Genomic DNA, 57,671 nt, shown 5'->3' with positions numbered 1-57,671 from the left:
ACCACCATAGCCGGCTTGGCTTTGACAGGGTCACCGGCAAAGGCGGGGCTGGCAATACGCTGTTCATCGTGATTCTCCAGGAACATCAGCATGTGCCTGTGAATGTCGCCGATATCTTCAAATACCGCAGGCAGACTGTCGGTGCTGGCTTTGCCTTCGACAATGGCACGCAAGGCATCGTAAGTGCCGACCTTGTCATACAGGTAGTCCATCTTCCCCAGGTAGATATAGTTGCGGTACTGCTCTGGGATATAGATCTCGGAAAGCAGGAAGGCATCGGGATTGACCGCCTTGATGGAGCAGTTCAGATAGCTCCAGAATTCCACCGGCACCATCTGCGCCATATCATAACGGAAGCCGTCTACACCCTTGTTTGTCCAGTACAGCGCAATATCACGGAATTTATGCCAGGAATCGGGCAGGGATTTATCTGCCCAGAAAGCCAGGTGCTCCGCACAGGACTTGTCCGCGTAGTCTGCGGGCAGGACGGGAAAATCCGGGCTGCCGTCGGGACGCACACCAAAATTTATCTTTACCGTTTCATACCAATCGCCAGCATCCGGCCTGGCGGTTCTTGCTCCATTGCCCGTCCATTTGGCCGGATACTCGGCAAACTCGCCGTCGGCCAGCGGATGGGCTTCGCCGCCGAGCGGCGGCGGCCCCTGCGGCACCTCGAATGCCAGTCCGGGAATATAGTAGAAGTTATTGTTCCGCGCATATTCCACACTGGTATCGTCGCTTGCGCCAAAATCTTCCACATCCTCGTCTTTGGACAGTGACTGATAGTGACGGGCCACATGGTTGGGGACAATATCCATTACCACCTTCAGCCCGTGGGCATGGGTACGATCAATAAGCCCCTGCCATTCAGCCAGCCGGTTGGCCGGATCCATAGCCAGGTCCGGATTGACGTTATAGTAGTCCTTGACCGCATAGGGGGAGCCGGCGCGTCCCTTGACCACATCCGGATCGTCCTGGCTGATGCCGTAGTCGCTGTAGTCCCGGATCACCGCATGGTGCGGCACCCCTGTGTACCAGACATGGGTGGCGCCCAGCTCCCTGATCCCGTCGAGGGCCGCATCATCGATGTCGGCAAACTTACCCACCCCGTTTTGCTCAATGGTGCCCCAGGGAATGTTGGCGCTCTGTTTATTACCAAACAGCCTGGTCATCATCTGGTAGACCACCGGCCTTGGCTTGGATGTCATGGCTTCGTCCTGTGCAACATGCTGCTCATTTACGGGTTCATCTGCTGCTTGCTGTGGCGCAGGCTGGCAACCGACCAGCAGTCCCAGCAAAAGGTAAGAAAAGCCAGGCAGGCTTACTTTAATCATAATGGGTTTCTCAGTGGCTGATACAAATCTTGGGGCTCGTTTAATGGAGTAACAGGCGGGTATTATCGTCCCGCCAGCTAAACTTCAGATGCAGGATCTGTGTTTCGCGGTCGAGCCAGATCCCCTGCTTCAAGGCTCCGAACTTACCCGCGTTGGCCGCCACCGGCAGAACCGCGCCATTCACCTCGACTTTGGACGGACTGGCCCGCCAGTTGTGAACCTGCAGATGCATCTGCCTGTTCTGAGGCATGCCTTTGTAAGCAAAAGCCTCTCTTTTTAGTTGGATAGACAGCTTTGTCTCTTCCTGGCTGGCAGTAAAATACAGCAGCTCGTATTGCTGCTTGGCGGGAGCACCGAAGGTCTGACCGTCGTCTTCGTACATCATGCCCTGCCCCTGTCGGATGGCGGCGTCTGCGTAATAGTGCAGGATGAGTTTCTCTGAGCTGTAATCGGAGGTGGTCTGCACCGGCTCGACCATGGGCACAAAGCTGCCGGCTTTAACCAGCACCGGCAGGGTTTCAAGTCGGGTCGGCTGCTCGATCCGCTGGCCCCCTTCGTAGCGCTGGCCGGTGAAATAATCGAACCAGACACCGGTGGGCAGCTCCACCTGGACTGAGTCCACCCCCGGCTCGGTAACTGGCGTGACCAGAAACGCCTCGCCCCACATATAACTCGCCGTATTGCCCAACAGAGCCAGATTGTCCGGCTGAGTATAAAACAGGGGCCGCATCATCGGCTGACCAGTCTGGCTGTTGAGGTAGCTAAGGCTATAGTTGTACGGCAACAGGGCATAGCGCAGCCTGATGAAGTCGCGGATGATATTGCGGGTCAGCTCATCATGGAAAACCGGCTCAGGGGCGATATTTTCCTGGGCATGGGGACGATAGACCGGCTGAAACACGCCATATTGCAGCCAACGTGTATATAGCTCGGCATCGAAAACGTCACCGCCGGCGAAGCCGCCCAGATCCGAGTGGGTGTAAGCAAGACCCAGCAGGCCCATGGTCAGGCTAAGTTCCACCTGGGGTTTGAGCCCGTCCCAGGAGCGGCTTACATCACCGGTCCAGGGGATCATGCCAAAGCGCTGCGAGCCGACAAAGCCTGAACGCATCATGATAAAGGGTCGCTCATCGGGCCGGGCCTGACGGTGGCGTTCAAACACCAGTTGGGCCCACTTATGGCCATAGGCATTGTGGATCTCATCGGCTGTCACTACCCGACCGTCTGCCAGCCGGTGCAATGTATCACCCGGATGCACTTCGGGTTCGCCCAGATCCCCCCACCAGCCGCTCACCCCCTGATCCAGCAGATTCTGGTAAGTCTGCCAGAACCAATCCCGTGCGGCGGGATGAAAGACATCAATCAGGCCTGTATTGCCAAAAAAGAAATCGAACCGTTTTGCCTCACCCGCCAGGTTCAGGGACAGGGCATCGGCCCGAAGTGCCTCCTGCCACTTTTTGGAGGTGGTCAGCACAAAAGGCTCCGTGATCAGTATGGTCTTGATGCCCTGTTCTTTAAAATCGGCGATCATTTGCTCGGGGTTGGGAAAGGCCTGCCTGTCCCAGTCCAGGTTGCCCATCATGCCCTTGACCTCTTTACCGAACCAGTAAAGATCCAGGATCACAGCATCCAGGGGAATGTCCTGTCGCCTGAACATCTCTGCCACCTGACGGGTTTCCTGCTCTGTGTGATAACCGAAACGGGAAGCATAATTGCCCAGCGCCCAACGCGGTGGCATGGGTTGTCGTCCTGTGACTGAAGTGGTATTGCGGACGACGGCCGGCATGTCTTCTCCTGACACCACCAGATAGGCAGTACGCCCGGCCACCGCCTCAAATTGAAGAATGTTTGTTTCACTATGACCCAAATCCAGGTGACCGCTGGCGGCATTGTCGAAAATCAGCATATAGCCCTGACTGGACAAGAGCATGGGCAAACCGTAGTACATCTGGCTGGACTTGGTGCCATAGCCGTAATGGGCCTTGTTGTACAGGGGCAGGCGATGTCCGCGTCTGTCCATGCCCAATACCCGCTCGCCGGCACCCAGCAGTGTTTCCTCCTGTTGCAGCCTGAAGCGAAAACCGCGCAGGGTCTGATGCACAAACAATCCGGACTCTTCCTCCAGTAACAGGGTGTTGCCGCGGAAGAAACTGAACCTCAAAGGGGACCGCTCGATCACCGCCCTGAGCTGCCCATGGCTGAAGACGAGCTGCTTACCCTGCTCTTCAAGCCTGCCCGTACCTTGCCTGGCACTGTCTGATACGGCATAGCCCGGTAGCTGCGGTACGTCCGTCGGCTGGTAAAACACCTCGAAGCTCTCCTGGCCATAAGCGGTCAGGCTGACCTGTCCATTATCTGTCTGCAGTATCAGTGCGCCATCCTGCAACTGATAGCTCAGCAGCTCACTGGCTGCCACAGGACAGAGGACAAAGACATACAACAGGAGGGTGACGAGGCTTTTCATGGTCGGTTATCTCAGTAATGTCATCAGAGTCACAGAAAAAAGACTAATAATTCTTGGGTGTAATCGCCTTTTTTGAGGCGTCAGTGAAGGGCATAGATACGTGCACTCCTGGCCGGCACGGTCAGCTCAGCCAGACGTTGCCGCTCGCCGGTAAGCACATCCACGGCCTGGCTCAGGGTGGCCGTCACGTCTTTAAAACGCTCGGTTGGCAAAGTGATGGACTGATCATTCTTGTTCAATACCACCATCACAACCCGCTTAACATCATGCCGGAAATAGACATAGGTTCCGTCAATCGGTGCGTAGTGGGTCAACTTGCCCTTATGCACGACTTCAGCCCCTTTACGCCAGTTGAGCAGTCGGCGGACAAAGGCTTGGGCCTCGGCCTGCTCGTCGCTCAGGTTTTCACCGCTGAAAGCGTTCAGGGGGTCACCCGGCCAGCCGCCGGGGAAGTCGCTGCGAATCACACCGTGGTCCTCGCTGCCTGGATTGGCCATCAGCACCTCAAAGCCATAGAAGAACTGCGGGATACCCCGGGTGGTGGCAAACAGCACCATGGCCATGCGAAACAGGGCGGGATCGTGGCCAAGCTGTGTATAAATGCGGCTCATATCATGGTTGTCTGGCATAACAACCAACTCATAGGGATGACCGTAAAGAAAATCGTTGGCCAGCGCCTGATAAATCTCGCGCAGACCCGTACCCCAGGTCTCTGCATTGTTAAGACCGTTAACCACCGCTGCCTGCAGGGGAAAATCAAACAGACTGGGCAGCGCCGATTGATAATCATCGTGTCGTTTGGTGTCCCGCTGCCAGTAGGCCACGATGGCCGGATTCAGGGACCACTCTTCGCCTACCATCCCCAGGTTGGGATACTCCTGCATCAGTCTTTGAGTGTACTGACTCAGAAAGTCCTTGTCCGGGTAAGAGTATGTGTCCAGCCGGAGGCCGGACAGTCCGGCATATTCCACCCACCAGATGCTGTTCTGGATCAGGTAGTTGGCCAGGAAGGGATTGCGCTGGTTCAGATCCGGCATGCTGCGCACAAACCATCCGTCCGTGAAGTGCCTGCGGTCCCACTGAGTACCGTGGGGGTCGTGCAGGGCTTCTCGCCTGTGGGTGGTTTCGACAAACTGCCCGTCGAAGTTAATCCAGTCGGACGCCGGCATATCCTGCATCCACCAATGGCCCGAGCCGATATGGTTAAGAATAATATCCTTGATCAGTCCCATTTCCCGTTCACCAGCCTGTTGGGCTAGTTCCCGGTAAAGGTGGTTAGAGCCATAGCGCGGATCGACCTGGTAATAGTCAGTAGTGGAGTAACCATGATAGGAGTAGCTGTCCATGGCATTTTCCAGCACAGGATTTAGCCAAAGCTGGGTTATTCCCAAATCCTGCAGATAGTCCAGGTGCTGGATAATGCCCTGAATATCGCCCCCATGACGGCCCCCGGCAAGATTGCGATTCCCCCCTTCGACCATCCCATCTACTTCGTCATTGGCCGGATCGCCGTTGGCAAACCTGTCCGGGGTAATCAGATAAATTACGTCGGACTGGTCGAAGCCGGCTCGGCTGGCCGAACCCGGCAACCTTGCCCTGAGCTCATAGGGATAGGAAAGCTGCACCTTGTCACCCTGCATAAACCGGATGTCAAACTGGCCAGGGCGTACATCCGGTGCCAGGGTCAGGTCGACAAAAAGGTAGTTGGGGTTGTCCGTCCGCTGTACCCCGGCAAGGACCACTCCCGGGTGATCCAGGGCGGGCTGTAACTGACTGATATTCGGTCCATGCACCATCAGCTGCAGATGGGGATGCTGCATTCCCGCCCACCAGAAAGCAGGCTCAAGATGCTGAACCTGATACTGTGCCAAGACCGAACCGCTTACCAGGCAAAGGCCGATAAATCGCAACAGATTGTTCATCATTGGTCTCCTCGCAGGGCTTTGAAGCGGATGGCGACGCCGCCGCTGGTTGCCAGTTCCAGGGTCAGCTTATCGCCCTGCCTGACGGATTTTCTCTCAATGACCAGATCATAGGGGTTGGTCAGCCAGTCAGCGTTTTCCCCGTCCCGGTATATTTGTGCCTCAAAGACCTGCCCAGCCGGCAAAAAGTCCAGGCTGACGGGGATTTCCCTGGCCAGTTCGTCCGTAATGGCGCCCAGATACCAGTCCTGGCTACCCCTCTGCTGACGGGCAAAGACCACGTAATCCCCCACTTCACCTGCAATGGCCAGGCTTTGCTCCCAGTCGGTGGGTACATCGAGGATAAACTGAAAGGCGTCCAGACGTTGCAGGTAGTGTTCAGGCAAGTCTGCTGCCATTTGAATGGGACTGTACAAAACGACGTATAGCGCCAATTGCTTAGCCAGGGTGGTCTGCACCCGGTTTTCCGCCTCCAGCCCTTCATAAGCCAGGTTAAAAATACCCGGCGTAAAGTCCATGGGACCGGAAAGCATGCGGGTATAAACCAGATTTACCGTATGCTCAGGGGGGTTGGGTGGCGATCCCCAGGCATTGAATTCCTGCCCCCTGGCGCCTTCTCGACTGATCCAGTTGGGATAGGTCCGGCGCAGACCGGTATCCTTGACCGGTTCATGGGTATTGATGCTGATTTTGCGTTTGGCGGCTTCTTTGACCGAGTGCAGGTACTCACCCACCATAAACTGCCCGTCATGCCATTCCTGGCGCACTATGCCCTGCTCATCCACCCGTTTAATGTCTCCGCCGTCGGCCACATAGCCGGTCTTGATCTGGCTGACACCCAGTCGTGCGTATAGATCATAGGCCTCCTCCATCTGCCGGCGGTAGTTGGTCACGCTGCCGGAGGTTTCGTGGTGGCCAATCAGTTTTACCCCTATCCCGGCCCCATACTCTGTGACAGCCTCAATATCGAAGTCAGGATAAGGCTGGGTGAAGCTGAAGACATCGCCGTTATGGAACCAACTGCCGTCCCAGCCGATATTCCACCCCTCCACCAGTACGCCGTCAAAACCATACCTGGCGGCAAAGTCCATATATTGCCTGGTGCGAGCTGTGGTGGCGCCGTGCTGGGGACCACTGCCCCAGGTATGGGTCCCCAGGTGCATCTCCCACCAGATACCGATGTATTTGCCTGGCTTGACCCAGGACACATCACCCAGTTTGTTGGGCTCATTCAGGTTAAGGATAAGATCTGAATTGAGCAGGTCGATGGCCTTTCTGCCCACTTGCACCGTCCGCCAGGGACTGTGGAAACCGGCTTGGGTATGTACCTTGATGCCGTCATACCAGGGGGTCAGGTTGGCCTTGAGTACGCCGTCCCTGCGCTGGTCCAGGGTCATGGCGGCATAGTCCACCAGTGCCGCTTCATGTAGGGTCACATGTTCCCCCTGGGGCAACCTGAATGTGACCGGGGTATGCACCCTGTCCAGTTCACTCATGGGGGTCTGACGATAAAGATATTCGTAGCGGTTCCATCCTCTTGAGGGGATCCACCAACTGTCGGTCCTACCCGGCTGCTCGAAGACAAACTCGGTCAGTTCCTCAGTGACAGCCAGCCTGTCCAGCCCCGGCTGTTCAGGTACTTCATAGCGAAAACCCATTCCGTCATCGAACAAACGAAAGCGCACCCTGAACCAGCGCTTATCTTCGTCCTTGAAGGTAACAAGCAGTTCGTTGTGCCTGTCCCTGACCACCCGCCGTTCGCCCCAGGGCTGCTCCCAGCGAGTATCATTGGATTGGCGCGCCTCTTCCACCAGCAAAAAGTTCTCGGCAAAACGGCCATGCTTTTTAAATGCCAGGCCCAGTCTCGAAGGGGCCAGCACTGTCTGCTTTTGTCTGTGCAACTGATAGTGGGGACCGATATCCTCGTCACTGACAGTCAACCTGAGCTGGCCGTCCGGTGAGGTAAGGGTCAGGCCTGCGGCCTGACCCAGGCCGCTGAACAACGCCAACAGCAGCAGAAGTCGAACCAACATGGTGTGCTCCGCCAGGGAAATGATGGGGACTCAATAGTAGCTGCTCGTTAGAGCAGGCAACAGACAGGTGCATACGTATTCATAACATCCTGATTCACAGTTCGTTAACATTACTTCCCAACGCCTGGTCCAATGATTCTGCCACTCCGGCCAGATATCTCTGCCTGTCACTGGCTGGCAGATAAGTGGCAAAACGCTCTGCGGCCTGGGCCTTAAGTTGAGGATCGGTTATCAACTCATTGATCTGCGCAATAAGTGATTCACTCCATGCCCCCTTGCTGCAGGCAAAGTGGGCCGCGAGCTGGCGTTGTCCCTCTTGAACGGGCATAAAGTCAAAAGCTTCCGCGCCGGTCAGCAGACTACCGTAGTAGCGGGCCTCGAGGGCGTTACCTAGTACCAGATCGAGCCTTTTAAGGTTTAGCATTCCCATCAACGGCTGGATGGTCTGGATATTGGTGATGATAAAAACCGTGGCCCTGGGCTTGCTCCGCTCATCCAGCAGCAGACTATCCATCTCCCTGCCCAGGGATCGTCCCCCCACATGACCTATCAGCAACCTTCTGTCACTGATAATACCATCCAGGCTGACACGCCCACTTGCCAGCAGATAGGGCTGCAGCCTGGCCCGCTCTTCGTGGCGGTAGATCACCCCATATTCGGGCAAAGGCAGGAAGGGCTCAGAGAAACGCAAAAATACCTCACGCTGCTCGGTCTTACGTAAACCGAACAGACAAAGGCGTTCTCCCTTTTGCATCGTCAGAAGTAGGCGGTTGAAGTTTGAATAGTAAAACTCGTGCCGATACTGCATCAACTTGTCCAGCACCAGTTGCTGGACATCGCCAAAGGCCCCTCCGGGGTGCTCCCCCTGGCCCATCTGCCAAAATGGTGGAAAGCTGGCAGCGCCCCAGGTCACCTGTTGTGGCTGCGATGCTGCGCCCCCTCTTACGCACAGCATCAACCCACATACCGCCGACAACAGCATCCGCAGTTTAGTCTTCAGGAAGGTTCTCCTTCGCTGACTTCGCATCCGGCCCCGCCTGAGGCAGTTGATAAACATGAAAACTGACCTGATTGCGTCCTCCGTCCTTAGCCCGGTAAAGTTCCTTGTCTGCCATTGACAACAAGTCTTCGATTCGCACTGCCCGGTAATTGATGCCCGGCCGGGGGACGTGAATGGTACCGAGGCTGCATGTCAGCGACATGGATACGGACGACTGGGGGTGTGCAATGCCCAGTTCTGAGATGTCTGTTCGCAGGGCCTCCATCCGTTGTCTGGCGGTTTGCTCCTCCAGCCCCATCATTATCAGCACAAACTCCTCTCCTCCTATCCTGGCGACCAGCTCGTTGGCACGACGACAGGACTTCGTCAGGCTGCGGCCTATTTTACGCAGGGCTTCATCGCCTGCCAGGTGACCCAGATTGTCGTTAAAGGCCTTGAAATGATCCAGATCCATCAGCGCCAGAGTAAAAGATTCCTGCTGTCGCACGGCCAGGTTCCACATTTCTGCCCCTTGCTGATCGAAGGCTCTGCGGTTGGCTAATCCAGTGAGGGCATCCGTCATAGACTGGCCACGCAGCACGGCCTGTTGACGCTCCACCAGGTCCACTGATCGGTTAAACGCCTGGCGAATCTGTTCCAGCTCCCGGGTATGGAGGCGCTGGGACAAAGGTTCCAGAGTCTGGCGTTCGACCATGGTCTCAATAAGTCTGGTATTGTGCCTGAGCGGCTTTAGCAGGCGCCGGTCAACAGCCAGGGCCAGGACAATGGGCGCAAGGATCATGCTGCTCAGGATAAGCACTTCTGACCAGCCTATAGGCTGCATATCGGTAAGGGGTTCATGGGTAATCGACAACAGCATGATAGGGGTACCGGTAAAATCATCCAGCAGGCGCCGGCGTTCGAGCTTATAGCCTTCCACCAATTCCGGCGTCATCAGCGAGACCACGCCATGGGTTACAGGATCAGCCAGAGAAGTGGGAGTAAAGTTCAGCTTCAGGCGGGTGGTCGCTTCCAGATTGGCTATCTGGTTCTGACTGATGGACTGGATAAACAACAAATAACCTGCCGGAGGATGCTCCTGAGCAGAATCAGAAATATACTGGATGGCAAAGGCTGCAGCCCCCTGCCGGGACGCCAGCCATCCGCTGCTTTGCCAGGGTTCTCCGGGTTTTATCTGCTCTTTAAACAGGGTCGAGAGACGAAAATCCACCACCTGTTCGATAGAAACGTATTCGCCTACCTGCAGATCATATCCCTGTGCCATCACCAGATCGAAGTTCCTGTCGAAATAGACTATGCCAAGCAGTTCGAAGGTCTCAAAGGTACTGGAAAGAATATTTCCTTCTACGTAGTCCTGATGGTTATCCGGATCCTTTACAAAGGCCAGGGTGTCGTCCCAGTGAGCCCAGTCTGTGGTTACCGCCTGCAGATTACGCAATCCCATTTGCAAACCGCGACTCAGGCTTTCAAGTTCTCTTTTCTGGTGCGCCTCGGCTGCAGACAGCTCCTGAGGATAGTCCAGCAGCAGACGGTAACCGAGAAACAGACAGATTAGGATCAGGCTGTAAAGTAAAAGCAGTTGAATCAGGTAGCGACGTGTGGAAAGCATTGGACCACCGGGACAAAAAGCATTTTCCTACAATACTAGTTGCCCGGGGTTATTGTTCGCCAGTCAGATCAGACACTTAACCTTGGGGGCCGTGAATTTCACCCGCCTGGGTCAGGTCACTACCGGCTCCAGCAACTTCAGGGTACAGGCGGTCGCGTCTACCTCCACCTTGCCACCCACCGGCAGGATATGATTGTCCTTGATATGACCAAATTGGGCGCCCACATAGCAGGGTACGCCCAGCGGTTTGAAGTACTGTTCCATCACCTCCATCAGGGTAAAGCCCCCATAGCCTTTTTGTGGTTCACACTCAGTGCAATGGCCAAAGACAACACCGGCCAGTTGCGACAAGATGCCGGAAAGCTGCAGGGTGGACAGGTAGCGGTCTATGCGGTAGATGGTTTCACCCACGTCCTCAAGCATCAGGATCTTGCCCCGCATATCCGGCAGGTAAGGCGTGCCCACCAGGCTGGCCAGCACGGTGAGGTTACCCCCTACCAGTACACCGCTGGCCCTGCCGTCATTAACAGTCCTGGCCCGGTTGCTACGCATGGTCAGGGCATCTTCCTGCTCGGGATAGTTCTGCATCAGCGTCTGCTCGCCGTTGAACAACAGCTTTTGCACTTGCTCGGCCTGAAAAGCCCCCCAGTACGACATTCCCACCGGACCGTGAAAGGACACCAGTCCGCTGTGCTGATAAAGGCTGTTGAGCAGCGAGGTAATATCGCTGTAGCCCAGCAATATCTTGTGATTGGCAGCAATCAGTTTGAAGTCCAGATAGGGCAACAGCCGATTGCATCCCCAGCCGCCACGCAAGGCGACCAGGCCCTGGATAGCCGGGTCGGCAAAGGCGCGGTTAATGTCCGCTGCCCTGTCCTTATCCTGTCCGGCCAGGTAACCATGCCGGTCGAGCACATGCTGCCCGCTGACCACCTCAAGTCCCATCGCCTCGAAGGACTCCCTGGCAATCTCCACTTCGATGGGATCAAAAATGGCGCTGGCCGGGGCCACCAGCATGACCTTATCTCCGGCCTGCCAGCGCTTTGGCAGGGCATTGCCGCCCTGGCCGGCCGCCAGAACAGGGGACAACTGGCTGGCCAACACGCCGGCGGCCGATGCTTTGATAAAGGCTCTGCGATCCATTTACTACTCCTATACTGTGGTGGTGTTGCCTGGGACGGATTCGACCGACGGCCCGATTGCCAGGACCAGATACCGGTCGTGGGCGGCCAATGCATTGACGAGTCATTGGCCGGCGGGTAACCTCAGTACAACAAATAAATTATTATTAATTTAATAAAACAAAGTAATAAATAATGAAAGCCTTAATTTTTGCCCTGAGTCTGATTATGCCCACCAGCCTGTTCGCCCAAACCCCGGCCCTGGATGACTACCAGGTGAAAAACCTCGACAAAGCGCAGATACGCCAGTCTGATATTCTGCCGTATCTGGAGCAGGTTAAACAGGATCCCCTGTTCAGCACCACCGAGATAGGCCGCTCTTATGAGAACAGGCCGGTGTACCGGATCCAGGTTGGGCAGGGTCCCCTGAAAGTGATGATGTGGTCGCAGATGCACGGGGATGAATCCACCGCCACGCCGGCCCTGTTTGACCTGATTGAGCGGATCAGGCGGGATGAAGACTGGCGAGAGAGCTGGCAGGACGAGATCAGCCTGATCCTAATCCCCATGCTGAATCCCGATGGTGCCGAACTGGCCCAGCGGCATAATGCCCAGGGCATCGATATCAACCGGGACGCCAAAGATCTGCAAACACCGGAAGGCCGGATTCTGATGGCCCAGGCGAAGGAAATTCAGCCCGACATCGGCTTCAATCTGCATGACCAGAGCCGCTTTTACTCGGCGGGTAATACCGACAAGACGGCGACCATTTCCCTGCTCGCCCCGGCCTTCGATGAAGCCAAAAGCATCAGCGATCAACGCAAGCGCGCCATGCAGCTCATCGGCATTCTCAAGCAGGTCGGTGACGAAATGATTCCCGGTCATCTGGGCCGGTATGACGATACCTATGCCGAGCGGGCCTTTGGCGACACCCTGGCCGGTATGGGGATCAGTACCATACTGATCGAATCCGGCGCTTATCCGGGTGATATCAACCGTCAGGTGGCCCGGAAGGTCAATCTGGCCATGTTGGGCCGCGCCATCGACAGCCTGGTGACAAAAAGCTATCAGAAACTGGATCTGGCTCCTTATCAGAGCATTCCCATGAATGAGCGCAATGCCTTTCGCGATGTGGTTATCAGCGACCTGCGGGTAGTGGATAAGGAGCACCGCTATCTGGTGGATCTGGCCCTGGATCTGGACCTGCCCGAGGCTCAGCAGGTACAGATCGATGAGATAGGTGATCTGTCCCCTTTTCCGGCGTTTTTCCGCTTTGACGCCGGTCAGTGGCAGTTCCAGCCGGCAAAGGGTATGAAGCTGGAGGGCCCACTGCCCCTGACCCGGGACAAGTACCTGGAGTTGCTGGGCAAAGGCGTGGGTTATTTCGAAGGAGATGAGACGTTGCTTGAGCTTAAAACCGATCTGCCGGTGGCGGTGAATCCGGGTAAGCTTCCCACACTCAGGCCTCTGCGCAATCAGCAGGCGGTGTTTTTTCTCAAACATGAAGATGGACGGCGTATCGCCGTCATCCAGGGGATCCTGGTCGATTTGACCTCTGGCAAGAGGCTGAATCAGTACAGCACCTGATTGGGTAGTCCCCTTGACAACCCCGGATAGAAAAAACGGTGCAGCCTGGCTGCACCGTGAAAATCCTCTAACGGGAGGGTTGGGATTGTTTGTGACTCCGCTGGGAAGCCTGTCCTTTTCAGACCGGCTTCAGAAGGAATACCTTGCAGCGAGGAAAAAGATCATTGGATCGATTTTTACATCGATGGATTGTACGTTAGTACCGTTTACCCTGACCTCGGCATCCGTATCGATATCCGCCCAGGCCAGCATGGCATGGACTCCCCAGTTGGCATTGATACGGTAATTAAAGCCAGCCTGCGCCGCCAGGCCCATGGAATCATCCAGATGCAAGCTGACATCATCAGAGGCCTGAGCCGCCCCGGTGGCCACCAGCACATTGGTCAGCGCCGGGTCGACCTTTTCGGAAAAGAACAGGGTGTAGTTCAGGCCCAGGCCGACAAAAGGGCGGAAAGTCTGGTCCGCTGAACCAAAGTGATACTGGGCCAGCAGAGTAGGCGGCAGATGCTTGGTCTCGCCCACAGCCAGGCCATTCACCGCGCCCACTGAGCTGTCCAGGTTGATGTCATGGGAAAAAGGCGTAGCCGCCACCAGTTCCAGCGTCCAGTTTTGTGACAGATCATAGTCAATGGTCAGGCCCAACTGAGTGTTACTGTCTACCGCCAGCTTACTGGAGTTTTGCGGCAAGCCAGCCACCGTCTCCACCACATTCAGGTAAGAACTGTCGTCATTGGGACTGACGTTGATAGCGCCCACATTAAGATGAAAATCGGCCAGTACCGACGGGGCAAAGAGTGCTGCAGTCAGGGCCGCTGAGGTAAAAAGAGTTTTCATTGTGCTCTCCAGAGGTTGTGTGTCTGGAGCGGATTGTGCAGCAGTCAGTCGGTTATAAACCTGACCCAAATCAAGTTTTTACTCCCAGATGGGACGGGCAGGCGAGAATATTCACCGTACCATGATCCAGGTCAAACCTTGCTGTAAATGGTGTGAAAGAAGCTGCGACCTGTGGCCACCTCAACAGGCGAACCGGTGCTGCAGCCGTCCGTTTTTTTAACACCATCTGTTCCTCAGTCAGTGAACGGCCCACGTTTGTGCAACCATCTATTTGAAATAGATAGATAATTACATACAGGAACAGGAATTGCTTCTTTGAACGCTGCTTTCATTCTTGTCCTGGATTGGGACGCACAACACAACACGGAGTTATCAATGAAATTTGCTAAAACACTTTCAGTCTGCGGCATATTGCTCGCAACCCTCAGCCTGGCGGCCCCCGCCTCCGCGTCGCTCCTCTCTGGCTGGACCGGCCAGGGAAATTATGGCTCCGGCGGCGCCGACGGCGTTGTGTCAACCTCCCCCTTTGGCAGCGACCAGTATGGCTATGTCAGCACTGATAATGGTATCGATGGGCTGGGTCTGGAGAATGTAGGGGGTGACGGCAACGCAACGTCCGGCTCGGCAGTGCTGTCGCCTCTATTCTTTGCCCAGGCGGGCGACTCCCTGGAGTTTTTCTTCAACTACGTTACTTCCGACGGGGCGGGTTTCTCCGACTACGGTTGGGCCAGGCTGCTGGACAGCAATATGAATCAGGTTGCCCTGCTGTTCACCGCCCGCACCACCCCAGGGGGTGACACCGTACCGGGATTCGATATGCCGGTGCCTGAAGCCACTCTGGTTCCTGGCAGCACCCCCATTAATGCCGGTGCCCCTGACTGGTTTGCCTTGGGCACCAGCTCCGGCAGTTGCTACGATGAAGGGTGCGGCTATACCGGCTGGATACAGGCCAGCTATGAAATTGCCGCTGCGGGTAGTTACTTCCTGCAGATCGGCGTGGTCAACTGGAATGATGACAGCTTCCAGAGCGGCATGGCATTCGATGGCGCGACCATCGGCGGAAATGTGATTGCGGAACCCGTCTCGGCGCCTGCCTCAATAGCCCTGCTGTGCCTTGGACTGTTAAGCCTGGTATGCAGCCGCAGGCGCCGGTAACTGGCCCCCGTCTCTACCAGGGATAAAAAAACGCTCCGTCAGGAGCGTTTTTTCTATCATCACGTGAGTCAGATATCTTTCATTTCAGAGCAATATACCGAGCGAAATGCTCTTCCCTACCCAGGTATCTCTTCTTACCTGATACCTGTCGACCTACCTGTTGGTCTGACCATGAAGCACCTCCTTATGGGGCCTGAAGTTCAGCGCACAGCCGCGAATGAAATTTTGGATCCCCTCAATCTTGTAACGATGAGCTAGTTCACTGCCAGGCTTGAGTTGTGACGGATCGGGATATATGCCTTTACCGGCAAGCAGGCAATTCCAGGATACGTTGGGGAAGTATGCATCCAGCTTCTGCTTTTCCAGTTCATCGGTGATATTGTTGCCGGCCATCCAGGACATCAGAATGGAGCGCAGTGACAGAGAAATCTTCTCGTTGCTTCCACAGGCGCGCCAATACTCTGTGTCGGTGCGGGAGCTTATCCGGTAGTGACAGACAATGTAATCCCGTATGGCGTCAAACCTGGTACTGATTCTGTGATTAAAGTCGTCGCGATGCTGGTCGCTGCCTGCACCTTGATTATAAGCTTCGATAAAGCGCACTACCGTTTCCTGGACCATATCAAGGGCGGTAGCTTCAAGGGGCTCAATAAAACCTTGAGACAAGCCAACGGCCAAACAATTTTTGACCCAATGCTGCGCCACCCGCCCAACCTTGAACTTCAGTCTGCGGGCCTCCACGTCAGAATCCAGGAGTCCCAGATGCTGACGAAACTCAGTCTCGGCCGTATCTGCATCCACAAATCCCGAACTGTACACGTAACCGTTGCCGGTACGGTTAGTCAGTGGAATACGCCATGCCCAACCATATTTGAGTGCAGTTGAGACAGTATGGGGGGCAATCTCCTCATCGGGTGTGGTAGGAAAAACTACCGCAGAATCGTTGAACAGGCTCTCGGCAAAACTGATAAAAGGTACTTTCAGGGCTTGCTGTATAAGTTGGCCTTTGAAGCCAGTAGAATCCACATAGAGATCCCCTTTGATTTTTTCGCCCTTCTCGGTGAGCAGAAAATCAATATTTCCCTGACCGTCCAGCACCACGTCAGAGATTGTGGCCAGGCGATGTTTGACTCCTTTCCCGGCAGCATGTCTGGCAAGGTACTGCCCCAGCAATCCGGAGTCAAAGTGATAGCCGTAATTTATCTCGAACGGGAAATTAGCAGGTGTCAGCGGTGCCAGTTTCTGCCGGATCAGCTCAGTGGTCAAAAAGAAATGGTCCGGATGTCCTTCAAGTTCCACCCCTTTCCTGCGCAGGAAACTGTTGTGAAAAAAGGCCGGCGCGGTGAACTGGTCCGGTTGGCATAGGAACGGATGAACATACTGGGTAAAGCCGGGTTTGACCGACCAGTCACGAAAGGTGATACCCACTTTGTAGGTGGCATTACATTCGGGCATCCACTGTGATTCGGTAATACCCACTGTATCCATAAAGCCTTTCAGAGGTGGTGTCGATCCTTCCCCGACCCCAATGATGCCGATATCGGGGGATTCCACCAGGGTTATATCAAACCCCTTGTCTCCCCAGTGAGTGGCCATCAGGTTGGCAGTTATCCAGCCTGCCGTGCCTCCGCCCACGATGACTATACGTTTGTTACTGCTGTTCATATTGGTCTCTTGTCCTTCCACCCGCCCATCTCAGTTTTAACACAATGGTCCTAAAACAAAAATCGCCCGATAGAACTGGTCCAACGGGCGTCAATAAGAAAAATGTCCGGGAGATTTCCCGGACAACAGGGCTAGACTAACTTAGTACTTGAAGTTCAAACCCAGATAATACTGGCGTCCAAACTCGGTATACTCACCCAACACACCTTCCTGACCGTATGCAATGACATTCGGTTCGTCGGTCAGGTTATTGACCGACACCACTACCTCCAGGCCATTTTCAAATGCATAGGACGCCTGCGCATCCATCGTCAGGTAGTCCTGAGCCTGAACAGGGGTTGAACTACCGGGAATGGGCATATTCAAAATATACTCATCACGATAGCGAACGTTTACATGCGAGCTGAAGTTGCCGATATCCCAGAACGCTGTTGTGCTCCAGACGTTTTCCGACAAACCAGGCAAGGGCAATGTCTGTCCATACAGGTTGCCGCCGCTGATTTCTGTCTCACTCTCTGTGTATGAATAGCTGGCCGTCACCCCCAAGCCTGAAAATATTCCCGGCAACTCATCGAAGGTCATGGTTCCCGCCAATTCAATACCGCGAATATAGCCACCTTTGTCATTGTTGACGAAGGTTTCGAAGGCGCCAGCGACTTGGCCTTCTGGAATTTCGACCCCTAACTCATCAAAGAAGGCCTGTCCGGTCTGGGAAGGATCAAAGAACTGCTTCTCTACCAGACTTTCAATATCTTTCCAGAACAGAGCTGCAGTGACTGCGCCTCCGTCCTCGAAATAATGTTCATAAGACAGATCCAATTGAGTGGCGCGGAACGGATCCAGATAAGGAGAGCCCTTAGTCCAAACGTTGTATTGCGTCTCGCCGTTGGAATTCTGATCATTCCATGAACCGGCGCCCCCCTTCAGTTGCCCGACAGGCGGACGACCCATGACCTTGGCGGCGGCAAAACGCACGACATCATTGTCAGTCAACTGGAAGTTCAGGTTTAAGGACGGCAGGGTATCTGAGTATTCCGGACCATAAGACACATAATCATAGTTGTCCTGAGTCACACCTACATCGTCGGTAATGGGCGTCCCCTTACCCGCTCCAACGTTTTGCACACCACTGGACTTAACATCGGTTTTCACATAACGGACACCAATGTTACCTGTTACCAGTACATCGCCCAGCTCCGTTTCCAGGTTGGCCATCAGATAGTAAGCATCGACTTTCTCAGTCAGCAGACCCGACTCCACAAAGGTCCAGTCCCGGCTGAAGACTTTCTTGCCCTCATAATTGCCGGCGCCAAAAATACTGGAGGCCAGACCGTCAAAATCGGTCACCACCAGGTGATCCGGTGCTCCTGTGACTGACTCGACGCTCACGAAGCCATCAACCATATGGGGGGTACACTCGATGTCGGACAGGTTATCGGCGCAATAGCCATTGAACTGTCCGTCCCGGGCTCCGTAAAGGAAGGTTCCACGGTCTGAGTTGAATTCACGCTCAGAGAATCGTGCTCCAACTTCAAAGGAAGTGACAGGGCCCAATTCCACATACTTCTTGTAGTCAAACTTGTAGGCGTCAACTTTATCGGTGTAAAGGTGAGGATACTCTTCGTAGCGTGACAGGCGCATGTTGTCCAGGTCAGTAAAGTCGACGCCAGAGAAACTGGCTGTCGGTATTTCTTCACCGTTACCCACATAGGTAAAGGACTGCCCCGCGGCTTCTTCCCAGGCTACCAGTTCATCCCCGGCGTATGTCAGGTCATAAGCATGCATAGTCACCAGACGATCTTTACGAGTTTTCGTCCCCTCGCTGCGGGAGATATCAAAGGTCAGTGTCTGGGTATCGTCGATCTTCCATTCCAGGTTGAGTCCGTAACTGTCAGTATCAGATACGGTGGACTGATCTTCACTGCGTGCTTCAAACCAGGGGCTGGAATCAAAAGTGGTCTTTGGATCAGTCAGGCTGACAGTGGCCCCTGTCACCACACCGCCCTCTACCGTGGTATTCGACAGGTCAAAGGTAGACAAATTGCCCAGACCGCCAACGGTAATGCCGTGACGGATGTCTTTACGATCAAACTTGGATTTAAAGTAGTCGAATTGTGCGGTGAAACTGTCGTTGGGCTGATAAACCAGGCTGGCCATATACCCGTCACGCTTGTCCTCACCAGTCCCTGCCTGCCACTGGAACGCTGCTGCTCGTGGATTGCCTGCAGCATCAGTGGGCCCATACCCAATCTGGCTGTCTGCACCGGCACGGGCCTTGGTAAAGCTGTTGGGTTGATTCAGGTGTGAATAACCCAATGCAACACCCAGGGTGTCATCCATAAATTTGCCGGTGTAGGAAAGCGTATAACGCTCACCAAACTCGTCAGCACCCACATCGCTGGCACTGTCATTATAAGAGGCACGGACGCTGGCATTGAAGTTGTGCTCTTTTTCACCGTGCAATGGATTGACGGTTTTCAGTTCCACCAAACCGGCAACACCACCTTCAATATGTGAAGCCTTGGGCGATTTGAAAACAGCCGCCTCGCTGATCAACTCAGCCGGATACTGATCAAAAGCCATCCAACGGGTGCTCTCTGTGTATCCGGAAGTGGACGCTTGCTCGCGGCCATTCAGTGTCGTCTGGATAAAATCGCCATTCATACCACGAATGTTCAACTGGGAAGACTGGCCGCTATCCCGGACAGTGGTGACACCAGGAATACGCCCTAAAGCGTCAGCAATGGACGGATCGGGCAGAACACCCAGATCACCGCCACCGACAAAGTCGCCAACCACATCAGAATTACGCTTTGCATCCAAAGCACTAAGGATACTCATCCTGACGCCAGAGACGGCGATGACTTCCACATCCTGTTCAGCCTGCTGTTGATTTTCAGCCGGTTGCTGAGCAACGGCGACGCTGCTCAGTGCCATACCGCTGGCAAAAAGCGCCAGGGTAATCATATTGGGTTTAAATGTTTTCATGCCTGTGTCCTGAGTTACGAGTGTTTTCCCCGGCTTTTTGCGAAGCCGTCTCTGCACAATGCAGTGCAAAAAATTGTTTAAATTTGTTGCAGGGGATAGTACAGCCAGGGTTTTAACAGGCACAACTGTCTGCATACGTATTCATAACAAGAAATGAAACATATGATTAACATTATTAATAAAGAAATAGCCGGATCGGCCTGGCAGAACATCTTTATCTTTATGAAGAATAAAGATAAAAACCAATTAACGTAAAATCAAAACGCTGGCGTTGTGATTGAGGGTTTAATTACATCTTCGCAATATACGAAGCAGGGAGATGTCTGACCCAGATTAGCCCTTATGTCATGACCAAAAGTCGAACCGGTCTCCTCTTGCCAGATGCGTTGCAAGAAATTGACGAGATTCTTGCTGCTTCGGTGAGTCATCCTTCAACCAACGGATAAAGGTCATCAGATACAGCCGGGTCAGTTCCAACTCCTGAGCAATGCGCTTGAGATTACCAGCCCTGAGGGCAGCCGTCTCACGAAACCATTGAACCGTGCGGCTTATCCTAAGAATACCGGCGGCCTGCAAATGAATATGCCCGGGTTCCAGTTTATACAGCAGCATCTGCGCGGTCAGTTTACGATAAGGCCCCAGGGCATCCAGCCAGCAAAATATCGCGGTATGCAAACGCTGAACAGGTTTGAATCCCGCCCACTCCCGTCCTACACCTCTTTTCAGCAAGACCCTATCCGCCCGGTCGAACCAGGCCTCCACCAGATCGTCCTTTTGTTTATAATGCTCGTAAATCTCAGCAAGGGAGATATGCAACGACTGGGCTATATCCGTCAGGGCCAACCTCTCCCATCCTTTCTCGCTACCCAGTTGCAGCGCTTTATCCAGAATCTTGTCGGCCTCACTCATTCGGCTAACCAATGTAAAGTCGTGATGGGGTTCAGTATAGACATTGCCCTACCCCTGAAAAATCCTTGGTCAAACGGATAAAGTCCTGCAAACATTACACCGCCGATCAGTGTCAGCTCATCCCGGCTTTGTAATGAATACGTATGCAGCCTTTTTACAGGCTGGAGGTCGCTGACGTATCCTTCGCCAACATTTGATTAACAATCCAAGACGGCACCTTATGAAGCACAAGCCATGGTGGCAGGGAGCGGTGATCTATCAGATCTATCCGCGCAGTTTCCAGGATACCAACCAGGACGGTATCGGTGACATTCCGGGTATTATCAAGCGACTCGATTATGTGAAGAGCCTGGGGGTGGACGCTGTCTGGGTTTCCCCTTTTTTCAAGTCGCCGATGAAGGATTTCGGCTATGACATCAGTGACTATCGTGACATCGATCCGATGTTCGGCGACATGGCGGACTTTGAACAACTGACCACCATGGCTGACAGACTGGGCATCCGGCTGATGATCGATCAGGTGCTCAGCCATACCTCGGATCAGCATCCCTGGTTTCTGGAAAGCCGGGAGTGTCGCGACAATCCCAAAGCGGACTGGTATGTGTGGGCCGATGCCCGTCCCGACGGATCTCCCCCCAACAACTGGCTGTCCATCTTCGGCGGTTCGGCCTGGCAGTGGGAGCCCCGGCGCTGTCAATATTACCTGCATAACTTCCTGGTCAGTCAGCCCGATCTGAACTTTCACCAGCCGGCTGTGCGTCAGGCAGTACTGGAGAATGTGGAGTTCTGGCTGAAAAAGGGTGTACACGGGTTACGGCTGGACGCGATCAATTTCTGCTACCACGACAGGCTGTTGCGCGACAATCCGCCCAAACCTACGGAAGAGCGAAAGGGCCGGGGCTTCAAGGAAGACAATCCCTACGCCTTCCAATACCATTATTACAACAACACCCAGCCGGAAAATCTGGACTTTGTTGAGCAGCTTAGGGCTCTGCTGGACCGCTATCCTGACACGGTATCGCTGGGGGAGTTGTCTTCTGAGGATTCGCTGGCCAGCATGGCCGAGTACACCCAGGGTAACAACCGGCTGCATATGGGTTACAGCTTCGAGCTGTTGTGTGATGAGTTCTCAGCCTCTTATGTCCGCCGAACGGTACAGACCCTGGAAGCCAAGATGCTGGATGGCTGGCCCTGCTGGGCAGTCAGCAATCACGATGTGGTCAGAGCCGTCAGTCGCTGGGGGCGGGACGCTGGTCAGCACCGCGAAGCGTTGGCAAAGCTGCTGATAGCCATGGTCTGTTCGCTGCGCGGCTCTGTGTGCCTCTATCAAGGGGAAGAACTGGGCCTGCCGGAAGCGGAGGTCGCCTTTGAAGATCTACAGGATCCCTACGGCATTACCTTCTGGCCTAATTTCAAGGGACGTGACGGTTGTCGGACGCCTATGCCCTGGAATGACGCAGAGATCCATGCAGGATTCAGTGAGGGCCTCCCCTGGCTGCCGGTTGCCCGGTCACATAGCAGCTTGTCGGTGGCGGCTCAGGAGAAGGATCCAGACTCCATACTGAATCAGACCCGCCGCTTCTTGCACTGGCGCAAGCTGCATCCGGCGCTGGTAACGGGGGATATTGAGTTTATCGAAACAGCGGAGCCTCTGCTGGCTTTTACCCGCAAAACGGAAGATGAGGCTTTGCTGGTCTGCTTCAATTTGTCCGGCCAGTCCGGCCAATGGACTTTACCGCTATCGGAAATCGTTCTACTGGATGGCCATGGGCTGCCCACCGGCAAGATGGCAAGGGGGCAGTTTGAACTGCCTGCTTATGGAGCTTTGATTGCCAGAATTCTCTGAGACTCCCAAAGTTAGCGGCCACTAAAAAGCCCGGCTGATATCAGGCCGGGCTTTTCAGATAATCTCAGCAACTTCTGACCGTTATTTGCTGGCAGTCTCGAGACAGTCCAGTCTTAATTCATCCAAAAGCTCTTCCAGCGCCTGTTTGAGGCGCTTTATCTCATCCAGGTTTTGCGGCGGTTGACTCAGTTGTGCATCCAGCGCTTTAAGCTTGTCTCTGAGCATGGGTATGGATTGGGGAATAACTGCCATGTTGATTTGCCGCCTATTGGTGGTTGTTCTTATTCTGCCGGCTCTGCTTGCCGCACTGTCCTGAAATCGGATCAATCCGGGTCGAAGATCTTTTAAAGATTATAAATCAACCAGTTGCAAAGATATTGGCAGATCTCTGATCTTCTTGTAAGAGATCTGCCATTTTCTCATTTATCAACCACCGTATTGGTTCTTGAGCTTATCGATGCGTGGCTGGGAGTCAGGATGTTTGAACTCCCGCTGTTTTAATTTACGCTCGGCCAACTCTTTCTGTCCGGTTTTCATCAGCAGTTCCACGTAATTGAGGTAGATCTCGTCGGTAGCCTGCTGATTATTGGCGGCCCGGCCCAGATAGGTCTCAGCTTCCTTGAAGTTTTTCTGCGCAATCAACACCTGTGCCAGCGTGTCCAGCACTGCCGGATCCTCCGGTCGCAACGCCTTGGCCCGCTCTGCATACTTACGGGCTTCCGCTAGCTGGTTCTGTTCCATCAACAGATAGGCCAGATTGTTAAGGGCCAGATAATTGGACTCATTGAGCTCCAGGGCCTGCTTGTACTGCGCAATTGCCTGATTGGCATCCTGGCCGATTTCCCGCTGGGCGAGCACCATTCTTGCTGCCAGATCATCAGGATTGGCTTCCACATGCTTGACCAGCAATGCCTGACCTTTTTCTTCCTGGTCGGTCTTGCCGTAACAGAACAGAGCAAGGTTCAGGTTTCTGTTATTGGGTTTACGTTGATAGGCCGTTTCAATTAATGGCATGGCCGCCTGGCAATCGCCTTCGCTGGCCAGCAATCGACCCAGCAAGTTCTGCCCGGCTGGGCTGTCTTTCAGCGCGGCGGGTAACACATCAAACTGCTGCCTGGCCTTTTCCGTATTGCCACTCATAAGCAGGAAGTGCGTATAAATACTCAGATAACGTACATCATCCGGATGCCTTTGCACCAAAGATTCAGACAGCTTCAGGCCTTCTTTGAAATTGTTTCTCGCATCCATCAGAAACATCTTGCCCATCAGGGCCTGGGCATTTTCAGGCTGGCGCTTCACCCAGGTATCGTAATGTTTTTCTGCATCCTCAACCCGGTTCTCACGCAAATAGGCTTGCCCCAGCAGTTCCCAGTACTTCTGTGGAAGTTGATCCGAAACAGGCAGTTTATTCAGCAGTTCAACCGTTTTACTGGTCTGATTCTGAACCAGATAGGCATTGGCCAGCAGCAGTCGCAAAGGCATCTGCTCCGCATCCTTATCGAAAGCAGTCTGGATTCTGGCGATGGCTTTTTCTGCATTTCCGTTTTGCCGCTGTAATTCGAAGTAGCGTGCCAACGCGGCAACATTGCTCGGATAATCGGACAGGAAGGCCTCCAATTCCTTACGGCCTTTATCCAGATTGCCTTCCAGCAACTCAAGATCAATTTGCGCCAGCTCAACTTTGGCATCCTCAGGGGCAAGCTTAGCCGCCTGCTCCAGTTGCTCCCGGGCCAAATCAAACTTCTGTTGCCGCTCATAAACGCCGGCCGCCAACAAATAGCCTTGTACATCATCTGGCTGCTGTTCTTTCCATTCCTGGGCCAGGTTCAGTGCTTTGTCAAACTGGCCTGTGGCCAGGTAGGCAGAAGCCAGTGTGGTGCGGGTCACCTGTTCGTCCGGTGCTTTTTCCAGCGCCTCTTCCAGCTTGAGTATTCCGTCAATCTCATTAAGAGAAAGTTGCAGAATACCCAGTCTTGTCAAATCGGCCGGGGAACTGGTTACCTGCTCCGACCTATCTGCCATGGCCTTGGCCCCTTTGAGGTTTCCTTCCTGCAACATCTGCATACCTGCCGCAGAAAACAATGAGGCATCCTCTGGGGAGGGAGCCTCCAGCCGTTTCAAGGTGTCCACCGCTTCTTCATTCATCCCCAGACGCAGCTCTGTAGCTGCCAGCAGACGCAATGCCGGGTGATTCGGCGCCAGGTTACCCACGACCAGTGACAGGTGTGTGCGGGCATCTTCAAACTTGCCCAACTGATAGGCGGCGTAGCCGGCTGTCAATCTCATCGCCGGATCGGTACCGTCATTCATCAGCGCCTTCTCGGTATACGTCAACGCCCCTTTGTAATCTCCGTCCCGGGCCCGGCTCAGACCTTTTAGCTGGTTGAGCAGCGGATTGGTGTCATTGATCTTAAGCAGATTGTCGACCAGCGGTTCGGCCTCTTCTGTTCGCCCGGCATCCGTCAGGAGCCTGGCTAACAGGAAGGTGGCCTGGTGGTCTTCCGGATAAGCCTGGTGAAACTGCTCATAACTGGCAATGGCCTGCTCTTTTTCGCCGTTCATCAGGTGCAGTCTGGCCTTGAGTTCCAATGCGTCGGGCTGGTTCTCATGTTGAGCGAGAATCTCTTCAAGCTGCAGTTGGGCCGCTTCCATGTTCTTGTCAAGCAAGTAACCGTATACCAGCGCCAGGGACTTGAAAGGCGAATCGGTCTGATAGTTGCGGATTTCTTCGATAAGGGCGCGGGCTTTTTCAACCTGCTGCAGATTGAAATGCGATTCCAGCCGGTAGAAGCTGACCTCGGCGGCTTCGTCCTCGCTAAGGCCCGCGTATTTGTTTTCAAGTTTACTGAGCGCTACATCGGCGCCGGTCTTCTGATATGAGCGGGACAGCAAAGGCACCACTTCGGCAGTGGGATAACCATATTCCATGGCCCGCACCAGTTCTTTTTCCGCCTCCTGGTATCTGCGCTCTTCGAGATAGAGGCGGCCCAACTCAAAACGGATGGACGCATTGTCCGGGGACTGTTGAAGGGCATTCTTCAGCTCAATAATTGCTGCTTCGGGCTTACCCTGTTCAATATATTGCTGGGCTGTAGCAAGATGTTGTTCCGGGCTGGACTGAGAACAAGCCAACAAGGCTCCGACCATTATTGTTGAGAGGATCTTTCTGTACACTGGGAATCCTTATTACAGTGGCACTTGCAGAGATTCGCCTAGACTAGAGCCGAACAGCAATTTATGCAACAGGCAGCCCTGCCAGCCCCCTGACCCCATATCGATTAGTTTGTGGCTAACATGGTGTAATTTCGCTATTTCTTATATAATTGCGCTTTTGCAGTTTCGGCCTTACGCCATTTCGCTCGCCATACATCAGGATCCCAGATGACCAGCAACACAGACATCAGTTTCAAAGATTTAAACCTGCCTTCGCATTTGCTGCAGGCCCTGGAAAAGGTGGGCTACGAAAAGCCTTCCCCCATTCAGGCCGAAAGCATCCCTTTGTTGCTGGAAGGTCACGACTTGCTGGGCCAGGCCCAGACCGGCACGGGTAAAACCGCGGCCTTTGCCCTGCCCATGCTGGCACAGATCGATCCTGAGGACACCACCACGCAGTTGCTGGTGCTGGCGCCGACCCGCGAGCTGGCCATACAGGTGGCCGAAGCTTTCCATACCTACGCCAGTTTCAGCCGCCAGATAAAAGTACTGCCCATTTACGGCGGTCAGTCTTACGATAATCAAATCCGCCCGCTTAAACGCGGTGTTCAGGTGGTGGTGGGAACGCCTGGCCGGGTGATTGATCATATCAAGCGTGGCACCCTGAAACTGGACAAGCTGAAATTCCTGGTGCTGGACGAAGCAGATGAAATGCTGCGCATGGGTTTTATCGATGATGTGGAATGGATCCTCAGCCATGCGCCCAAAGAGCGCCAGACGGCGCTGTTTTCGGCGACCATGCCGGACCGTATCCGCAACATCACCAACAAGTATCTGAATAACCCCAAGCTGGTCAAGATCGCCTCCAAGGTCAGTACCGCCAGCACTATCCGCCAGCGTTACTGCCAGGTGGCAGGGCACCATAAACTGGAAGCCCTGACCCGGATTCTCGAAGTGGAAGAGTTTGACGGCGTCATCATCTTCGTGCGGACCAAAACCGCCACTCTGGAACTGGCCGAGAAGCTCGCTGCCAGGGGTTATGCAGTAGAGCCGCTGAACGGTGATATTCCACAGAAATCCCGTGAACGCACCGTCGAGCGAATCAAAGACGGTAAGATCGATATCCTCATCGCCACCGATGTGGTGGCCCGCGGTTTGGATGTGGAACGGGTCAGCCATGTGATCAACTTCGACGTGCCTTACGATACCGAGTCCTATGTGCACCGTATCGGTCGTACTGGACGCGCCGGCCGCCAGGGCGATGCCATTCTGTTTATCTCCCACCGGGAAAAGCGCATGTTGTTCGCCATCGAAAAGGCCACCAACCAGCGCATCGAATCCATGCCCATTCCGTCAGTGTCGGAACTGAATGAACAGCGTCTTCGTCGGTTTAAGCAGTCGGTTATCGAGGCGATGGAAGATGACAGCATTGAATCCCTGATCCCGGTCATCGAAGCCATTCAGGCCGAAACTGAAGCCAATCCTGAAGTGCTGATGGCGGCACTGGCCAAAATAGCCCAGGGGGATGAGCCTTTGCTGTTGAAGGAAACGGACCGGCCGGATCTGACAGAGCGCGCGCCCAGAGGCGGTGACCGCCCAGAGCGCCCGGGCAAGTTCCGTGATGAAGGGCGTGACAGCCGCGGCCGTGGTGACAAGGAACGCTCCCCCCGCCGTCGCACCAGTGCCCCGGAGGAAGGTATGCAACGCTTCAAGCTGGAAGTGGGCCATGCCCATGGTGTCAAACCGGGCAATATCGTAGGTGCCATCGCCAATGAAGCAGGCATCGACAGCAAGCATATCGGCGCCATCGATATTCACGACAATTACAGCACAGTGGACCTGCCCCAGGGTATGCCGCCTGAGATCCGCCAGATTCTGCAGAAAACCCGCGTGGCCGGCCAGCGGATCAATCTGCGCGAATGGACAGAAGAAGCCCCAGGGGGTGACAAGCCCCGCAGGCCTCGCGCTGACAAGCCCCGTGACGAGCGGCCCAATTTCGATAAACCGAAAAAGCCCCGTAAAGCCAAGGAGTAATCCTCTACATTTGAGCGGCTAGTTTGCCCATAGACAAGATCCCGCCGAGGCGGGATTTTTTGTCACTGCTCACCTAAAATGCATATATTTTCAAAAATTGATATTTTGTGGTTATAAGAGAGTCTGCCACAATGGCTCCAGTCCCTTAGATCAATGAGTTAAGATGCAATACTTCCCCCTGTTTGTGGAAACCCAACAGCTACAGGTACTGGTAGTGGGCGCCGGTGAGGTGGCGGCACGCAAAATCGAGCTGCTGGCCCGCACCCATGCCACCATAAAGGTCGTGGCTCCGGATATCAGCGGCCCGGTCAGACAGTTTGCCCAGAGCGGCCGGATCACCCTGCACCAGAGGGTCTATCAGGAGCAGGATCTGAAAGACGTCCAACTGGTATTCGTGGCTACCAGCGACGAGCCCCTTAATGCTCAAATCAGCGTCCAGGCCAAAGCCCGCAACCTGCTGGTCAATGTGGTGGATGCCCCTGCCCTATGCGGCTTTATCACCCCGGCCATTATTGACCGCTCTCCTGTTTTGATAGCCATGAGCAGCGGCGGCGTGGCGCCAGTGCTGCTGCGTTATCTGCGCCAGAAGCTGGAAGCCTTTCTGCCTAGACGCATCAGTTTGCTTGGCAGCTTTGCCGATAGATTTCGCGAACAGGTCAAGCAACGCTTTAACACGGTCACTGAGCGACGCTACTTCTGGGAAGAGGTGTTTGACGGCGAGATAGCCGAACAGTTGCTTAAAGGCAATGAGCAGCAAGCCGAACGCCGGATGCAGGAAAAACTGGAACAGGCTGAACCCAAAATACAGGGCGAGGTGTATCTGGTGGGTGCCGGGCCCGGCGACCCGGAGCTTCTGACTTTTCGCGCCCTGCGTCTGATGCAGAAAGCCGATCTGGTTGTCTATGACAGACTGGTCTCCAGCGAAATTCTGGATATGGTGCGCCGGGATGCAGAGAAGGTTTACGTTGGCAAGGCGGCCAGCAACCACACCCTGCCCCAGGAAGACATCAATCAGTTACTGGTACGGGAAGCCAAAGCAGGCAAACGGGTGGTGCGACTCAAGGGCGGCGACCCTTTTATCTTTGGCCGTGGCGGAGAAGAGATAGAGATTCTGCTGGAGCATGGCATTGGCTTTGAGGTGGTGCCCGGTATTACGGCGGCAAGCGGCGCGGCAAGCTATGCGGGAATCCCCCTGACCCACAGGGATCACGCCCAGTCCGTGGTATTTGCCACCGGCCATCTGCAGGATGACAGCATCAATCTGGACTGGCCAGCCCTGGTGCAGAAACACCAGACCCTGGTGTTTTATATGGGTCTGACCGGCCTGCCGGTAATCTGTCGGGAGCTTATTGCCCAGGGTATGAGCCCGGCCACACCTATTGCCCTGGTTGAGCAGGCCACCACCCAGTCTCAGCAGGTGGTCACGGGTACCCTGTCGGACATTCAGGAAAAAGCTGCCCATATCAAACCACCCGCTCTGATCATCGTCGGCACTGTGGTAACCTTGCGGGAAAAATTGAACTGGTTTGCACCGGATTAGGCCATGCAGAGATTAGACAATCTGGAACTGACATACCAGGGCCGACAGGCCAAACGCAGGGACAGTCTCCAGCGCAGAAATGGCATCCTTGAGGCCACACTGAGGATCATGGTCAGAGATGGCATACGGGAGATAAGGCACAGGGCAGTTGCCAAGGAAGCTGACGTGCCCCTGTCAGCCACGACTTATTACTTCGATACCATCGAATGCCTGATCCATGACGCCTTTGTCTATTTTGTAGAGAAAAACTTCAGTCAGATACAACTGCTGGAGCAAAGCGCCTGGATTGCCCTGGAGGAATTCCAGCGCCATGGAGACAGCCGTAAACTCAAAGCATCACTGGCCAGCTTTTTACTGTCCCATGTGCAAAACCAGGTGGCGGACAAAGACGCCCGAATCCTGGAGTGGTCATTCCGACAGGAGGCCTTGCGGGATGCCAAGCTTGCCGCCCTGTATCAACAGCCGCAACTGATGATGTGCCAGGCTATCGAGCAATTTTTCGCCACACTCGGCAAAGGCCAGGCCAGGGAACGGGCGCATATCCTGATGGCGACCCTCTATCATCTGGAATATCAGTTGTTGAGCCACCCCCAATCCAAGCTGGACTTGAGCCAGGCCGGCGCTACTTTAGTCACTCTGCTGGAAGGCCCCCTGTTTGAATTGACTGACACACAATAGCAGCCCATCGAAGAAAGCGCTGTAGAACGGTTTTTCTGCCGTTTTTTACTTTTCTACCTGTGGCCAAAGTGGCAGGATTGCAACAATTAACCCGAGGAGACCCGACTATGCGCCCCCTTTACTTTGTAATACCGCTGCTGATGCTTGTGGGTTGTGACAACAACGAAGTGGGCGATGTGTCCCTGGGGGTATTTACCACCAAGGACATCAAACTGGATGCCTTCACCGATCCGGTAGTGACAGGCGTAACCTGCCATGTATCCAGTATTGAGGCCAACCTGGATTTTTCCGATCCCTCTGACAGCGCTATAGCCTGTCGCCAGACCGGTCCCATCACCGCAGGGATGATTGCCCAGATAGATAAGGGCAAGGACGGAGAGGTGCTGTTCAGCAAGTCCAAAAGCATCTTTTTCAAGTCGATGAAGATCCGGCGTATTCTGGACGTTGAGCACCAGACCCTGATGTATGTCTCATACTCAACCAAGGAAACCTCAGGCAGCTTTAAGCACAGCCTCTCGACTGTGCCTTTATGGGGCACTGAGGCTTATAACGCAATTAAACCTGAGTCATGATTTTACTGGGTATGTCGTTGAGGATTTCATGCGGCAACGGCTGCAACAAAGCATGCCCACAATCCTTTCTTGTCCCTCTGCGCCTTTGCCCGAGCTAATTTTCTGTTCTTTGGGTATGGCGTCGCATGTATTGTCCCGGCGTCAGCCCTGTGACCTGCTTAAACTCGTGATTAAAATGGGCCTGATCAAAATAGCCGGCCTGGTAGGCAGTGTCGGTGAGAGAAAGCCCGGGTCCGGCCGACTTGATCAACGAACGCGTCAGTCCCACTCTTTGCAGTTTACTGTATTGCTTGGGTGTGAGCCCCAGCCAGTGCCTGAACAGCCGTTCCAACTGGCGCTGACCAATCCCCAGCTGACCGCTTAAATCAGCCACGGGAAGTATTCCCTTGCTGCGCCTAATCCAGTCCAGAGCGGCGATAAAACCCTCTCTTGGACTATCCGCGTTGAGAACCCGCTGCTGTAACACAGTGTCAAGCAGCATGACCCTGTCCTTGTCCTCCACCAGCAGCGCCAGACGCTCCGCCAGCAGGTTGCCCTGTAACTCAATATTTAATTCGTCCAGGCTATGTTGAATATCCACAAGCTCCACCAGTGGCCGCTGAAACAGCCCGTAAGCCCGCCCGGGAAAAAATCTGACGCCGAGGGCATCGATCGCCCCGGTAAAGGCCAGCCGGGTGGTTTTAGCATTCGGACCCAACGCCAGACAGGGAGTGCTCACTAACCGGCCATTAAAGAGCAAGGGAGCGCCGAAATTAAAAATCAGACCTCCGCCACCTTCCGGGTGCATCAGTTCAGCCCCGGCGCCGGGCACGGGAGCTGCCCGACGGATCCGCCAGTAACATTGTATATAGGACCGAAGTACAGGGCTTGGCCTGTATCTGATAAAGCCCAGATGATCGAGTGCTGACATGAAGTATTCCCGTTATCCCTCTGCTCAGTTTACCACCACAGGGGCAGGCGAAAAGGGTTAAAAAGATGTCGAAAACATACAATTTTACTCTGGGAGAGATCGCTATGCTGCACAAGCATTGTTAAAGCACAGGAGCTAATCATGTCAATCAGAGTAAATTATTCAGAAGCCTCACCTGGCGCGTTAAAAGCCATGTTGGGATTGGAGAAGCACGTCAGCGGTATTGCAGACAAACCGGACGGCTTGCCGCTTACATTGCTGGAGCTGGTCAGATTCCGGGTCTCCCAGTTAAACAGCTGCGCTTTCTGTCTGGATATGCACAGTAAGGATGCCCTGGCAAAAGGCGAAAAGGGACAACGCCTGTATCTGCTGAACGCCTGGCGGGAGGCGCCTTTTTATACTGCCCAGGAGCAAGCCGCGCTGGAATGGGCTGAGAGCCTTACCCTGATGGCAACAAAAGGTATTCCCGACACGCTCTTTGAGCGTGTCAAACCCCACTTCAGCGACCAGCAACTGACCGATCTGACACTGGCCATCGTCGCCATCAATGGCTGGAACCGGTTCGCCGTCGGCCTGGGGGCAGACATCGGAAGTTACCAGCCAGGGCAGTTTGACTGAGTTTCCAATAAACCAGGGGCTGACGATCGTCAGCCCCTGACGCCTGAACACTGATGGCTGTCGACTTACTTGGTCACACTCAACATGTACTCGGCGACCGCTAGGCGGGTGGCCGGATCCAGATAGTCCTGCGGCGGCATCTGGGGATAGTCGTCACGTTTTTTCACCGGATTGGCGATATAATCGGCCAGGCCCTGCGGGTCGTCCATATACAGGGCCTGAATGACCTGTACCGGCGGACCAATCATGCGACCGGTGTAGGTATGGCAGCCTGCACAGATCCCCAGGTACGCCACCTTTCCGGCTTCGGCCGGATCGATTTCGCGGGGGGGCACAGGTTCATCCAGCAGATAGGTCAGCACATCGCCCGTGTGGGTAAAGCCGCACTCCGCCCATTTATCCACGCCCACGGTCACATACTGATGGCGGTTGATAATACAGCTGTCACGACTGACCCCAACCCGGACTATATCCACCTTGCCGGTCTTGAATTCGGTCAGCATCAGGGCCTTAACTTCGTCAATGCTGTCGTAGCCATTGTTGGACATCAGGTTATCCAGGATCGCCACTTTGTCCGGGGCCGGATCCGACTCAGGGTCAATGGTGGTATTGGGCGCATTATTATGGTCGGTGATAATGATACCGGCGGTCTTGTTGTCAGAGATGATATTGCCTTCCACCACCACTTCGTCGGCGGCCATAATCAGAATGCCGGTGCCAGGTGGGATGCCGGCCACTGTGGAGCCCGGTGCCGCAAAGTTCTTATGGTTGTTACCCACAATAAAGTTGTTGCGGATAATCACATCGTAGGTGGTCTTCACCGGCAGACCCGGGGTAATAAAGGCCAGGATGCCGCCGGTATTGTTGGTGACAAAGTTGTTTTCGACTATGGCATGGCGGCTGTTCTCAATTTCGATGCCGGCCACGCTGTCAAACACATGGTTATGGGCCACATGGATATTATCACTCATGCCCACGTAAATGGCGGCGTCCTCAATGCCGGAAATCACGTTATGGGTGACGATGCCGTTCTTGCCTAGCTGCGGGAAGATCCCATAGACCCCGGTATCCACAATGATATTGTTGCGGATCTCGAAGTTATTGCCGGCCTGGCCCATGATGGCATTGCCCTTGTATTTGGTTATGAGGAAGTTCTCCACCACGATGTCATTGCCGGAATACAGGATGGCGTCATTCAGATGGCCCTTGCCGTCCAGTGTGGCGCGCTGTCCTTCCTCAATGATCCCTACCAGACGAATATTGTCCTTGTCGATATAGACAGTTTCCGAATAAGTTCCGGGATAGACATGGATGGTGTCGCCACTTTGGGCGAGCTTGACGGTATCCATAATTTTCTCTCCGGCCCTGACCTCATGCACCTGACCGGTCATGGGGGCCATATGGATACCGCGCACCAAGCTACCGCTGCGTCGCTCGCCGTCGGCCGTCGCCTCCTGATTACCGCCATAACTGGCGCCGCCGCGGCTGTCGGTCATCTGCACAGGCCCTGTCGCGAAAAAGTAGCGACCGGCAAAAAACGCCGCCACTATCAATACTAAGGCCAGAAGTTTGCCCTTACTCATCACTATGCTCCCTTGGTGGGTTGTGTTTATTGTTAGAATTGTCATGTACGGCGGCCAGCCCTGAGGGCAGCCGCCCGGGAATACTTGGCATCAGGCTTTCATCAGTCAGGGCGTCGAGGAAAGTGACGATGTCGTCGATTTCCTGCTCGGTCAACTGAGGCTCCCAGATATGCCAGTGGATCTGCATCTGCACTCCGTCCGGCACCGCATGGCCTCGCCCCTTGGTATAAAACTCCACCGCCTCACGCAATGAGTCGAACCTGCCCGAATGCATATAAGGGGCAGTTCGGACAATATTGCGCAGGCTCGGCACCTTGAAGCCGCCCTTGAGTTTAGCGGCATTAAAGGTTTTCTCTGCCCCCACATCCAAAGGCAAACCTTCAGGTTCTGGGCTGCCGATAACGGCCACCTGCTGATTGGTAAAAAGCGGTGGCGTATGGCATTCGGCACAGCGGGCCACAAAGGACCGGTACACATTCATACCGGCAATTTCTTCCTCAGAGAGGGCCTGGTGATGACCCAACGCATAACGGTCGTATCGACTGTTCAGGGACACCAAGGAGCTCTGAAAGGCAGCCAGCGCATGAGTCAGATTCTCCAGAGAGAGGGGCTCGGCAGTCTGAGGGTAAGCCTGGGCAAACAAAGCCGGATAGTGCTCGCTGGATTCCATAGCCTGCATCAGTTGAAGGGGAGTATTGGCCATCTCATCCGGTGCGAATAAAGGGCCCAATGCCTGTTCCTCCAGTGAGTCGGCACGGGCATCCCAGAACAAGCGCTTTAAGAAAGCCACATTCCATAAACTGGGGGCGCCGCGCCGTGTGACCTGCCCGTCGATGCCGATACTTCTGGCTTGCCCGTCGCTAAATCCCTTGTCCGGTTGATGGCAACTTGCACAGGACAGACTCCCGTCCCTGGAAAGAATGGGATCAAAAAACAGGTAGCGCCCCAAATCGATTTGCTGGGGGCTGAAGCCGTCCCGGTACTCGGGCAAACCCGTCTGCGTACCGCCGACGCCTCGATTTTGCAGTGAGTCATAAAACTGGTACCGGCTGACCAGGTAACACCCTGAGTCCCTCAGTTCAAAACTGGGCGGACAACTGTCCTTCAGCACAAATTCCTGCCCGGCAGCCTCAACTGGCATCACTATCGACAGGATCAAGAGGCGTAATAAGAATTTCATGGTTGCTGGCTGATAAAGGCGATGACATCGTCCAGGGTTTCTTCAGGCAGCGTATTGGCCATCATGGCCATCCGCCGCCCAGGCTTGTCTTTTGGGTGCTGTCCCCTGATCCCCTGTTTAAAGTGCAGAAACTGGCGTTTCAGGTAATCAGGATGCTGACCGGCCAGTCTCGGCGCATCGAAAGCGGCGTTGCCCTCCCCCTTGCCGCCGTGACAGGCGCCGCAGTTGTTCTGATAGTAGCTGTTGCCCCTGCGCAAATCCCCCTCTACAGGTTGTACAGCTGGCACCGGCAGTGACTGGATATAAGCGGCCAGTGCCTGCAGATCTGTCTGGTCATTGAGCAGGGACTTGGCCAGCGTAGCCATCTGCTGCCCGTGGGGGTCCATTTCATGGTCCCCCCGCACCCCCTGGCGGTAGTAGTTCAGTTGTCTGATCAGATAGCCTGCATCCAGACCGGCAAGAACCGGCGCATTAAGGTCCGGATTGCCCTGTCCGTTCTGCCCATGGCAGGCTGCACAGGCCGGGTATGGCGCAGGTTCGGCCAGAACAGTCCCAGCCAGGACAGACAAGGTCAGCAGGCTGGTGCAAAGCAGTGTTCGGGGCATGGGCAAGGTCCACAGATTTTGATTGTCGGCACATCTTAATGGAACTATAGTACCAATTAAAACCATTTTTTTAACAAAGACTGGTAAGGATAAATCGAACTGCTTAAACTGGTTGGGCCAGATGCCACTAGAAACAAGCAGCCAGGTCTTTGAAATAAAAGTCCTTTTATAAAGCGGCCAGCGAGCCGGATAACAAACAAAACAAATCTGATTTTTTGGGGGACAGTATGGAACACAAACAGACAATCCACCGCCGTACGCTGATAGCCAGCGCCGTGGCGGCAATGCTCAGCTATACACCTGCCGCCCTGGCACAGGAAGCCTCACCGGATAAAGAGGTCATCGGTATCGAAGTGCTGGAAGTCACGGCACAAAAAAGGGTGGAAAACATTCAGGAGGTGCCGATCGCCATCAGCGCCTTTTCGGCGCAGCACCTGCGGAAAATCGGTGCCAACAGCATCAATGACCTGGGTAACATCACCCCTGGCTTTGAAACCAATATTACCTCCCCTACCCAGCCTAAATTCGATATCCGCGGCATTCGCACCAATGACTTTGGGATCGGCGCAGACCCCGCTGTGGGGGTTTATGTGGACGATGTTTACGTGGGCAGGTCAGGATCCGCCCTGATGAACTTCAATGATGTGGAACGGGTGGAAGTACTTAAGGGCCCTCAGGGCACGCTGTTCGGGCGCAATACCGCCGCCGGTGCAGTGCGCATTATCAACAAGAAGCCGGTGGACGGTACAGAAGGCAACTATCGTGTCACCCTGGGCAGTCATGACAAAAAGCAGTTTGAGGGTGTGTATAACACCAACCTCACAGAGGACCTCTTCTTCCGGGGCAGTATCAACCTGAGCCAGCGCGACGGTTATGTGGACGCCCTGCGTTACCCTGATCCCAGAACCTCAGACGGCGAAGCTGAGCCCGAGAAGGTCAAACTGGGGGAAGAGAGTATCCAGTCGGCGCGTATGGCGTTGCGATGGGTGCCAGATGAAACCCTGGAGCTCATCTGGCGGGCCGAGTTTGATGAGATGGATAACGGGACCCGTCCTGCCTATTCAGGCAACCCCTCATATTATCGTTCCCAGCAGGACGGCGGAATAAATCCCTTCGGCGTCTATGAAACCGACCTGGAGGATACGGAGAATCGCCATTTGTTCGGCACCTCCTTGGAGATCAACAAAGAGCTTGGCCTGGGCACCCTGACCTCGATCACGGCTTTTCGTCGCTTCGATACGGAAAATAATACCGACGATGACGGCAGCGCACAGGTTCGTGGTTTCTTTGCCTCCAACAACATCGAAGAACAGGAGTACTTCAGTCAGGAATTGCGTCTGGCCGGGGTAACGGACGGCGGCACAAAATGGACAGTGGGCGCCACCTATTCCAATGAGGAGATTCATCAGATAACCGTCGCCGAATTTATGATGGAGTCTCTGGACAGCTTCGCCATCAACGAACAACTCAAGGCTCTGGGTTTGCCGCCCACCGGGGCCCCCGGCCTGGGTGTGCCGGGCATCATGGATATGCCGGTGGGCACCGGCCTGACCGCCTTTTTGCTGCAACTGATTCCGCAGGATCTGGCCTTCTTATCCCAGATCTCCGGCGTACCCGTCGAGGTGCTGGCCCAACGTATAACTCAGGATAATCTGGGTAAGCCCTGGACAGAAACGACGGAGAACTTCGGCGATTATACCTCCTACGCCGCTTTTGTTGATGTGACCTATCCCGTCACAGACAAACTGGACCTGACCCTCGGCCTGCGTTATACCCGTGACGAGAAGGACTTCGGTATCCTGTCATTCTACCAGAACGAAATCAGCATCCCGCTGCCCGGCGTACCGGCCCAACCCTTCGGGCTGGCTTTTGGCACCGAATACTACCAGCGGGACGCCCAGGGCAATGCGGTACTGGACGGTGAAGGCAACTACCAACCCTTCCAGCAATCCAACACCTGGACCAAGCTGACCCCGCGGGTGGTGCTGGATTATCAGTGGACCGACAATGTCATGACCTATATTACCGCAGCCAGTGGTTTCAAAGCCGGCGGCTTTAACAGCCTGGGCGCTGCACCGCCTTTCGACCAGGAAGAAGTGGACAATATCGAAGTGGGGCTCAAATCCACTTTGTTCGACAACAGCCTGAAACTGAACCTGGCCGCCTATGATTACGATTATACCAATCTGCAGATCCTCCGTCTGACCGGCTCCACCGGCAATATTCCGGTCTATAACGTGCGTAACGTGGATGCCGCCGGCAAGGGCTTCGAACTGGAAACCGAATGGGCCGCCACCGACAACCTGGTAATCAATTTCAATTATGCTTACCTGGACAGTGAATACACCAAGTACAGCCTGTTCGTGGGCGAGACTGCCGAGGATGACCTGACCGGCCGACCATTGGCCGGCGTGCCCAAGAACCGCTGGTATCTGGGCGCAGACTACTTTATTGGCGCCGACAACGGCGAGTGGATGCTGCATATGGATATCACCTCAGTGGATGAGCGCTCCACGGCCAGCGACGCCGATAGCATCGCCCTGCTGCCGGTCAACCCCGGGCTGGTACCCGGCCTGACTGCCGAGAACCGGGTGGAAGGCTATGATCTGGTCAATGCCCGCATCAGCTACCGCAGCGACGATGACTGGCAGCTCTCCCTGTTCGCACGCAACCTGACTGACGAGGAATACCTGCTGTCCGGCTTCGGGGGCCAGGGCGAAAACACCGGCTCTCCCAACCTCAGCCCCGGCCTGCCCAGGATGTGGGGCGTGGAATTCAGCCAGTCGTTCTAGAGCTCAAAGATGGTTAGGGCATAGCCACCAGCGGAGGCTGAGGAATGTTCCAGGCAATCCAGGTCTCTTCATGGGTTTAGGGGCCTGAATCCTGAAATGCCTGGGGCAGGCTGGGGAGTTTCAGGCAAGCTCTGGTGAGCATGACTTAACCATTCGGTGCTCTACTGCCTTAGAAAAACGACCAAGGGGAGCTCTGCTCCCCTTACTAATGGTGACAACAACGGTTACTGACAGAAACTTCGTATCTGGTGGGCTTCCACGGCAGCATCCATCCAAACGAATGAGTCATCGTCGCTGAAATAGTAATACAGGCTGTTGTTGGGCAGAATCAATACCGTAATCCCTCCATAGCCCGACATAAAGGGGACCCAGGGTGGCTGATTGCAATCGGTAATGTTATCCGAGACATCCCTTGCCCAGAAGCCGTTGTTATATTTGAACTGGCTCAGAGGCTCCAGCCCCCTGTCCAGAGGATCTCTTTGCAACGCAGCATTCAACTCAGTCGGGTCCAGCAAGGACTGACCGCTGCCGGCAAAAAACTGCCCTATCTTAGCAATATCATCCCTCAGCCAAATAAGCCCCCAACCAGTGAAAGGCTGCTGAACGCCATCATAGGTGCGGCGTGTATAGCCACTGGTGGGACTGACTTGCAGCGGTTGCAGTATCTCGGTGAGCAAAATGTCCGTGTGAATATCCTTCCCGGTACCCTCCAGACTTTGCAGGTAATCGTTCATGGCAGTGCCAAGGATGTATGTATCGGAGGTATGATAAACCCATTGGGTGCCAGGCGAGGCCTTACGGCTGTACTGAGTGCAGCTGTAGCTTATCTTGCTGGCATGATCTTCCACCAGAAACAAACCATTGGTGTGACTGGCACCTTCATCGCTCATGTACCCCGCCAGAGCATAATTGCCAGTCGCCATATCCAGTGCATTGCCGAAGCTCACATCCGACCAATTGCCATTACTGTCACAGGCCGTCACATGGTTGCTGATGGGCCGATTAAACGATCCCGGATACTTTTGCTCTAAGCGCATCAGGACACTGCCGGCAAAGGCGCTTTTGGCCGCCGAGTAAGACGGCACTACCAGAGACTCGCAGTAAGGATAGGTGCCCTGGCGGGTCGAACAGCCACCGGTATAGTGGATGCCGTCAATAACAAAACCCACCAGCGACATATCCTGGGGATCCTTGCCACCCGGTGCGGAAAACGCCTGAACATCGGTGCCGGGAAAGTCTTGAGCCAATGCAGACAACGGCTTGGTCGGCAACCTGCCGAGAACTTCAGCCTGGTAGGCTGCAATCTGTTGATTCGCGTCAGCAAATGACAAGGCAGTGTAAGACGCGTCCAGACGTCCCCACATATCGACCTGAAAATATAAACAGGTTTCCGAGGCGATTTGATACGCCACCTTGGAGATCGCTCCGTCATTCTTAAACAGGAAACTGAACACACCATTATGCACGCAGTTGGCATTTTTCTGCTGCAAGGCAAATGGCAGGGCCACTCTGCTGTAGCCGTTATCGCCGTTTTCCTGCCAAACCCGTCCAGGGGAAAGAATATACTCCCATTCAGGATGACTGCTGGCGATAGACCCCCGCGCAAGAGGGAATATATGACTGCCGGTCTGGACATATTCAAAATCGAATTCAGGCAGATGTTTGCGACTGGTATCCTGACTGCCGGTATAGCGGAAGCTGTCTTTGTGCTCATCAAACGCCCCACCGGCTGCCTCACCCAGCAAGGTTAATCTCCCGGAAAACAGATTGCCGGGCATCGCGGCGTCAGCAGGCAGAGCAAAAGCAGCAAAGTCGAGTAAAGTGCCCGGATCCGTAGCATTGATCAGTTGTGAATAAGTCAGTTGCGAGCGGGGAACTGCACCGCTGCCGGTTAACGGATCAAAATTATCCACCGTACCTGACTGACTGGCATTTCCCGATAGACTGACAAGCCATTGACCTTCATCGGGATCATCCGATTCGATCATAATACTGTCGTTAAAATTGCCTTCGGCCACAGGGGAAAACCTCAATTCGACCTGGCATTGGGTACCGGGGCTCACTTGTGCGCAATTTTGGCTTAGCAGAGCAAAGGGACTGGCCGGCTGGCTGACATTGGATACCTGCAACGTCTGGGTCCCTGCATTGCCGATTTGAAACACCAGGTCCCTGCTGTTGCCTGGCTCAGTATGAGGGAAACTCACACTGGACGGCGCATCGAGATCAGGCGCAGTGGGCGCCCCTCCATTACCGCTGACCTGCACTGACTGTCCGTAACAGTAATCCCCTACGGTACTGCCATCACCACGAAACCTCACCATCAGATTGGGATTATTGTCCATCTGGCTTTGGCTCAGGTTATTGGAGTAAACCGTGCCGTTGTCCTGTCCATTGGCAACTGTCTGAATAGTTGTCCAGGTAGTGCCCGCATCGGCCGAATATTCGGCATAACAGAATTCGCCATTTTCCAGTGAGCCAGCGGCCAAACTAAGACTTATCTGAATTTGACTGTAACCACTGGTTGAAACAGGCAGTTGGGCCCAGGACGGTCCGCGTAATCTGATCGATTCATTGTTGTAGGCGTCGACGGTGCCGCTTGTGTTCCAACCGCTGATATCACCGCTGGAAAAATCTTCTGAAAAGATAGTATCCGCAAGAGTCTCTGCGCTTGTTATCAACGAAGACAGTAATCCACCCGCCAGTAGCAGGTAGCGTGCTTGATGCTTACTCATCAAAGTCCCCTTCATTATCATTATTGAGTATCTGGAGACAGTGTGTTGAACCTCTGCACTTATCTCCTCTGAGAAGGCGAGACTGTTCATTTTTCGACCTTCCGTTGGCTAGCATAGGCGGCTGGTTGAGTGTGAGTAGTGCCAGCTTGAGGATTTAGGTTGGGCCAGATAATCCTGCTGACAGCTATCCGGATCAAGGCTGGCGTCCGTGAGTCGGCTGAGGCTATACTGGAATTTGTTTAAATAACAAGAGTATAACCATTGAAGGCAAGGGCCCCCTGGCGATGGACAAGCGTGGCGATCTGTCTGTTGCCAATTATTGCCTGTCATGCCCAGCAGCTTGCCTTTGAAAAAACAGAAACCGACACAGCCATCCAACTCTTTTATCGCTGGGAGGATCTGCAAAACCAAACTCATGAACTCGGCTTCAGCCTGGACAGGCAGCTTATTAACAGTCAGTTTCAGAAGCTCAAGTCCTACCAGCCTCATATCGCCCAGCGTTACATGATGATTGCCATGCAAAAAGCGGCCAGGGAAGTAGATCCCAGAGAGGTCAGGGTTTCCGTACGTAAAGTAGGACAGGAAGTGCAGTATCAGATTAAGGCACAGTCACCCGAACTGCTGGAACAGTGGACCAGGCGACTGGCCCGGGTTGAGGATGAGGCATTCAGGGACTACCTGGCCATCAACTACTACGCTCCGTATGAAAACTATCTGGGTGAGGAAGGGGTGAAGGTGGATCATCTACGCTATGCCCAGGAAAGCACCCTGACATTACTGCCCGCCGCCAATGCCCTGTATGACAAACTGATGGATAACAGCCAGCCGCGGGCCTATGTGAACATTATGCTCGGCTGGTTGCAATCCATCCCTTACGACACGCTGGAGAACCGCATGGTGTCCAGAGGCACGGGCTTTTCAGCGCCCGCCGCGGTATTGATCGGCAATCGCGGCGACTGCGACAGCAAAACCACCCTGGCCGTCGCGCTGCTGCGCTCAATGTTGCCGAACATGGGGATGGTGATTATCTATCTTCCCGGCCATGCATTGCTGGGCGTACAGATGTCGCACCGGTCCCAGGACGCTCTGGTAAGAATAGAGGGGCTAGATTATGTGCTGACCGAACCCACCGGGCCGGCACTGCTTCCGGTTGGGGAAATTGCCGCAACAAGCCAGGCCGCCATCGATGGCAATATGTTCACTTTTGAGAAGATCCCACCAAGGATGGCACCCTGATCAACAATGCAACCACGCCGTGTGGACACGATTGCGCCCCGCTTGTTTGGCCCCGTAAAGCTGTTTGTCGGCTTCTTTCCAAAGCCTTTCCTTTTCCATATCCAGTGACACACGGATACAAGCCAGACCAACACTGAGGGTCACCACATCAGTTACCGGCGAAAATCTGTGCGGGATGGCAAGATCTTCGACGGACTGACGTAATCTTTCCACCACCAGCCGGCCGGCGTCCAGATCGGTGGCCGGCAAAAGCACGGCAAATTCTTCGCCCCCGTAACGGGCCACCAGGTCACCTGAACGCTGGGCATTGCTGCTCAGGCATCTTGCCACCTTCTGCAGGCACAGATCGCCCGCACCGTGGCCGTAGTTATCATTGAATTGTTTGAAAGCGTCAATATCTGCCATGGCCAGACAGAGGCATTCTTCGCCGCGCTCCGCCCGTCGCCATTCCTCTTCCAGACGTTGTTCAAAATAGCGTCGGTTAGGGATTTCGGTCAGGCCATCCAGACTCACCAGGCGTTCCAGGAGGTCGGTCTTTTTCTTCAGTTGCAGTTGATTGCGTACCCTGGCCAGTACCAAAGCCACATTAAACGGCTTGGTGATGTAGTCGGTAGCCCCCTCTTCCAGCCCCCTGACCTCATCTTCCACCGAATCCATGGCAGTGGAAAAAATGATTGGGATATTCTGGGTAAGGGGATCGGACTTGAGCTGACGACAAGCCTGGTAACCGTCCATGTCCTTCATGATGATATCCAGCAGGATCAAATCCGGCAGTTGGTCGCGGGCCATCCGCAACGCCTGCTCGCCGCTGGAGGCCAGCAACACCTGGTAGTCCTTGGACAAGGCCTGACCGAGGATCTTCAGGTTGACGGGCTGGTCATCCACGACCAGCACCGTCTGACTGCCAACTTCAGAAAATAAGGGCAGGTTCATGGCTCCTCGCTACAGATGCTGTTCAGCAAACTCCGCCAACCTACTCCTGACCACCCCATCCAGATTGATGGTGGCACTGCCGGTGAAATTCTTGAACTTCTCCACCAGGTAGGTCAGGCCAGACGTCACGGGAGACAGATAGTTGGAATCTATCTGCGCCAGATTGCCACTGCAGATCAGTTTGGTTCCTTCGCCACAGCGGGTAATAATAGTCTTGAGTTGGGATGCCGTCAGGTTCTGGCTTTCGTCAAGAATCACAATGGCATTCTGTATGGAGCGCCCGCGCATGAAGTTAACGGATTTAAACTGAATATTGGCTTTTTCCATAATGTAGCTCATGGAGCCTTTAACGTTCTCGTCGTTCTTGTGCAGAACTTCCAGTGAATCAGTAATGGCGGCCAGCCAGGGAGCCATCTTCTCTTCTTCGGTGCCCGGCAGGAAACCTATGGACTCGGCAATCTCCGGAGTGTTGCGGGTGACGATGATCTTATCGTACATCTTGCGTTCCACGACCATTTCCAGGGCCGCCGCCAGGGCCAGCAGGGTTTTGCCGCACCCCGCCGGACCTGTCATGATAATCAGGTCAATATGCGGATCGAGCAGGGCATGCAGGGCCATGGCCTGGCCGATATTTTTCGGGTGAACCCCCCAGGCCTTGCGTGACATTAGCCGCTCGTAGCCCAGATCGAGGATCTCCAGGGTACTGCCGGTCATCCCCTCCACCACTGCAGCAAACTGTTTACTGTCGTCGATCAGAAACTCATTGATATAGGCTTCGGGAAACACTTTCCTGTCGATCACATGCAGGGTTTCCCGTCCTTCATTGCGGCTTTCCACAGACTTGACCTTGTCCCAGAAATTCCCGTCAAACTTGTGATAGCCCTTGCTCAGGTACTTGATGTCACTGATCAACTGGTCGGTACGGTAGTCTTCAACATGGGCCAAACCGGCGCCCTTGGCCTTGAGACGCATGTTGATGTCTTTGGTGACCAGCACCACCTGGCGAGGCGTAGCGCGCTGCTGAATATGCAAGGCCGCATTGATGATGCGATTGTCGTTCTCGTTGCTGGTAAAAACCTGCTGGGACTTGGGCATGCCCACATCGGCAAAGATGGACAGGCGTCCGGTGGGGGCCGCTTCTCCCGACCCCAGCCCTTTAAGTGACACTCCGGCGGTCAGTTGATCGGGAGTTGCATCATGCAATACGTCTTCCATGGCGCGGATGGAAATCCGCGCATCCCGGGCCACATCTTTTTTACTGTCCTTGATATAGTCCAGTTCTTCGAGGACCGTCATGGGGACGACCACATCATGTTCTTTAAAGGATAAAAAGGCGAAGGGTTCGTGGAGCAGAATGTTGGTGTCGAGGACGTAAATCTTGGCGTTGGCGGCTTTGGTTCTTACCATTCGCATCTCCGGCTGATTGTCACCCTGAGCCGACGGCATGCAGGGCTTATTTTCGTCCATGACAGCGAGTCTCCCGTCATGGACCGCGCATTCCCCTCAAGCAACTTATTGTTGTTATTAGCCTGACAATTCCACAATAGACCAGTTTCACAGCAAAATGAACAACTAATTCCGGCAGATACCAAAGGCCGGTCAGATCACCTACTTTTAACAGTAAGCGCGCAGGGACATCAGGCTGAGCAACGACTATTCAACCCTTTTGGAAAACTCAGCTTAAATTGCCCTTCAGATTAAACTCACATAAGATCCCGCGCCGCCATTTTATCTGTATCAGGAGTCATCATGTCATTTGCCTTGGGTCAACGCTGGATAAGCCACACAGAATCCGAACTGGGTCTGGGTACTGTGGTGGACTGCCAGGAGCGAACCCTGACCCTGATGTTTCCCGCCACCGGTGACCAGCGCACCTATACCATGGCAGCTGCGCCCCTGACCCGGATACAGTTTGCTGAGGGTGACAAGATAAAAAGCCATGAAGGCTGGCAGTTGCTGGTCAGCGACGTGCAGGAACAGGACGGCCAGCTCACTTACCACGGCCGCCGGCTGGATAATGACCAGCAGGTCGCCCTGAAGGAAACTTTCCTGGATCACCATTTTCAACTGGACCAGCCGGATCAACGCCTGCTCAGCGGCCAGTCCGATGAGCCCAAATGGTTCGACCTGCGCCTGGACTGCCTGCAACAACAGCACGCTCACCAGACCTCTCCTTTGCTGGGCATGGTAGGGGCACGTGTGGATCTAATCCCCCACCAGTTGCATATTGCCAGCCAGGTGGCCAGTCGCTTCGCACCCAGGGTATTGTTGGCAGATGAAGTGGGCCTGGGAAAGACCATCGAAGCCGCGCTGATTATTCATCAGCAGATCCTGACCGGCCGGGCGTCGAGAGTATTGATAGTGGTGCCGTCCAGTCTGGTCCATCAGTGGCTGGTGGAGATGCTCAGGCGGGTCAATCTGGCTTTTGCCATTTTCGATGAAGAGCGCTGCCAGTCACTGGCCGAAGAAGGGGGTAATCCCTTCGAATCTGAACAATTGGTGCTGTGCAGTCTGGATTTTCTGACCCGTTTCGAAAAATACCATCAATTGGCCCTGCAGGCGTCCTGGGATCTGATGGTGGTGGATGAGGCACACCATCTCCTGTGGTCACAGAACGAGGTTTCCGCCGAGTATGCCGTCATCGAACAATTGGCCAGGCTGACCAAAGGGGTGTTGCTGCTGACCGCCACCCCGGATCAACTGGGCCATGAGAGCCACTTCGCCCGTCTGCGGCTGCTGGATCCTGACCGCTTCCATGATTATCGGCGCTTCCTGGCCGAAGAGCAGGGCTACGCCACCCTGGCCGATGCCATTGCCCCCCTGGTGGAGGGGGAGTCCCTGAACAAATCGCAGATGGATGCCATCGCCGCCTTCGCGCCGGAAGAAAAAGAGCGCCTGAAAAACCTTCATCCTCAGGATCATACCGAAGTGCAGCGTCTGCTCGGCCATCTGATAGACCGTCATGGCACAGGGCGCCTGCTGTTCAGAAACAGCCGCGCGGGCATACAGGGCTTTCCTGCTCGCCAGTTGCAGACCTATGCTCTGCCAATGCCGACCCAGTATCAGGCACTGCTGGGGGATCCTGACCTGGCCGTGGCGTTCAGGCTGGCCCCCGAGCGCCATGCCTCAAAGCAAGACAACTGGACAGATTTCGACCCGAGGGTTGGCTGGTTCATAGAGACACTGAAGCGCCTTAAAGGTGAAAAGGTCCTGACCATTTGCGCCAGCGCCGCCACAGCCATGCAACTGGCCGAGGCACTGCGGATACAATCCGGGATCCGTGCCGGCGTGTTCCATGAAGGTCTGAGCATTGTCGAGCGTGATCGGGTGGCAAATTTCTTCGCCCAGTCAGATGAAGGGGCCCAGGCGCTGATCTGCAGTGAAATCGGCAGCGAGGGGCGCAACTTCCAGTTCGCCCACCACCTGGTGCTGTTCGATCTGCCACTGGTACCGGATTTACTGGAGCAACGCATCGGCCGGCTGGATCGTATCGGCCAGCGCCAGGATATCAGTATCCACGTGCCCTATTTCGAACACAGCCCCCAGCAACGCCTGCTTGACTGGTATCACCAGGCCCTTAACGCTTTCGAACAGACTTGTCCCACCGGCACGGCAGTCTTCGAACAGATGCAGGATAAGCTGATGGCCTGCCTGGACCCGCAGAGCCCGGCTCGGCAGTTCGAACAGTTGCTGTCGGACAGCAAGGCTTTGCATGAGGCACTGAAAGCCAGGCTGGAGCAGGGCCGTGACAAATTACTGGAGCTCAACTCCTCGGGGCGGGGCAGCATCGAACCGCTGGTCAGTGCCATACGCGAGTCTGACGAGTCCCCCCGTCTGGAACGCTTTATGACCCGCCTGTTTGATGGGCTGGGCATTTTGCAGGAAGAGAAGGACGACAGCTGCTATATCCTGCGTCCCGGCGAAACCATGGTCAATCAGTTGCCAGGGCTGGATGAGGAAGGTATGACCATCACCTATGAGCGGGCTGCCGCTCTGGCCAGGGAGGATGTGCGCTTTTTCAGCGCCGATCATCCCATGGTGCAGCATGCAATGGACATGATCCTGACGGAAAATACCGGAAAAAGCAGTATTGCCCTGAGCCAGAGCAAGTCGCTGCCCAATGGCAGCTATTGGCTGGAATGTTTGTTTGTGCTGTCAGCCAATGCCGAGCGCAGCCTGCAACTGAGCCGGTACCTGCCACCCACTCCCATCAGGCTGTGTGTGGATGCCGGCGGAAAACTGGTCAGCCAGCACTTTACCGGTCTGACCCCGCTGAACAGCAAGACCGCCAAGCAGCTGGTGGATGCCCTGAACAAACCCATTACCGCCGCCCTGAAAGTGGCTGAAAAAGCGGCGCACAAACAGGCCGGCCAGCTCCGCCATGACAGCATGGCCAGGATGCAGGACTGGTTGGGCGAAGAACTGGACAGGCTGCTGGCCCTCAAACAGGTTAACCCCAGCATTCGTGACGAGGAGATCCAGCATGTGGCGCACCAGATGCAGCAACTGGGTCAAATACTGACCCAGGCCAAGCTGAACCTGGAAGCCATCCGCCTGGTGGTCAACAGTCACTGATGGCCCTGCTTGACTACAGGCCACCCGTTATTCCTTACCTGAGCATATTATACCGGGACAAGGATGTGCTGGTGCTGGATAAGCCCAGCGGACTGCTCTCTGTGCCAGGCAAAGCGGTTGAGCATAAAGACAGTCTGCAACTGCGTGTACAGAGGGTCTACCCCACGGCCACCGTGGTGCATCGCCTGGATATGGCCACCTCGGGCCTGATGCTGATGGCGCTGAACAGCCACGCCCACCGCGAGTTATCCCGCCAGTTTGAACAGCGCCAGACCGGCAAAAAATATTTGGCCAGGGTGTGGGGGTGTCCCCCGGTGCCGCAGGGCGAAATCAATCTGCCATTAGTGTGTGACTGGCCAAACAGACCCAGGCAGATGGTCGATTTTGTCCGTGGCAAGGCCGCCCTGACCCGCTGGAAAACACTGAACAGCGATGGGCGGCAGTCACTGCTGGAACTGTCGCCGGTAACCGGTCGCTCTCATCAGTTGCGTGTGCACCTGCTCAGCCTGGGACATCCGATTCTTGGTGATCGGCTCTATGCTCCGCCACAGGCGAGGATGATGGCAAAAAGGCTGCAGTTACATGCTGCATGGCTGCAATTCCGTCACCCAGGTAGCGGGGAACAAATCGAGTTTTCCAGCCCCTGCCCTTTCTGTTGACGATAAAGTTTCCCCAAGGTCCGTCCGATAAAGGGAAGGAAACCGATATGGGATGGATATGAAGCAACTGTATTTATTGTGGCTGGTGCTCTGGAGCGCTGAAGCAGTGCAACTGGATGCCCAGGCGATGCTCAACGAGGATCTCCAGCAATCCCTGCCGGCTCATCAATACCGAACCTTGCTGGCCGGCGAGCAGGAATTCACCCTGCTGGTCAGCAACAGTACCACGGTCAATACCCGGGGCGTGGCCATCTTGGTCAATGACTATGGTATTGCCCATATGGGTGTCCGCTCGCTGGCCCCGCTGACGCCGTATCTGAATGATACGGGCTGGGCGACCCTGGTGTTAACCGCTCCCGGCACCCAGTTTAACCCGGACCCGCAGGACCAGACGGAAGACCAGAAACCGGCCCGGTCCGAACCATTCAAGCCCAGCCGCCTGATGACGCCAGCCCAGTTCTACCGCCACGAGCAACAATTACTGCAACGGATGACGGCTAGTTTGCCCCTGACCACCGACTATCCTGGCTTCGTACTGATCATTGCCCAGGGGACCAGCGCTGCCTGGCTGTTGAAACTCTACACTGACGGCGCCCTTGAGTTGCCGGATGCCCTGGTTACCCTGGCGCCCTACTGGCCGGATCCGGAGCGCAACCGACAGATCAGCGATTATATGGGAGCTATCCAGACACCGGTGCTGGATATCTACAGTCAATGGAACAACGAGTGGACCCTGATAAGCCGCCAGGAACGACAGGTAGCCGCCCTCAAGGCGCTGAAGGTGCACTACCGACAGCGGGAAATCATCGGCCAGCCTCTGGCTATCAATCAGCACCCCTACCTGGCCAAGGAAATCTATGGCTGGCTTACCCATATGGGTTGGTGAAAGCATTCTATTTTCACTCCTGTTATGGCACAATCCTGGCCTTGTTGACAACGCTGTCTTTCATCCACCGCAGGGCGGGCGCAATTCAATAAAAGCCAGCTATACTAGGTGGAAACAGCTATAGCACGATTTTTACAAGGTGACAGTTCAGAGTTTTATCAACCGAAAAGCCTCGCAGTTGGCATTCTTCGTCCGGGCGTTCTGGGACAGAAAAATCCCCTACCGGGAAGTGGATCTGTATTTCTGGGACACCATGGAGGAGTGGACTCAGGTACAGGATCGCAATACCCAACCCTGTACCCAGAAAGAGAGAGTCTTCTGGCATATGCTACATCAACTGCATTTCTGGCCCGAGCACAAGCTGCTGGAGGATCCCTACCTGCGCAGCGAGTTAAAAACCTGTCTGGAATATCTGGAAGGAGACGGTCACTGCCCTCTGGACTGTGTTGGAGTGCGGCCTTAAGCAGTTCACAGAAAAGTTCCCAGACAGCTATCGGATAACTCAAGAATCCTGGTAACTGATAACTCAATTATTGACCCACCTCTTCATCCATGGCCCAATAACCGGACTATAAAAATAACCAGAACCCGCCTTTGCAGTCTTTTCTGAATCAATTCCGCCAGTTGGGCAACCGCACCATGTTGAGCATTTTCCTGTTTGGCATTGCCAGCGGCTTTCCCTGGGTGATGATCGGCTCTGTGATGTCAGCCTGGCTTAAGGATGCCGGCCTGACCCGCTCAGCCATCGGCTTCTTTACTGCCGTGTTCGCCGTTTACTCGATCAACTTTCTCTGGTCCCCTCTGGTGGATCGCTTGAAACTGCCGTTGCTGACCGCCAGACTAGGACAACGACGCGGCTGGATCCTGCTGACGCAACTGCTGATTTGCCTCGGCTGCCTGGCCCTGGCCAGACTGGATCCCAACAGCGCCCTGTGGCTGGCGGGCTTAAGCGCACTGGGCATCGCCCTGGCCTCAGCCACTCAGGACATCGTCATCGATGCCTACCGCATCGACAGCATCGACCCCGTCCACAATGAACAGCAGTCCACCGGCGCGGCCATGGCCACCTCTGGCTGGTGGACCGGGTATGCCGGTCTTGGCGCCATTCCTTTTTTTGTTGCCGATGTCCCCGGCTGGCACTGGCCGGATATTTATTTGCTACTCGCTGCCCTGATGTTGCTTCTGACGGGCGGCATCTGGGTCGCTACTGAGCCGCAGACCCGCATAAGGGAGCAGACTTACCAGCAGGCCGAAAGCCGTTACCTGGCAGCAGTGAGTAGTCACGGTCCGGCCGCCACCCTGGTGCTGCTGGCCATCCTGTCTGCGATTACGTTGTGCGGATTCCAGGTCTTCGCGCCGACCTGGTTTGCCTATCAGAATGCGGCTGTCAGCCTGCTGGTGCTGTTGCTTGTGGCCTTTGCCGTGCGTACCACCAGTCGCATGCTGAAAGAGCAGGCAGCCCAGAACAAGCTGACGGCGAATTCCACCCAGAAAGCCATGGCCTGGCTGCTGGTCTCACTGGGCGAGCCCCTGCGCGACTTCTTTAGCCGTAACGGGGTGCGTGTTGCATTGACCCTGCTTCTGTTTGTGATGCTGTTCAAGATGGGTGAGGCGGTGCTGGGGCGTATGAGCATCGTATTCTACAAGGAGATTGGCTTCAGCAACGCCGACATCGGCGCCTATTCTAAGCTGTTGACCTGGGTAGTCACCATCGTCGCCTCAGTAACCGGCAGCCTCATCAACCTGAGAATCGGCATTATCAAGGGACTGTATGTCGGTGGTCTGGCCATGGCGGCAAGTAACTTATTGTTTGCCCTGATGGCCTCAGTAGGGCCGGACAAGACCCTGTTGTTTGTCACCATAGTGGTGGACGGATTTACCGCCGCCTGGGGAACGGTGGCGTTTATGGCCTTTATTTCGGTGCTCTGTAACCGGGCCTTTACCGCCAGTCAGTATGCCCTGCTGGCCAGCATTGGCACCTTTGGCCGAACGACCCTTGGCGCCTACAGCGGGGTAGTGGTGGATTATCTGGATGGTAACTGGCAGCTATTTTTCCTGCTCACGGCCCTGATGGTCCTGCCCAGCCTGTTGCTACTGACCCTGATCCGCCATAAGGTCAGGGAAATAGCCGGTGAGCGCGCCTGAGCAGCTAATCGCTAGCGGAGTACCGTCCTGTTACGTCCGGATTCCTTGGCCTGATACAACCCCTGGTCGGCATGCTCCACCCAGGTCATATGATCCTTGAACGAAGCGCTGAACTGACTGACCCCCAGACTGATGGTAAAGCGTATTTCCCGCCCTTCGTGGGTGACCACAGCAGACTCTGCCCGCTGCCTGACACGCTCAGCCACCTGCCGGGCATTGTGGGCATCCGTATCCGGCAGCACAATGGTGAACTCCTCGCCGCCGTAACGGCCGGCGATATCCGTTTCCCTAACCGTCTGTTTAATGATCTGCGCCAGACTCCTGATAACCTGGTCACCGGCGGGATGACCGCAGGTATCATTGATTTTTTTGAAGTGGTCAATGTCCAGGATCATCAGCGAAGAGCTGCCCTGATTTCGCTGACAGCGCTTAAACTCCAACTGGCAACATTCCTCCCAGTAGCGGCGGTTGAACAAGCCGGTCAGGCCGTCCACCCGACTCATCATCTGCAGTTTCTCGTTGGCGGCTGCCAGGCGTTGCTTACTGACGACCTCGTCTGTGACGTCGTAGACTACCACACACAGGTGTTCCACCTCCCCAGACAGGGATGCCAGCGGGAACAGGGTGATGTTCTGGTACATGATTTCTGTGGCGCTGGTGACCGGGCGATAACTGGCAAACTTGAACAGATAAGGCCGTTGCTCCCAGATGACAAAGGCCGGGCTCTTCAGCTTGAAGACCGGATCGGTCTTCTGTTTGAACCAGTCCCTGTCAATTTCGGGAAAAAACTCGAGTACCGACTTGTCTCTTATCTGGCTGGGTACGATGCCGCTGTGATGGTGCATGAATTCATTCCAAATCTGCACCTCGAACTGGCGGTTGATCACCACAATCCCCACTTCGATGGAGCCGAGCAGATCCAACTTCCAGTGCAGGTCTTCCAATTCGGCCTTACGCTGGATATCCATCAGCCCTCCCGCTCATGTACATAAGTTTATCGAACATCACATCCATGGATTCCTTGGGAAACAGCAGCAACAGATCGAAATGAATATCCTGGCTGTCGATGGAGTAACCTATTTCGATGGCCACCACCTGGTTCCAGCGGGACACGTTGTTCTTCAGCAACTGTTCCAGGTCGCAGTGGCGACCGAGAATAATGGGGTGGTTTTGGCTGAATTTGACATCCAGTTGCTCGGCCAGGGCATTGAGACAGGCACCGATCAGGATGTTGGACACATCCATCAGGGCTTCCACCTCCTGTTGTTCATTGAGCGCCTGACTACGGTACTTGAGCAGCTTGACCAGGCTGGAGAAGTTGGTCTCGTTGAAGATTACCAGGGCCTCACCCTTGATACCGGCACTGACAAAGCCCTGGGATACGGCCGACACATAGGCTTTATGCTGGATCTCGGCTATTGCCATACGCAATTCACTGCTGGCAATCTGGTTAACGTTGGGGATGGGCAGATGGATAAATTCGCCCAATACCTGTGCCAACTTGTCACCCGCCTGGCCCATGGCCACATTGATCAGCTCCCGGTAGACATCCAGCCGGTCCGATTGACTGGCGGTATCCTCTTCCACCTGGCGTTTTTCCATATCTCCACTGTACAGCCCGTACTGGGTCAGCAGCCCCGCAAGCTTTTCTGTGTCCACAGGTTTGGCGATAAAATCCAGCGCCCCCATGGCCTGCATTCGCTTACGCGCCTCTGGCTGCACGTCACCGGACACGACGATGACCATAGTGGGCAAATCTTCGCTACGGATCTGCTCCATGGCCTGATAGCCATCCATCACCGGCATATTCAGATCCAGGAAGGTCACATCGGCCTGGCCCTGGCGAATAATATCCAGTGCCTGTTGGCCATTTTCGGCATAGAGCATCTCCACGTCCCAGCCCTTGGGCACAGCGCGAGCCATCTGCCGGCGGGCAAATCTGGAATCGTCGCAAATCAGTACCCGGGTAGTCATCAGCCTAAATCGCCACGGGCGCCTTGATGTGCGGATGAGCCTGGTAATTGAGCAATTCAAAATCCTCAAACTTAAAGGCAAACAGGTCCCTTACCCCGGGGTTGAGTCGCATGGTGGGCAAGGGGTGGGGTTCCCGCTGCAACTGGGTATGAGCCTGCTCCAGATGGTTCAGGTAGAGGTGCGCATCACCGAAGGTATGCACAAAATCTCCCGGCTGCAGACCACAAACCTGCGCCACCATCAACGTCAGCAGGGCATAACTGGCAATATTGAACGGCACACCGAGGAAAATATCGCCGCTGCGCTGATACAACTGGCAGGACAATTTTCCCTCCAGCACATAAAACTGGAACAGGGTATGGCAGGGGGGCAACGCCTGGCGCCCCCTGGCGGCATTTTCTTTGGGTGAATACCTGGTGTCCGGCAGTACGGCGGGATTCCAGGCGCTGACGATCAACCGGCGGGAATCCGGATTGGTCTTAATCTGCTCCACCACCTCCGAGATCTGGTCGACAATCTGACCGTCGGCACCCTGCCAGCTTCGCCATTGCCTGCCGTAAACCGGACCAAGCTCACCTTCCTCCGTCGCCCACTCATCCCAGATACTGACCTGATTGTCTTTCAGGTAAGCAATATTGGTCTCGCCTTTTAAAAACCACAGCAGTTCGTGAATAATTGACCGCAGGTGGCATTTTTTGGTAGTGACCAGAGGAAACCCCTCGGACAGATTAAAACGCATCTGATAGCCAAACAGACTCAGGGTACCAGTGCCGGTGCGGTCTTCCTTTTTAACGCCATGTTCCAGTACATGACGCATCAAATCGAGATACTGCTTCATGAATTACCTTTGATTTCCTGCGGCTTCTTGTCCCTTACCATTAACCATAGTCCAATCAGAATCATCGGAATGCACAATAGCTGCCCCTGGGACAGCATGCCACTGTACAGGCCCAGATGAGCGTCAGGCTCACGGAAAAACTCAACGATAAAGCGGAAGCAGCCGTAGCCGGCCAGGAACAGTCCCGATACCGACCCCATGGGCCTGGGCTTGGCACTGTACCACCAGAGTATGACAAACAAAATGACCCCTTCGAGGAGGAATTCATATAGCTGGGAAGGATGCCTTGGCAGAGGTCCTGCCCCCGGGAACAACACCGCCCAGGGCACATCGGTGGTGCGTCCCCACAGCTCGGCGTTGATAAAATTACCTATCCTGCCGGCTCCCAGACCGATGGGAACCAGGGGTGCCACGAAGTCGCCGACCTGCAGGAGATGGGCGCCGGTTTTTCTGGCAAACCACCACAAAGCAGCAATCACGCCCAACAGTCCGCCGTGGAAAGACATGCCCCCGGTCCAGATTTTCAACAGGTAGAGGGGATCCTCGAGAAAATGCCCGAACTGGTAAAAAAATACATACCCCAGACGCCCACCTATTATCACCCCAAGAAAACCGTAGAACATCAGATCACTGAGCTGTTCCCTGCTCCAGGGAGTACGATCGAGTCTGCGACCGGCCAGGTACCAGGCCGCTATGAAGCCCAGCAGGTACATGAGGCCATACCAGCGGAGGCTGACCGGACCGATGCTGAAAATCACCGGATCGATTTGCGGAAAAACAAAATACTCACTCATCAAAAGTCCTGTGCAGTCAGGTGACTGTTGCTTAGCTTAAAAACATGCGCAAGCTTACTAGAATCAGGAAGCCAGCAAAAATTTTCTTCAGGGTTCGGGTTGGCAGGCTATGACTCATCCTGGCCCCAAGGTTGGCAGTCAGCATGGACGTGCTGACAATGGCGGCAGTGGCCGGCAGATATACGTAACCCAGGCTCCAGACCGGCAGCTCATCATGATCCCAGCCAGCCCAGGCGAAACTGGCACTGCCAAACAACGCAATCACCATACCGCACGCCGCCGCGCATCCGATAGCAATCTTCATGCTGATCCTGAACCACACCAGCGCCGGTACCAGCAATGCGCCGCCACCTATGCCCAACAAAGAGGAGAGGCTGCCTGTTACCAGTCCTATGCCGAGCAATTTTGGTTCGCTGAGTCTGGCGTCTGAGGTAGGGTTTTTACCAAATGCCATTCTCAGTGCCAACAGCAGCACCAGGGTGGCAAAAATCCGTTTGAGTATTTCTGCTGGCATATGGGCCGCCAGTTGCGCACCGAACACCGCCCCCAGGGCTATGCCCATCGAACAGGTGACAAAAATGCGCATATCCAGATTGCCGAGCCGGTAATGGGTCACAAAAGACGAGCAGCCGGTAAAAATGATTGTGGACAGGGAGGTGGCCACCGCCATGGGCATGACAATATCCAGAGACCAGCCCATCTGTACCTGCATCAGATAGACCAGCGCAGGTACGATCACCAGGCCTCCGCCTATGCCCAGCAGGCCCGCCATGTAGCCGGCGAAGGCGCCAAGCAGGACACAGCTTAGAAGCAGAATATAAATGGGTTCCAATACTTTACCTTGTTTGAATGTTACCGATCCTGACACCGGCTTCCTTAGGTTGTCATTCGGCGGACCACAGCATCAGGGCGTTGTGGGAAGAACCAAGGCCGTTGGCGATCTATCGCCCGTTACCTCTCACATGTGACTGGTCGTCTGTTATTTCCCTGCCCTGACCAGGCCGCCCAGGCCCAGAGCTTCCAGATGGCGGTTAATTCGATCCCGCACCTGATGGGGATGTTCCAGCTCAAGCACTTCATCCAGCAGCAAACGGGCATCGTCCATGCTGAGGCTGCGGATCACCCATTTTATCTTGCTCAGATTGAAGCTGTTCATGCTCAGCTTGCGATACCCCATGGCCAGCAGCAGGATGGCACCACCCGGCTCTCCGGCCAGTTCACCACACAGGGTGACGGGTTTATTCAAGCTCTGTGATTCGTCAATAATAAACTTCAGAGCCTTGAGTACTGCCGGATGATAGCTGTCATACAACGCCGAAACCCTGGCGTTATTCCTGTCCACCGCCAACAGGTACTGGGTCAGGTCATTACTGCCAATGGAGAAAAAATCCACCTTGGCGGCCAGTTGCGGTAACTGATAAATCACCGCCGGCACTTCCAGCATCACCCCGACTTCGGGCATGACCAGCTTCTGCCCGTCCAGTTGGGCTTCCTCGGCCACTTCATAAAAAGCCTGCCGAATCAGGCGACGCGACTCATTGACCTCATTGACCGTGGTAATCATCGGCAGCATGATCTTGAGATTATCCAAACCCAGGCTGGCCCTCAGCATGGCGCGAACCTGAACCAGAAAGATCTCCGGGTGATCCAGCGTCATACGGATACCACGCCAGCCCAGAAAGGGGTTTTCCTCGACGACGGGAAAATAGGGCAGAGGCTTGTCTCCCCCCACATCCAGGGTCCGCATGGTGATAATTTTATTCGGATTGGTCTGCAGCATGGCCCGGTAGAGCTGGCATTGTTCCTGCTCTGAGGGAAAACGCTCCCTCATCATAAATGGCACTTCGGTACGATACAGGCCCACGCCATCGCTCACATCGCTGTTCATGGCCTCCAGTTCGGCAGACAACCCCGCATTGATCAACAACTCAACCCTGTGGCCATCCTTGGTTTCGGCCGGCAGATCCGCCTGCTGTTGCAGGCGCCCCATCAGTTCTTTTTCTTCGTCAATGAGTTGCTGGAATTCCTGGCGAATACTCTGGCTGGGCGAAACGATAACTTCACCCGAATAACCATCCAGCAAGATCTCCTTGCCGCTTAGCAGTGACAGGGGCACATCCGTCAGTCCCATAACCGCAGGCAGCCCCATGGCTCTGGCCAGTATCGCCGCATGGCTGTTGTTGGAGCCACGCATGGAAATGATGCCCTGCAACTTGCCGCGGGGAAACTCTGCCAACATGGAGGCACTGACTTCCTCTGCCACCAGTATGGCCTTGTCCGGCACCGGAGCGGGTACATGGCTGGTCTTCATCAGGTGGCGCAATACCCGGTTGCCCAGATCTTCCACATCCACAGCCCGCTCCTGCATATAGGGATCGTCCATGCCGCGAAACTGGTTGATATAGCTCTCCACCACCATTTTCAGGCCAGAGGCCGCATCCCAGCCCGCGTGGATGCGGGCTTCCACCTCGTGGCCAAGGCTGTTGGCATCGAGCAGATGCTGGTAAAGGTGAAAAATGGCCAGCACGTCATCGGGCACGGTGCCCTGCATGCGGTCGGTCAGGCCTTCCACTTCTTCACGGGTCAGACGAACCGCTTCGCGGTACTGGGCGACTTCCTGGACCGATTGGCTGGAACGGCGCAACATCTGGGCGCGCAGACTGAATTTGAGATTGTGTGTATAGCCACGGCCAATAGCCAGTCCCGTGGCGCCGGGCACCCCGCGCAGGGACTTCTGCCACTGCTTCTTACTGAAATCATCGTTGAG

The 57,671-nt window shown here is 54.9% G+C and carries 41 protein-coding genes (2 of these 41 only partly in view); 15 read left to right on the top strand and 26 right to left on the bottom strand.

Annotated elements, in window-relative coordinates:
* From J0A66_RS15370 to J0A66_RS15340, 7 genes are all read right to left on the bottom strand, one after another.
* Positions 1 to 1,334 carry the 5' portion of an alpha-amylase family protein gene (locus J0A66_RS15370; protein WP_206574726.1) on the bottom strand. It extends 565 nt beyond the left edge of the window, so only the first 1,334 of its 1,899 coding nucleotides appear in the window; it begins with the start codon at positions 1,332 to 1,334; the stop codon falls past the left edge of the window.
* A 40-nt stretch (positions 1,335 to 1,374) separates the two neighbouring features.
* A complete protein-coding gene (locus J0A66_RS15365; protein WP_206574725.1) occupies positions 1,375 to 3,798 on the bottom strand; it encodes a glycoside hydrolase family 31 protein in 2,424 nt (807 codons plus the stop codon).
* A gap of 80 nt (positions 3,799 to 3,878) precedes the next feature.
* Complete coding sequence (locus J0A66_RS15360) at positions 3,879 to 5,720, bottom strand: glycoside hydrolase family 13 protein (RefSeq protein WP_241264234.1); 1,842 nt, start codon at positions 5,718 to 5,720, stop codon at positions 3,879 to 3,881.
* The gene (locus J0A66_RS15355; protein ID WP_206574723.1) at positions 5,720 to 7,753 is read right to left on the bottom strand and encodes a glycoside hydrolase family 97 protein; all 2,034 of its coding nucleotides are present in this window, start codon (positions 7,751 to 7,753) and stop codon (positions 5,720 to 5,722) included. Before J0A66_RS15355 ends, J0A66_RS15360 begins: the two co-directional genes overlap by 1 nt.
* A 94-nt stretch (positions 7,754 to 7,847) precedes the next feature.
* Positions 7,848 to 8,708 (bottom strand): hypothetical protein, encoded by an 861-nt coding sequence (locus J0A66_RS15350; protein WP_206574722.1) that lies wholly within the window; start codon positions 8,706 to 8,708, stop codon positions 7,848 to 7,850.
* Between the two features lie 34 nt (positions 8,709 to 8,742).
* Positions 8,743 to 10,362, bottom strand: a complete 1,620-nt coding sequence (locus J0A66_RS15345; RefSeq protein ID WP_206574721.1) for a sensor domain-containing diguanylate cyclase — start codon at positions 10,360 to 10,362, stop codon at positions 8,743 to 8,745.
* A gap of 111 nt (positions 10,363 to 10,473) precedes the next feature.
* The gene (locus tag J0A66_RS15340; RefSeq protein WP_206574720.1) at positions 10,474 to 11,505 is read right to left on the bottom strand and encodes a S66 peptidase family protein; all 1,032 of its coding nucleotides are present in this window, start codon (positions 11,503 to 11,505) and stop codon (positions 10,474 to 10,476) included.
* 173 nt (positions 11,506 to 11,678) lie between these two features.
* On the opposite strand from J0A66_RS15340, the gene J0A66_RS15335 reads away from it, so the two are divergent.
* Positions 11,679 to 13,070 carry a M14 family metallopeptidase gene (locus J0A66_RS15335; RefSeq protein WP_206574719.1) on the top strand — a complete coding sequence of 464 codons (1,392 nt, stop codon included), beginning with the start codon at positions 11,679 to 11,681 and terminating at the stop codon, positions 13,068 to 13,070.
* A gap of 129 nt (positions 13,071 to 13,199) precedes the next feature.
* Here J0A66_RS15335 and J0A66_RS15330 read toward each other — a convergent pair whose 3' ends face one another.
* Positions 13,200 to 13,904, bottom strand: a complete 705-nt coding sequence (locus J0A66_RS15330) for an OmpW/AlkL family protein (RefSeq protein ID WP_206574718.1) — start codon at positions 13,902 to 13,904, stop codon at positions 13,200 to 13,202.
* A 375-nt stretch (positions 13,905 to 14,279) separates the two neighbouring features.
* Between J0A66_RS15330 and J0A66_RS15325 the strand changes: the two genes are divergently transcribed.
* Positions 14,280 to 15,059, top strand: coding sequence for an NF038132 family protein (locus J0A66_RS15325; RefSeq protein WP_206574717.1), 780 nt, complete (start codon positions 14,280 to 14,282; stop codon positions 15,057 to 15,059).
* 153 nt (positions 15,060 to 15,212) lie between these two features.
* On the opposite strand, the gene J0A66_RS15320 is transcribed toward J0A66_RS15325, so the two are convergent.
* The 3 genes from J0A66_RS15320 to J0A66_RS15310 form a co-directional block, all read right to left on the bottom strand.
* Positions 15,213 to 16,724 (bottom strand): tryptophan halogenase family protein, encoded by a 1,512-nt coding sequence (locus tag J0A66_RS15320; protein WP_206574716.1) that lies wholly within the window; start codon positions 16,722 to 16,724, stop codon positions 15,213 to 15,215.
* Positions 16,725 to 16,865: 141 nt separating this feature from the next.
* A complete protein-coding gene (locus J0A66_RS15315; RefSeq protein WP_206574715.1) occupies positions 16,866 to 19,712 on the bottom strand; it encodes a TonB-dependent receptor in 2,847 nt (948 codons plus the stop codon).
* 345 nt (positions 19,713 to 20,057) lie between these two features.
* Positions 20,058 to 20,621: a TetR/AcrR family transcriptional regulator gene (locus tag J0A66_RS15310; RefSeq protein WP_206574714.1), complete on the bottom strand. Its 564-nt coding sequence runs from the start codon at positions 20,619 to 20,621 to the stop codon at positions 20,058 to 20,060.
* Between the two features lie 220 nt (positions 20,622 to 20,841).
* Between J0A66_RS15310 and J0A66_RS15305 the strand changes: the two genes are divergently transcribed.
* On the top strand, positions 20,842 to 22,467 hold the full coding sequence (locus J0A66_RS15305) for an alpha-glucosidase family protein (RefSeq protein ID WP_206574713.1): 1,626 nt from the start codon (positions 20,842 to 20,844) through the stop codon (positions 22,465 to 22,467).
* An 81-nt stretch (positions 22,468 to 22,548) separates the two neighbouring features.
* Here J0A66_RS15305 and J0A66_RS15300 read toward each other — a convergent pair whose 3' ends face one another.
* A complete protein-coding gene (locus tag J0A66_RS15300) occupies positions 22,549 to 22,719 on the bottom strand; it encodes a hypothetical protein (RefSeq protein WP_206574712.1) in 171 nt (56 codons plus the stop codon).
* 174 nt (positions 22,720 to 22,893) lie between these two features.
* Positions 22,894 to 25,614, bottom strand: coding sequence for an XrtA/PEP-CTERM system TPR-repeat protein PrsT (prsT, locus tag J0A66_RS15295; RefSeq protein WP_277603572.1), 2,721 nt, complete (start codon positions 25,612 to 25,614; stop codon positions 22,894 to 22,896).
* A 234-nt stretch (positions 25,615 to 25,848) separates the two neighbouring features.
* On the opposite strand from prsT, the gene J0A66_RS15290 reads away from it, so the two are divergent.
* The 4 genes from J0A66_RS15290 (at position 25,849) to J0A66_RS15275 (ending at position 30,444) form a co-directional block, all read left to right on the top strand.
* Positions 25,849 to 27,654, top strand: coding sequence for a DEAD/DEAH box helicase (locus J0A66_RS15290; RefSeq protein WP_206574710.1), 1,806 nt, complete (start codon positions 25,849 to 25,851; stop codon positions 27,652 to 27,654).
* Positions 27,655 to 27,817: 163 nt separating this feature from the next.
* On the top strand, positions 27,818 to 29,194 hold the full coding sequence (gene cysG, locus J0A66_RS15285) for a siroheme synthase CysG (protein ID WP_206574709.1): 1,377 nt from the start codon (positions 27,818 to 27,820) through the stop codon (positions 29,192 to 29,194).
* A gap of 3 nt (positions 29,195 to 29,197) precedes the next feature.
* Positions 29,198 to 29,872, top strand: a complete 675-nt coding sequence (locus tag J0A66_RS15280; protein ID WP_206574708.1) for a TetR/AcrR family transcriptional regulator — start codon at positions 29,198 to 29,200, stop codon at positions 29,870 to 29,872.
* A 107-nt stretch (positions 29,873 to 29,979) separates the two neighbouring features.
* Positions 29,980 to 30,444, top strand: a complete 465-nt coding sequence (locus tag J0A66_RS15275) for a CreA family protein (protein WP_206574707.1) — start codon at positions 29,980 to 29,982, stop codon at positions 30,442 to 30,444.
* 94 nt (positions 30,445 to 30,538) lie between these two features.
* Here the strand turns inward: J0A66_RS15275 and J0A66_RS15270 are convergent, their stop codons facing one another.
* On the bottom strand, positions 30,539 to 31,354 hold the full coding sequence (locus J0A66_RS15270) for a helix-turn-helix domain-containing protein (protein ID WP_206574706.1): 816 nt from the start codon (positions 31,352 to 31,354) through the stop codon (positions 30,539 to 30,541).
* 141 nt (positions 31,355 to 31,495) lie between these two features.
* Here J0A66_RS15270 and J0A66_RS15265 point away from each other — a divergent pair, with 141 nt between their 5' ends.
* Entirely contained in the window at positions 31,496 to 31,972 is a 477-nt protein-coding gene (locus tag J0A66_RS15265) for a carboxymuconolactone decarboxylase family protein (protein WP_206574705.1), read from the top strand.
* Between the two features lie 65 nt (positions 31,973 to 32,037).
* On the opposite strand, the gene J0A66_RS15260 is transcribed toward J0A66_RS15265, so the two are convergent.
* Genes J0A66_RS15260 through J0A66_RS15250 form a run of 3 tightly spaced genes read right to left on the bottom strand, consistent with a single transcriptional unit; the run spans position 32,038 to position 35,340 of the window.
* The gene (locus J0A66_RS15260; protein WP_206574704.1) at positions 32,038 to 33,555 is read right to left on the bottom strand and encodes a parallel beta-helix domain-containing protein; all 1,518 of its coding nucleotides are present in this window, start codon (positions 33,553 to 33,555) and stop codon (positions 32,038 to 32,040) included.
* Positions 33,548 to 34,735, bottom strand: coding sequence for a cytochrome-c peroxidase (locus J0A66_RS15255; protein WP_206574703.1), 1,188 nt, complete (start codon positions 34,733 to 34,735; stop codon positions 33,548 to 33,550). Before J0A66_RS15255 ends, J0A66_RS15260 begins: the two co-directional genes overlap by 8 nt.
* Positions 34,732 to 35,340 (bottom strand): c-type cytochrome, encoded by a 609-nt coding sequence (locus J0A66_RS15250; RefSeq protein WP_206574702.1) that lies wholly within the window; start codon positions 35,338 to 35,340, stop codon positions 34,732 to 34,734. The genes J0A66_RS15255 and J0A66_RS15250 overlap by 4 nt, the downstream gene beginning before the upstream one ends.
* Before the next feature lie 227 nt (positions 35,341 to 35,567).
* On the opposite strand from J0A66_RS15250, the gene J0A66_RS15245 reads away from it, so the two are divergent.
* Positions 35,568 to 38,132, top strand: a complete 2,565-nt coding sequence (locus J0A66_RS15245; RefSeq protein WP_206574701.1) for a TonB-dependent receptor — start codon at positions 35,568 to 35,570, stop codon at positions 38,130 to 38,132.
* 224 nt (positions 38,133 to 38,356) lie between these two features.
* On the opposite strand, the gene J0A66_RS15240 is transcribed toward J0A66_RS15245, so the two are convergent.
* On the bottom strand, positions 38,357 to 40,864 hold the full coding sequence (locus tag J0A66_RS15240; protein WP_206574700.1) for a choice-of-anchor D domain-containing protein: 2,508 nt from the start codon (positions 40,862 to 40,864) through the stop codon (positions 38,357 to 38,359).
* 294 nt (positions 40,865 to 41,158) lie between these two features.
* On the opposite strand from J0A66_RS15240, the gene J0A66_RS15235 reads away from it, so the two are divergent.
* Positions 41,159 to 42,100: a hypothetical protein gene (locus tag J0A66_RS15235; protein ID WP_206574699.1), complete on the top strand. Its 942-nt coding sequence runs from the start codon at positions 41,159 to 41,161 to the stop codon at positions 42,098 to 42,100.
* On the opposite strand, the gene J0A66_RS15230 is transcribed toward J0A66_RS15235, so the two are convergent.
* Positions 42,101 to 43,033, bottom strand: coding sequence for a diguanylate cyclase domain-containing protein (locus J0A66_RS15230; protein WP_206574698.1), 933 nt, complete (start codon positions 43,031 to 43,033; stop codon positions 42,101 to 42,103). It lies immediately after the preceding gene.
* 9 nt (positions 43,034 to 43,042) lie between these two features.
* Positions 43,043 to 44,440, bottom strand: coding sequence for a PhoH family protein (locus tag J0A66_RS15225; protein WP_206574697.1), 1,398 nt, complete (start codon positions 44,438 to 44,440; stop codon positions 43,043 to 43,045).
* A gap of 342 nt (positions 44,441 to 44,782) precedes the next feature.
* Here J0A66_RS15225 and rapA point away from each other — a divergent pair, with 342 nt between their 5' ends.
* The 5 genes from rapA (at position 44,783) to J0A66_RS15200 (ending at position 51,298) form a co-directional block, all read left to right on the top strand.
* Complete coding sequence (gene rapA / locus J0A66_RS15220) at positions 44,783 to 47,608, top strand: RNA polymerase-associated protein RapA (protein WP_206574696.1); 2,826 nt, start codon at positions 44,783 to 44,785, stop codon at positions 47,606 to 47,608.
* Entirely contained in the window at positions 47,608 to 48,267 is a 660-nt protein-coding gene (locus J0A66_RS15215) for an RluA family pseudouridine synthase (RefSeq protein ID WP_206574695.1), read from the top strand. Before rapA ends, J0A66_RS15215 begins: the two co-directional genes overlap by 1 nt.
* A 58-nt stretch (positions 48,268 to 48,325) precedes the next feature.
* Positions 48,326 to 49,153, top strand: a complete 828-nt coding sequence (locus J0A66_RS15210; protein WP_206574694.1) for a DUF3530 family protein — start codon at positions 48,326 to 48,328, stop codon at positions 49,151 to 49,153.
* 139 nt (positions 49,154 to 49,292) lie between these two features.
* Complete coding sequence (locus J0A66_RS15205) at positions 49,293 to 49,616, top strand: hypothetical protein (protein WP_206574693.1); 324 nt, start codon at positions 49,293 to 49,295, stop codon at positions 49,614 to 49,616.
* Between the two features lie 131 nt (positions 49,617 to 49,747).
* Entirely contained in the window at positions 49,748 to 51,298 is a 1,551-nt protein-coding gene (locus J0A66_RS15200; RefSeq protein WP_241264233.1) for an AmpG family muropeptide MFS transporter, read from the top strand.
* Positions 51,299 to 51,309: 11 nt separating this feature from the next.
* Here the strand turns inward: J0A66_RS15200 and J0A66_RS15195 are convergent, their stop codons facing one another.
* The 6 genes from J0A66_RS15195 to ptsP form a co-directional block, all read right to left on the bottom strand.
* A complete protein-coding gene (locus J0A66_RS15195; protein WP_206574787.1) occupies positions 51,310 to 52,260 on the bottom strand; it encodes a diguanylate cyclase in 951 nt (316 codons plus the stop codon).
* Positions 52,250 to 53,272, bottom strand: coding sequence for a response regulator (locus J0A66_RS15190; RefSeq protein WP_206574692.1), 1,023 nt, complete (start codon positions 53,270 to 53,272; stop codon positions 52,250 to 52,252). The genes J0A66_RS15195 and J0A66_RS15190 overlap by 11 nt, the downstream gene beginning before the upstream one ends.
* 4 nt (positions 53,273 to 53,276) lie before the next feature.
* Positions 53,277 to 54,110, bottom strand: a complete 834-nt coding sequence (locus tag J0A66_RS15185) for a thymidylate synthase (RefSeq protein ID WP_206574691.1) — start codon at positions 54,108 to 54,110, stop codon at positions 53,277 to 53,279.
* Positions 54,107 to 54,904: a prolipoprotein diacylglyceryl transferase gene (gene lgt, locus J0A66_RS15180; protein ID WP_206574690.1), complete on the bottom strand. Its 798-nt coding sequence runs from the start codon at positions 54,902 to 54,904 to the stop codon at positions 54,107 to 54,109. Before lgt ends, J0A66_RS15185 begins: the two co-directional genes overlap by 4 nt.
* Before the next feature lie 31 nt (positions 54,905 to 54,935).
* A complete protein-coding gene (locus tag J0A66_RS15175) occupies positions 54,936 to 55,736 on the bottom strand; it encodes a sulfite exporter TauE/SafE family protein (RefSeq protein ID WP_206574689.1) in 801 nt (266 codons plus the stop codon).
* Between the two features lie 147 nt (positions 55,737 to 55,883).
* Positions 55,884 to 57,671 carry the 3' portion of a phosphoenolpyruvate--protein phosphotransferase gene (gene ptsP / locus J0A66_RS15170; protein WP_206574688.1) on the bottom strand. It continues 492 nt past the right edge of the window, so the window shows 1,788 of its 2,280 coding nt (coding positions 493-2,280); its start codon lies beyond the right edge, outside the window; the stop codon is at positions 55,884 to 55,886.

Origin of the sequence: Bowmanella dokdonensis (assembly GCF_017254865.1) — a bacterium.
Classification (GTDB): Bacteria; Pseudomonadota; Gammaproteobacteria; order Enterobacterales; family Alteromonadaceae; genus Bowmanella; species Bowmanella dokdonensis.
The sequence above is the reverse complement of the archived record's forward strand: the minus strand, read 5'-3'. Positions and strand labels throughout refer to the sequence as shown.

Excerpts from the sequence above, each read along its gene's own strand:
- J0A66_RS15365 (WP_206574725.1), bottom strand. The coding sequence starts at position 3,798 with ATGAAAAGCCTCGTCACCCTCCTGTTGTATGTCTTTGTCCTCTGTCCT.
- J0A66_RS15360 (WP_241264234.1), bottom strand. The coding sequence starts at position 5,720 with ATGAACAATCTGTTGCGATTTATCGGCCTTTGCCTGGTAAGCGGTTCG.
- J0A66_RS15355 (WP_206574723.1), bottom strand. The coding sequence starts at position 7,753 with ATGTTGGTTCGACTTCTGCTGCTGTTGGCGTTGTTCAGCGGCCTGGGT.
- J0A66_RS15350 (WP_206574722.1), bottom strand. The coding sequence starts at position 8,708 with ATGCTGTGCGTAAGAGGGGGCGCAGCATCGCAGCCACAACAGGTGACC.
- J0A66_RS15345 (WP_206574721.1), bottom strand. The coding sequence starts at position 10,362 with ATGCTTTCCACACGTCGCTACCTGATTCAACTGCTTTTACTTTACAGC.
- J0A66_RS15340 (WP_206574720.1), bottom strand. The coding sequence starts at position 11,505 with ATGGATCGCAGAGCCTTTATCAAAGCATCGGCCGCCGGCGTGTTGGCC.
- J0A66_RS15335 (WP_206574719.1), top strand. The coding sequence starts at position 11,679 with ATGAAAGCCTTAATTTTTGCCCTGAGTCTGATTATGCCCACCAGCCTG.
- J0A66_RS15330 (WP_206574718.1), bottom strand. The coding sequence starts at position 13,904 with ATGAAAACTCTTTTTACCTCAGCGGCCCTGACTGCAGCACTCTTTGCC.
- J0A66_RS15325 (WP_206574717.1), top strand. The coding sequence starts at position 14,280 with ATGAAATTTGCTAAAACACTTTCAGTCTGCGGCATATTGCTCGCAACC.
- J0A66_RS15320 (WP_206574716.1), bottom strand. The coding sequence starts at position 16,724 with ATGAACAGCAGTAACAAACGTATAGTCATCGTGGGCGGAGGCACGGCA.
- J0A66_RS15315 (WP_206574715.1), bottom strand. The coding sequence starts at position 19,712 with ATGAAAACATTTAAACCCAATATGATTACCCTGGCGCTTTTTGCCAGC.
- J0A66_RS15310 (WP_206574714.1), bottom strand. The coding sequence starts at position 20,621 with ATGAGTGAGGCCGACAAGATTCTGGATAAAGCGCTGCAACTGGGTAGC.
- J0A66_RS15305 (WP_206574713.1), top strand. The coding sequence starts at position 20,842 with ATGAAGCACAAGCCATGGTGGCAGGGAGCGGTGATCTATCAGATCTAT.
- J0A66_RS15300 (WP_206574712.1), bottom strand. The coding sequence starts at position 22,719 with ATGGCAGTTATTCCCCAATCCATACCCATGCTCAGAGACAAGCTTAAA.
- prsT (WP_277603572.1), bottom strand. The coding sequence starts at position 25,614 with ATGGTCGGAGCCTTGTTGGCTTGTTCTCAGTCCAGCCCGGAACAACAT.
- J0A66_RS15290 (WP_206574710.1), top strand. The coding sequence starts at position 25,849 with ATGACCAGCAACACAGACATCAGTTTCAAAGATTTAAACCTGCCTTCG.
- cysG (WP_206574709.1), top strand. The coding sequence starts at position 27,818 with ATGCAATACTTCCCCCTGTTTGTGGAAACCCAACAGCTACAGGTACTG.
- J0A66_RS15280 (WP_206574708.1), top strand. The coding sequence starts at position 29,198 with ATGCAGAGATTAGACAATCTGGAACTGACATACCAGGGCCGACAGGCC.
- J0A66_RS15275 (WP_206574707.1), top strand. The coding sequence starts at position 29,980 with ATGCGCCCCCTTTACTTTGTAATACCGCTGCTGATGCTTGTGGGTTGT.
- J0A66_RS15270 (WP_206574706.1), bottom strand. The coding sequence starts at position 31,354 with ATGTCAGCACTCGATCATCTGGGCTTTATCAGATACAGGCCAAGCCCT.
- J0A66_RS15265 (WP_206574705.1), top strand. The coding sequence starts at position 31,496 with ATGTCAATCAGAGTAAATTATTCAGAAGCCTCACCTGGCGCGTTAAAA.
- J0A66_RS15260 (WP_206574704.1), bottom strand. The coding sequence starts at position 33,555 with ATGAGTAAGGGCAAACTTCTGGCCTTAGTATTGATAGTGGCGGCGTTT.
- J0A66_RS15255 (WP_206574703.1), bottom strand. The coding sequence starts at position 34,735 with ATGAAATTCTTATTACGCCTCTTGATCCTGTCGATAGTGATGCCAGTT.
- J0A66_RS15250 (WP_206574702.1), bottom strand. The coding sequence starts at position 35,340 with ATGCCCCGAACACTGCTTTGCACCAGCCTGCTGACCTTGTCTGTCCTG.
- J0A66_RS15245 (WP_206574701.1), top strand. The coding sequence starts at position 35,568 with ATGGAACACAAACAGACAATCCACCGCCGTACGCTGATAGCCAGCGCC.
- J0A66_RS15240 (WP_206574700.1), bottom strand. The coding sequence starts at position 40,864 with ATGAGTAAGCATCAAGCACGCTACCTGCTACTGGCGGGTGGATTACTG.
- J0A66_RS15230 (WP_206574698.1), bottom strand. The coding sequence starts at position 43,033 with ATGAACCTGCCCTTATTTTCTGAAGTTGGCAGTCAGACGGTGCTGGTC.
- J0A66_RS15225 (WP_206574697.1), bottom strand. The coding sequence starts at position 44,440 with ATGGTAAGAACCAAAGCCGCCAACGCCAAGATTTACGTCCTCGACACC.
- rapA (WP_206574696.1), top strand. The coding sequence starts at position 44,783 with ATGTCATTTGCCTTGGGTCAACGCTGGATAAGCCACACAGAATCCGAA.
- J0A66_RS15215 (WP_206574695.1), top strand. The coding sequence starts at position 47,608 with ATGGCCCTGCTTGACTACAGGCCACCCGTTATTCCTTACCTGAGCATA.
- J0A66_RS15210 (WP_206574694.1), top strand. The coding sequence starts at position 48,326 with ATGAAGCAACTGTATTTATTGTGGCTGGTGCTCTGGAGCGCTGAAGCA.
- J0A66_RS15190 (WP_206574692.1), bottom strand. The coding sequence starts at position 53,272 with ATGACTACCCGGGTACTGATTTGCGACGATTCCAGATTTGCCCGCCGG.
- J0A66_RS15185 (WP_206574691.1), bottom strand. The coding sequence starts at position 54,110 with ATGAAGCAGTATCTCGATTTGATGCGTCATGTACTGGAACATGGCGTT.
- lgt (WP_206574690.1), bottom strand. The coding sequence starts at position 54,904 with ATGAGTGAGTATTTTGTTTTTCCGCAAATCGATCCGGTGATTTTCAGC.